Below are 56281 nucleotides of genomic sequence, written 5' to 3'. Positions count from 1 at the left end.
TTCCAGGGCCAGGTCCACGGCCAGGGAGGACGGGGCCGAGACCGCTGCCAGGATCGGGATGCCCGCCATCACGGCCTTCTGCGCGAGCTCGAAGGAGGCCCGGCCCGACACCAGCAGCACCGCCCCGGCCAGCGGCAGGCGGCCGGCCTGCAGGGCCCGTCCGACGATCTTGTCCACCGCGTTGTGCCGGCCCACGTCCTCGCGCAGGTCCAGCAGCTCCCCGTCCGCCGTGAACAGGCCGGCCGCGTGCAGCCCGCCCGTGCGGTCGAAGACCTTCTGGGCCGCGCGCAGCCGGTCGGGCAGCACGCCCAGGACATCCGCGGTGATCCGTACCGGGTCGGCGGCCGTCGCGGGGAAGCGGGTCGCCGTACGGACAGCGTCCAGGCTGGCCTTGCCGCACAGGCCGCAGGACGAGGTCGTGTAGACGTTCCGCTCCAACGTGATGTCCGGCACGGGGACGCCGGCCGCCAGCTGCACGTTCACGACGTTGTAGGTGTTGGAGCCGTCTTCGGCCGCCCCCTCGCAGTAGGTGACCGCCCGCACGTGCGACGCCGAGGCGAGCACCCCCTCGCTCACCAGGAAGCCCACCGCCAGGGCGAAGTCGTCCCCCGGGGTGCGCATCGTGATCGCCAGCGGCTTGCCGTTCAGCCGTATCTCCAGCGGCTCCTCGGCGACGAGCGTGTCCGGACGGACCCCCACCGCGCCGTTCCGGATCCGGACGACACGACGGCGCTCGGTGACCCGTCCCATGGCGATCAATCCACCCCTCTGTTCTGGCCTGCGCATTCTTGCCCGCATGCGACAACCTCATTGTCGCGGTTCCGCTTCCCGCACCCTCCCCGGCTGCCGGATCCTCGGGAATCTCCAAATTCCGGCCCCCGAATCCTGTCGGGTCACACGCACACGTACCCACCAGTAGCAGGCAAAGCTGGGTGATCCTGACTTCCGTACGAGGGGGGACCCCGCCCATGACCGGTTCACGCGTGGTGGCGCTAGGGCACTACCAGCCCGCGAAAGTGCTCACCAACGAGGACCTCGCGGCCATGGTCGACACCACGGACGAGTGGATCCGGTCCCGGGTCGGTATCAAGACGCGCCACATCGCGGGTCCGGACGAGCCGGTGGACGAGCTGGCCTTCCAGGCGGCAGGCAAGGCCCTGGCCGGCGCCGGCCTGACCCCGGACGACATCGACCTGGTCCTGGTCGCCACCTCCACGGCCATCGACCGCTCGCCCAACATGGCCGCGCGCGTCGCCGCCAAGCTGGGCATGGGCGCCGGCCCCGCCGTGATGGACATCAACGTCGTCTGCTCGGGCTTCACGCACGCCCTGGCCACCGCCGACCACGCCATCCGGGCCGGCTCCGCCTCCCGCGCCCTGGTCATCGGCGCCGACAAGATGACCGAGATCACCGACTGGAGCGACCGCAGCACCTGCGTGCTCACCGGAGACGGCGCCGGCGCGGCCGTCGTGGAGGCCTGCGAGCAGCCGGGCATCGGCCCGGTGCTGTGGGGGTCGGTCCCGGAGATGGGCAACGCCGTCCGCATCGAGGGCTCGCCGCCGGTCTTCGCGCAGGAGGGCCAGTCCGTCTACCGCTGGACCACCAGCCAGCTCCCGCCGCTCGCCCGCAAGGTGTGCGAGAAGGCCGGCGTCCTCCCGGAGGACCTGGCCGCCGTCGTCCTGCACCAGGCGAACCTGCGGATCATCGAGCCGCTCGCGGCCAAGATCGGCGCCGTCAACGCCGTCGTCGCCCGCGACGTGGTCGACTCCGGCAACACCTCGGCCGCCAGCATCCCGATGGCCCTGTCCAAGCTGGTGCAGCGCGGCGAGATCCCGACGGGCGCTCCCGTGCTCCTCTTCGGCTTCGGCGGCAACCTCTCCTACGCCGGCCAGGTCATCCGCTGCCCGTGAGCCGGGCGAGACGCTCCGTCTTGCGACGCCCGGGGCCACATGCGTGCAGGTCAGCACGGCGTGGCGGACGACGGCCGCGCGGATAAGTGGTCGGAGGCCCGCCGATCCTTTGCTATTGTTGTCCATGTCGCCGCGGGAAACCGGGGCCGACCACCGGTCCGGGTGGCGGAATGGCAGACGCGCTAGCTTGAGGTGCTAGTGCCCTTTATCGGGCGTGGGGGTTCAAGTCCCCCCTCGGACACCAGTAGGAACCCCACTTCGGTGGGGTTTTCTGCTTTTCTGGGCAGTGGCGTGACCCACGTACGTGAGTGCCCGTACCGGGCCATCTCGTTCCGCTCGCTGCTCTGATCTCCGCCTAACCACGAAAGCCCCGGCCAATGGCCGGGGCTTCTGCGTTCGCGCCTACCCGCGTGGGCAGGACGGTCAGGGACTGGCAGGCCTCCGGGGCGCAGGCCAAACGGGCGACAGAACGGGGCGGGGATCCTTTGACGCGGCACCCGCCGTTGTGCACCTCCGCCTACGCTCGCCTGCCATGAACAAGCAGGGTGCCGATCCGGCGCTTCCCATCGGCGGGGGCCGGTAGCACGGTGGCAGTCACGTCAGCGAAGCCGTATTCCTTGAGCATCATGGCCCAGGTTGCCGGTTCGTAGTCCCACCGCCTCACCACCGCAGGGTCCTCGTCAGGATCTCGAGGGATGTAAGAAGCCTGGCATCCGTAGCAGCCCTCGACGGCCGGATGCTGGGACATGGCGAACACCCCTCCGGGGGTGAGCGCGTCAAGCGCGGCGGGGAGCATGAGCCCCGGGTCGGTGAAGTAAGCGGCGCCGAAAACGGAGTAGATCGCGTTGAACGGGGCCCGCGCGGTCTCCATGAAGGCAAGCGCCTCGCCCTGGTGCAACTCCATGCCGTCCACGTCCGGCCAGCGCTCACGGGCCTTGGAAAGCTGTGCACGCGACAGGTCCACGCCTACGGCCTTCATGCCGAGGGTGGCCAGGTGGGCAAGGTTCCCGCCTGCCCCGCACCCGAGGTCAAGTACGGTCTCGCCCGGCTGCAAGGCGAGTACTTCGGCCCCGGGGCCGTGGTCCGGGTACTGGGTCCAGTTGAACCACGTGGTCTCGCCTTTGGCGTTGGTCGTACGCCGCTGGGGTTTGGTCTTCGAGTAGGCGTCCCAAGCAGCACTACGGGTGTCTGGCACTTTCCGTCCTTTTGCTGAATGCGGGCAGCCGCCCGGCGGGGGTGGCCGGGCGGCTGATGGCTCACGGGGTACTACTTGCCTAGCTGACCGGGCTGTCGGTGCACCCAGCGTGGCACTGCGAGCAGTCCGCCGCGCCCTCGTTGGGCCAGAACTCGGGGTCGATGGTGAACCCGGCTGCACGGATCGTGGCCTTCGTTGCGTCCATGGCGGCCCGGCCCGCCTCCGGGTCCGAACCGGTCTCGGTGTCGTCCGGGACGTGGTGGATGTACTCGGTGCCGAGCGCCTTGGAGAACGCGACGTAGGGCACACTCCGCTGAAGGAACGCGTGCCAGAAGAGGTCGACCCGGAGCGACGGGGTGAGCGGCTCGTCAGAGCGCGTCGAGGCGACCAGGAAGGCCACCATCTGGTTCACGCCGCGCTCGCCCATCTCATCGGACAGCTCCGGCCAGGTCTTGCGTACGTCCTGGATGAGGCGGCCCTGAAGGTCGGGGCTGATGAGATCTGAAACCTCGGTCGACTGCTGTGTGAGCGTCACGTCTGTGCCTTTCTGGTCAGAGGACGACCGGGGCCGGTCCCTGCTGATGGTGCGTGATCGTGGGGGAGCATCGTGGGCACTCGCACGGGAGCCATCTGGACGGCGCTGCCGGCATCAGCGGCTTCTCGCTCCGGTCGGTCGGATACACGAGGTGTCCGCCGTATGTCCGGCCGCCGTCCCGGGATACCCGCAGAGTCCTGGTCATGAGGCGTGGTACCGGTGGTTGCGCAGCTTCACGTTCGCGTCAGACGCAGCGGACTTGTCTCCGCGCCCCCATGCCGCCTCCCGTTCCTGCGCAACCGTCGCGCAGATCCCGCATCCTTCGACGGGTCTCGGCTGCAAGGCCGGGAGTGAGAGGGCGATCGGGCCTCCGGGGCTGCCTCCGGGAAGCCCCTGGTTCCTGAACTCCTTGGCCATTCGCTCACCCTCCCGATGCGGCTGCCTCACGACGCCTTGATGTTGGCCCCGGAACCCAGGACAGAGCGACGACGGAACGGGCGTCGGGTGGGCGCCCTTCGAACGGGCGTCAATGACGCCGCCGGGGGCGTCAAACCGGTGTCACTGAGCGGCACTTCGGTCTAGCTTTGACGTCATGACGACGACCGCCGTGGTGCCGAATGATGTGTTGCGGGCCGTTCGTATCGGCCTGCGTATGAGCCAAGACGACTTCGCCAAGGCCATCCGTCGGGCAGGCGTAGAACTCGGAGAGCCCAACGAGGCATCAAAGCGTCTGGTACAGCGCTGGGAGTCAGGGACAAGTAAGACGCCCCGGGGCGTGTACGCAAGGGCGTTAGAGCGGGTCACGGGCCGTCCGGTTGAGGCCCTGGGGTTCACCCTGCCGGTACCAATGGCGAGGGTCCGCGCAGACGGCAAAGGAGGGCATGACATGGACGCAGGAGCAGACGGGGTCACCTCCGCTGCTGCAACCCCTCAGGCAGCTCAGCTGGCCGCCGAGACCTACTCGGGGGTGTGGCTCAGCCGCTACGAGTTCTTCTCGTCGAGTCGGAATGTGACTCACGAGGGCAAGCACTATGTGGTGATCGTCCAGCATGGGAACCGGCTGACGGCTCAGAGCCTGCCAGGTGCGTCCTCGAACCCGGACAGCCCTCTCACCCTGGACCTGACCGTGGATCGCAACGTGGTCACTGGCTCGTGGGTGGAGCAGACCGCTTCGGACGGCTACTACAACGGCGCTCGCTACCACGGTGCGGTCCAGATGCTTGTGGAGCCGACCGGCCGACGCATGGCGGGAAAGTGGGTCGGGTTCGGCAAGGACTTCGACGTGAACACGGGGCCATGGGAGCTGCGGCTGGTGGACCGGTCCACGTCGAAGGCTGCGCTGGAGCAGTACAGCCGACCGCCGGAGTAGAAAGCCGCTGCTGCAGCGGGTCGGTCACGTGACCAACGCATGACCAACAGCGGTGCGAAACGCCGAGAAGTCTTCGGTGGGGTTTTCTGCGTTTTCCGGCAGTCCGCCATGACGAAGCCGCCTCCTGGGGCCCGGCGTGGGCCACGGCCGCGAGTACGTGCTTCATGGCGTCCACGTCCTCCCGACGATCACGACTCGGCAGAGTGACCCACTGGCTTCCCCGGTTCGGACCGTGTCCGCAACGGGCCCTGTGTTCGTGCGGCATCATGGGCGCCAAGGGGCCAAGGGGAGCAACGTGTCGCAGGACGATCCGCGCAGCAGCAGCGTGATGGGTGGGCGCTACCGCCTCGGGAAGCGGCTGGGCCGGGGCGGGATGGGCACCGTCTGGGAGGCCTGCGACGAACTGCTCGGCCGCCCGGTCGCCGTCAAGGAGCTCCACGTCGACGACGGGACGCAGTCCGCGGGCGCCCTGCGTGAGGCGCGCGCGGTGGCGCAGATCAAGCACCCGCACGTCGTCGTGGTCCATGACGTCACCGAGCACGAGGGGCGCCCCTTCATCGTCATGGAACTCGTCGAAGGCCGCTCGCTCGCCGACCGGCTCGCCGCCGACGGGCCGCTGGACCCCGCCGAGGCGGCCCGTACGGGGCTCGCCCTGCTCGCCGCGCTGAACGCCGCACACGCCCGTGGCGTGCTCCACCGGGACATCAAACCGGCCAACGTCCTGCTGGAAGCGGGTACCGGCCGGGTCGTGCTCACCGACTTCGGCATCGCCCGCCTCGCCGGATCCACCACCCTCAGCGAGACCGGCGCCTTCGTCGGCTCGCCCGAGTACACCTCGCCCGAGCGCATGCAGGGCGAAGCCGCCGGCCCCGCATCCGACCTGTGGTCCCTGGGCGTGCTGCTGTGCGCCGCACTGACCGGGGAGTCGCCCTTCCACCGGGATTCGCTCGGCGGCGTCCTGCACGCCGTCGTGTACGACGAGATCCGGCCGCCGGCCCAGGCGGGGCCGCTGCTCCCGGTGATCGCGGGGCTGCTGGAGCGCGACCCGGAGCGGCGGATGGGGGCGGCGGAGGCCGAGCGGCTGCTGTCGGCGTACGCGACCACCGGCGCGGTGCCCCTGTCCGACCGGGTGCCCGTCCCCGATCCGCCCCGGCGGCCCGCCCGGACCCGGGTCCTCCGCGCCGGCCGCCGTACCCGGCTGATCGCGGCGGCGCTGGTCGCGGTGGCCGTGGCCGGCGGGGTGGGCGCCGCGGTCCTGCTCGCGGACGGGCCGGCGGGCCGGGCGCACGGAGGGACGCCGGACGCCCCCGCGACCACGGCCCCCGCGACCGCCGCCCCGGCAACGGCCGCCCCCGCAACGGCCGCCCCCGCGGCCAGCGCATCCGGTGCCGGCGCACCCGGCGTCAGCGCCGCCGTGACGCACCCCCCGGCCGCGGGCCCGACGCCCGAGTCCGCGCCTCCCGGATACCGGACCGCCACCGATCCGCAGGGCTTCGCCCTCGTCGTACCCGACGGCTACCAGCGCACCACCGACGACCAGCGGGTCTTCTACAGCTCCCCGGACGGCGCCGTCAGGATCGGCATCAAGGTGAAGCCCGCGGCCGCCGAAGGCCCGCTGGGCGTGATGCGCCGCGCCCACGCCTCCGGCCCCGACACCAACCCCGGATACCGGGACGGGTCGGTCGTCGCGACGACCCACGACGGACTGCCCGCCGCCCTGTGGGAGTTCACCTGGGACGGCTTCACGCGCGCCGAGGGGGCCCGGCACACCTTCGACCTCTGCTGGGACGAGAACGGCCGCATGTACGACGTCTGGGTGTCCGCCCCCGTCAGCCGGCTCGCCGAGGCCCGGAGCCGCTTCGACGCGGCGCTGGACTCCTTCGCCCCGGCGCGGGCGGGGTCCGCCGGCCCTTGATCACGTGCCCAGGACCACCAGACCCGTCGGGGTGGCCAGGGTGCCCGGGGCGACCTGGGTGAAGGTGTGCGGCAGGGACAGGCACGGCCGGCCGGTGTCCGGGAGGGCCTCGAAGAGGTACGCCGCCGCGGAACCGGTGTCGCTCACCAGGTGCGGGCCCGCCGGGGAGCCGCTCGTCCCGGTCAGCGGTGTGCGGAAGAGCCGCCGCAGGTGGCGCAGGGTCTCCGGGGTCAGCGGCGCCCGCCCCGGCTCGGGCAGGGACGGCGGGGCCGGGCGTTCCGAGCCCCGGGCATCCGCCGCGCCCGTGGCGTCCGGCGCGGACGGGGCCTGCGCGGCCGGCGGCGCGGCCGGGGCGTCCGGAGGGATCGCACCCGTCAGCAGCAGTGCGAGGAGCACCGGGACGGCCTTGCGGCGCAGGGCCTCGGTGGCCGAGGCCAGCCGGTGCGCATGGGCCGCGGGCAGCGACAGCGCGAGGCTTCCGGCCGCCTCGCCGGTGGCGATCGGCACCGCGGCGCAGACCACGCCGGGGGAGTACTCGAGCAGGTCGAAGACGGGCGCGCCCGGTGCCACCGCGTCCAGGGCGGTGAACAGGGCCCGGCTGTCGGTGATCGTCCGAGGGGTGAGCCGCGCGGGGCGGTGCCGGGCCACGTGGTCGGCGCGGCGGTCGTGGTCGAGCTGGGTCAGCAGGCACTTGCCCACGGCGCTGGCGTGGGCGGCTGCCCGGAAGTCCACCCACTCCCGCACCGGCGGAGTGCCCGGCCCGTCCGCCATCTGCGTGATCCGGACCTCGCCGTCCGCGTACCGGCTCAGGTACACGGCCGCTCCGGCGCTGTCCCGGGCCAGGGCCAGGGTACGCTGCAGCTGGCCCGCCAGACCCTGGCCGCCCGGCGCCGCGAGCCGGTCCAGGGCCGGTCCGCGCGCGTACACCCCCGCGGCCGGGCGGTAGGCGTACTCCTCCTCGCACAGCATCGACAGCAGCGGGCCGAGCTCCTCCCCGCTGAGGCCCGCCGTCCGCGCGAGCTGCGCGGCCCGCACGCCCAGCGGGTGCTGCTCCAGGACCCGTACGACGGCCAGCGCGCGCCGGGCCTCCGCCAGGGCCTCGCCGGTGCCGGCCTGGACGACGGTCCCGCGCGCCGCGGCCGTCAGGGCCGGGTGGCGCAGCGGGCCGGCCGCGAGGGGCGGTACGGGTACGGCCGCCGGTGCCGGGGCGGCGGCCGGAGCGGGGCCGGCGCCGGCCGCCGCCGGCCGGAACGCGGCCAGCACCCCGGGCAGCCCGGGCCGCGGCAGCGGCACCGGGCCCAGGTCGGGATCGTCCAGCTGGTCCACGTACCGCAGGACCGCCGCCTGCGCGCACAGCCGCACGTCGCGCAGGTCCCGGCGGCCGCCCGGCCGGAAGCCGCGGCGGCCCAGCTCGCGCGCCCACAGCCGGGCGTCGTGGTGCTCACCGCGCCGGGAGTGGTCGAGGAAGAGGCAGTACGCGGCCTGGGCGGTACGCGCGCTGCCCGAACCGGCGGCGAACTGCCACCAGAACCTGGCGCCTTCGCGCAGCCCGGCCAGGTGCAGCAGACAGCCGAAGACGACCGCGCCGGCCAGGTCGGTGTGCCCGCCGGAGAGGAAGGAGTCGAGCTGCGCCTGCGCCTTCGGCGCGCACACGGAGGCCAGGCAGACGGCCTTGAGGTCGAGCCGGGCCCGTTCGGAGTCGAGCGGGCAGTCGCGCGCCGGGTCGCTCCAGCCGAACACCGAGCGGCGGCGGGCGCGGTGGCCGGGGGTGGGCGCGTGCCGGGTCGCGCGCAGCAGCCGGGCCTCGGCCGCGCCGAGGTCGTAGTGCGGATAGCGGTCGCGGACGCCCGCCCGGTCGAGGAACTCGGCCAGGGAGCGGGGGGTCCGTTCGCCGTCCTGCGGTTGCCGGCGTTCGCGGGGCCTCATGATTCGGCGGATTCGGCTGGATCGGCGTCCGCGTCGAGGGCCGGGTCGGCGGCCTCCGCGGAGGTGTCGAGCAGCCGGGCGAGGCGCCGGTGGGCCTGGCCGAGGTAGGAGCGGACCGTGGCCTCGTCGACGCCCATCACGGCGGCGGCCTCACCGGGGGAGCACTGGAGCCCGTACCGCAGCAGCACGGCGTCGCGCTGCCGCTCGACGAGCCGGGAGACGGCGGAGTAGAAGCGGATGGTGTCGGCCAGCACCTCGTACTGATCGGTGCGGGCCTCCTTGAGGGCGGCCTCGAAGGCGCTGATGTCCATCGGCTCGGGCCGGTGCGGCTGCCAGGGGTGGCGCCGGTGCTGGCGTTCGACCAGGCGCTGCTTGAGCACGGTCCACGCGTACGCGTCGAGCCGGTCCATGTGCAGCATGCGCAGCCACTCGCCCATGATCGCGTCGAAGGCGGCGTCCACCGCTTCCTCGGCCGCCTCGTCGGAGCCCAGCTGCAGATACGCGAAGCGCATGTACGCGGGCCGCCGATTGGCGTGGAAGGCCCAGTACGACAGGCGCGCCGTCGGATCCCACTGGCTCATGGTCGTCGGCCGCCGGCGTCGGCTCGGCAGTCCCACGGCCCCACCGGACTCCTCCGGTCCGCCATCGCTCACCGTTCCACCTCATCCCCTGTGCCGCGGAACAGGAAATCAGCGCGGGCGCACTCGGAGGGCGCAGAGAAGAAACCTGGAAATATTACGTTCGGTGATGACCGACTTGTGATCGATCACGATCGCGCACCTCTCCAACCAGCGCGTATGCATATGCCGGTCGCAGATGGCAGTGCACGGCGCGTGACCATCTGCGGGCCTGTAGCATGGGCGCCATCGCGAGGGCCGTGACGGAGAGGTCACGACCCTCGCTTTTGTGTGACGTCCACCCTGAAACAAATGCGGCGCGGGGCCTTTCGGCGGTTCGATACGATGAACCGCACTCACAGTCCGTCACGTCACGCGGTACCGCACATACGAAATGGAGCATCCGAGGATGGCTCGACACCTGATCACCAGCGCGCTTCCCTACATCAACGGGATCAAGCACCTGGGCAACATGGTCGGGTCGATGCTTCCGGCGGATGTGTACTCCCGGTACCTCCGCCAGCGCGGCCACGACGTCCTCTACATCTGCGCCACCGACGAGCACGGCACCCCTGCCGAACTCGCCGCCAAGGAGGCCGGTCTGTCGGTCGCCGAGTTCTGCGCGCAGGCCCACGACGCCCAGAAGGCGGTCTACGACGGCTTCGAGCTGTCCTTCGACTACTTCGGCCGCAGCTCCTCGGAGCAGAACCGGGAGATCACCCAGCACTTCGCGCGGCGGCTCCAGGAGAACGGCTTCATCGAGGAGCGCGCGATCCGGCAGGTCTACTCGCCGGTCGACGGCCGCTTCCTGCCGGACCGCTACGTCGAGGGCACCTGTCCGCACTGCGGCTACGACAAGGCCCGCGGTGACCAGTGCGAGAACTGCACCCGCGTTCTGGACCCCACGGACCTGATCGAGCCCCGCTCGGCGATCTCCGGCTCCACCGAGCTGGAGGTCCGCGAGACCAAGCACCTCTTCCTGCTCCAGTCCAAGCTGCAGCACGAGGTCGAGGGCTGGGTCGCGCGGCACGAGGAGGAGTGGCCGCAGCTGGCGTCCTCCATCGCCCGCAAGTGGCTGACCGAGGGCCTGCACGACCGCGCGATCACCCGCGACCTCGACTGGGGCGTCCCGGTGCCGGCCGACACCTGGCCCGAACTGGCGGCCGAGGGCAAGGTCTTCTACGTCTGGTTCGACGCCCCGATCGAGTACATCGGCGCGACGAAGGAGTGGGCGGACCTCAACGCCGGCAACGGCGACTACAAGTCGTGGTGGTACGAGGCCGAGGACGTCCGCTATACGCAGTTCATGGCCAAGGACAACGTCCCGTTCCACACGGTGATGTTCCCCGCCACCGAGCTGGGCACGCGTGAGCCGTGGAAGAAGGTCGACTACGTCAAGGCCTTCAACTGGCTGACGTACTACGGCGGCAAGTTCTCCACCTCGCAGAAGCGCGGCGTCTTCACCGACCAGGCGCTGGAGATCCTCCCGGCCGACTTCTGGCGCTACTTCCTCATCGCCAACGCGCCCGAGTCCGACGACTCGTCCTTCACGTGGGAGCACTTCGCCGCCACGGTCAACAAGGACCTCGGCGGCACCCTCGGCAACTTCGTCAACCGCGTACTGACCTTCTCCCGCAAGAAGTTCGGCGACGAGGTCCCCGCCGGCAGCCCCGCCGGCGAGGCCGAGACCAAGCTGGGCGAGCAGATCGCCGAGCTGCTGGCCGAGTACGAGGGCCACATGGAGACCCTCCAGTACCGCAAGGCGGCTGCCGCGCTGCGCGCCCTGTGGTCGGCCGGCAACGCCTACCTGGACGAGAAGGCCCCCTGGCTGGAGGTCAAGACTGACCTGGAGGGCGCGGCGCTCACCCTGCGCACCGCGATGAACCTGATCCACCTCTATTCGGTGGTCTCCGAGCCCTTCATCCCGGCCTCGGCCCGCGCCATGCGCTCCTCGTTCGAGCTCGCCGACGACACGGCCGCCTGGGTCACCCCCGAGCAGGCCAGGTGCCTGGACGCGGTCCCGGCCGGTACGCCGTTCACCGTGCCGCCCGTGCTCTTCGCGCGGATCACCGAGGAGGACCTGGAGTCCTACCGCGAGCGGTTCGGCGGCTCCCCGGAGGCCTGATCTCCGAGCGGCACCTTCGTGAGGGCGCGACCCGGCAGGGGTCGCGCCCTTGCGCACGTCCGGGGAGGCCCCGAGCGGACCGACGCAGCGGGTCAGGCGGGGACGGCCTTTTGTTCCTGGTCGCCGTCGGAGTCCAGGGGCGGCTGCGCGACGGTACCCCGCACCAGGCAGTCCTCGAAGAAGCCGAAGCAGCGCAGGTGGTAGGCGCGGGCCGCGTGGCCGAGGCTGATGTTGTGGCCGGCCCCCGGCTGCCGGTCGATGTGCACCCGGGGGGCGGCGGTGAGCCGCGACCTCAGCTCGGCGAGCGCTTCCCGGTCGTAGCGCCACCACGGCTCGTGCTCGGCGAACGTGAACCGCAGGGGCACGCGGACGCGGCCCGCCGCATCCCGGAAGACCTCGGGCCAGCGGACGACGTCGGCCTGCTCCCGGGGCGGGACGGGGGCCACGATCGACCCGCAGGTGGAGAACGTGCTCGGCGGGTAGAGGCGCAACGGCCCCCAGCTGCGCCGGCCTCCCCTGGACGCGCCCGTACCGGTGAAGGCGTCCGGTGCGTAGCGGTGGCCACAGCCGGAGACCTCCACGCCGAGCAGGTCGGCGGGAGCGTGGTCCGCGGCCGTGAGCAGCGCGACCTTGCCGCCGAAGGAGTGGGCCAGGAGGAAGGTACCGGCGCCGGTCGGGTACCGCGCTGCGAAGTCCCGTACGGCGGCGGCCAGGGCGGCCGCCTGCTCGGCGACCGGCAGTCCCTCGGGCAGGGCCCGGGCGGACCGGCCGTAGCCCGGCCGGTCGACGGCCACGACCGTGTACCCGAGCCGGGCCCCCAGGGTGAGCAGGGAGAAGTCGGGCAGGGCCTGGCTGTCGAAGTAGCCCGCGCTCATGCCCGCCCCGTGCACCGCTACCACCGTCGCCCGCGCAGCGCCCTGGGGCGGTGCGCAGAGCAGGGCGGACAGGGCGGTCCCGTCGGCGTCCAGGTCGATCCGGCGCACCCCCGCGGACAGCTCGGCGCGTGCGGAGCTCATGCCGGCACCGCCCCGGAGCCCGTCTTCCGGATCGGGCCCGCGGCCGGCTCGGCGCCGACGATGATGACGTCCGTGTCCACGGGAGCATCCTGCGCTCGGATTGTCGTATTCATGACGTGACGCGCCGAACCCGGTCCGATCTGCTCGGTCCGTGATCTTGTCCGGTCTGCCGCGTGTCGAAGCAGGCCCGTGATCGTTTCTTCAGCCGTAACCCATGAATCCCATGGACCTCGCGCGCGATGCGAAATCGGGAGGACACGCGGTGACCGCTTGGCAGTACCTCGCCGGGGCGGGCCTGGTGGCGGCCCTCTGCCCCCTGCACGGCCACGTGGCGGTCGCGGGCGACGGGCACGGCCGCGGCGCCCGGCTCGACGTGTGCGTGCCGGACGGCGAGCCGGGACGGCCCGTGTTCCGGCCGCCCTCGGTGCGCACGGGCGTGCCCGGAGCCCGGCGGCCCACCGTGCACCACCCGGGACGGTCCCCGGAGCCGCCCGCCGCCGCTGACCGGCCCGAGCCCGTGCGGCCGCCCGGGGTGCCGCAGCCGCCGAGTCCGGCGGGGCCCGCAGCGAAGGCCCGGGCCGGGGTGGCGCAGGCGCCGGTGCCCGCGCCGGGTCCTGGGTCCGGTCCCGGCCCGGACCGGGCGGACGCACCCGCTCCGCCCCGGCCCGGAGCCTCGGCCGCGCCTGTGAGCGCCTTCCACGTGCGTCCGTACCGCTCCGTGGCCCTGGAGCGGCGCGGGCCGGGCGGGATGTCCACCGTGATGCTCATGGTCGTCGTCACGACCCCGGCCGTGCTGGCGGCCGCCGCCCTGCGCCCCCGCTCCAAGAGCCGCGGCTGACCGCCGCCGCGCATCCACGTACCGAACCGCCCTCCGAACCGCCCTCCGAACCACCACGGGAGAATCCACGTGTCCGAATGGCTGGTCCTGGCCATCGCCATGGCGCTCGTCTGCGCCCTCGTCCTCGCCATCACGCTGATCCGGCACCGCCGGGCCGCCGACGACGAGGACACCAGTGAAACCCCCGATGTCATCGAGTACATGACCATGATGGTGGGCGTGGTCTACGCGATCGTCCTGGGCCTGGCCATCGCGGGCGTCTGGGAGGCGCGCGGCGCCGCCGAGGACAGCGTCCGCCGCGAGGCCCAGGCGCTGTACGAGGTCACCCAGCGCGCCGACGTCTACCCGGCCGCCGTCCGGGACCGGATCCGCGGCGAGGTGGACGCGTACGTCTCCCACACGGTCGCCGTGGACTGGCCGCTGCTGACCTCCGGGGAGGGCGCGTCGGCCGAGGGGGCCCAGCTGCTGGGCAAGCTGCGCAGCGACGTCACCCACCAGAGCCCGGCCACCGAACTCCAGGCGCAGGCCTACCAGCCGCTGCTGGACCACATCGCCGCCGCCGACGACGCCCGCCACTCGCGGACCCAGAGCTCGGAGTCCACGCTGCCCAGCGTGGTGTGGTTCGGGCTGCTGGTCGGCGGGGTGGTCACCGTCGGGCTGATCTTCACACTGCAGATCCGCCGCTCCGGGCGTGAGCTGCTGCTGGCCGGGCTGTTCAGCGCGCTGATCGTGTTCCTGCTGTTCATGGTGTGGAGCTTCGACGCGCCCTACGGGCGGGAGGGGATCGACTCCGCCGGCCCCTTCCAGGACCTGTTCCCGGCGACGGCGGTGGCCGCCGCGCGCTGAGTCCCTGCCCGCGGCTCAGGCGTGGCCGCTGCCCGAGAGGGCGGCCTGCTGCCGGACCGCCCGCACCAGCGGCGAATGCCGCAGGGCGTGGGAGATCCGCAGCAGGTCGCGCGGTCCGTCCGCGGTGTCGAGCACGGTCTCCTCGCCGGCGCCGATGACCCTGCCCTCGGGGTCGGCCGAGCGGGCCTGAACGGCGGCCGCGACCATGGCGGCGTCGGCGACCGCGCGGGCGGTCGTCTCGTCGGCGCCCTCGGCGAGGGCGCGCTCGTGGGCCTCCTCGCGCAGGCGCCGGTCGAAGTACGGGCCCAGGTGCAGGAATCCGTCGTGGATGTCCGACTCGCGCTGGATCACGCGCAGCTCGGCGGCGGACCACCAGGCCATCTGCACCGAGGGGGTGCCGCCGGGCGCGGCGATCTGCACCTCCTGCCACAACGAACCGAGCCTGCGGTACGTCGTCCAGGTCTCCCAGCTGTCCGACAGGCGCTGGCACACGAGCGGGAGCACGAAGCCGATCGCGCTGATCAGCGCTCCGACGGAGGCCAGCGGCGGGGCGACGAGCGTGCTGAGGAAGTCGAGGTCGTGACCGGTCCAGCGGGCCACCACCGCGGACATCTTGGTCGCGTCGTAGCTGAGGTTGAACATGTAGCCCGCGACGATGATCATCAGGCCGACCCGCAGCCAGCCTCGCACCTGGAGGGACCAGCGCCAGCACATGGCCACCATCACCACCGCGGCCACGTTGTGCGCCACCAGGTAGAGGGCGATCATCTCCCGGATGTACGGGGTGTTCGCGTAGTGGGTGTCCAGGTCGCGCAGCCGCTCCTGCGGGGCCTCGCCCAGGGCGAACAGCACGACCAGGGCCACGATCACCACGCTGTAGCCGAGGATCCAGCGCCGCGAGGTGCGGCGGGTCTCCTCGGGCGGTCCGCCCCGCCAGTTGACGACCAGGACCAGGCAGGAGGCGCTGAACGCGGTGATCAGGCAGTACACCAGAGGGGCGGAGATGTTCGGGACCCCGGTCCAGCGGTTGACGGCCGCGATGGTGGGCGGGGCGGCGAAGGCGAACACGGCGCCGGCCAGTGTCAGCAGCGCGCAGACGGAACGGAGCAGCGGGTCACGCCAGTTGTGGCGCAGGGCCGGCAGCTTGAAGGCGAGCGAGACCGCCATGGCGGCTGCCGGTATGTAGTAGTCCTGGCCGTTCAACGATCGTTCCTGTGCCCCCGATAGCCCAGCGCTGCCTCGATCCGGCCCGCCAGATGGTCCCGCTGCGCCGGTGCCCGGTGGCTCGCCGACCCGGCGAGCCAGGTCCGGCACCGGCTCCCCAGCAGTAAGCCGAAGGTCTCGGCCTCGGTCTCCTCCCGTACGTCGGCGCGCGTGCGCGCGGCGACGCGGCGGACGGTCTCGCCGATGTCGGCCTCGTCGGACAGCAGCCGGGCGGCGACGGCGGCGCCGTCGACGTGGTGGCTGCAGTGGCCGGCCTTCATGTGCCACAACTCGTGGCCCAGGATCACCAACTGGTGGTCGGGTGCCGTGCGCTCCTCGATGACCACGAGATCGCGGTCCGCCATGTCGAGCCACAGTCCGCTGGCCGTCCCCGGCGGGAACGAGGCCATCCGGAAATCCACCCGGCGGCCGCGGTGTCTGCTCATGCCCTCGCAGAGGGCGGCGTAGAGGTCCACGGGTTCCACGGGGGCGGTCAGCCGGATCCCGGCCACCAGCTCCCCGCACAACCGCCGCTGCTCTCTGCCTATGCTCACCGTTCTCCCCGTCGGCGCGGATCCGGATCAGGACTCAAGGATCAGACCCAGATGTTCGACTGGGTCAGGATTCGTTCGGTTTGACGCTTTCGAGGAGCATGTCCAGCCATTCGGTCACCTTGTCCCGGTGCTTGTCGCTGGGCAGTTGGGCGGCTCTCCAGGCGATGCCCCGCACACCGTGGTTCTGGAGGAGTCTTGCCAGCGGATCGCCTGCCGAAGCGGCCGCGGCCGGTACGTTTTCGCGCGCGCGGACCGCGAAGTCCTGGAGCAGCTGCTGCTCGGTCCGCAGGAGCGCGTCGGTGAGGGCGTCCGCGTCGTGGGCGGTGAGGAAGCCGGCGTGCACACCGAAGAAGCGCTGGATGGCGTCGCAGTGCTCCATGGTGGGGCGGCGGTCGCCGTTGATCAGGGCGCCGGCCTGCTGCCGGGACATCCCGGCGCCGTCCGCGATCTCCTGCTGCGTGTAGCGGCGGCCGTTGGGTTTGACCCGGGTGCGCCGCAGCAGGTCCAGGCGCTGGAGGAACCGGGTCTGGAGGTCGGGTTCGCCGGCCGGCCTGCCGTCGAGCAGGGTCCTGACCACGTCCGTGGGCACGCCGGACGCCTCCGAGAGGCGCCGCAGGTCGAAGACCTGGTTCAGATCGCGGCCCAACTTGCCCGCGAGTTCGGCGACACGCGTGACGGTGGCTGTCAGGGGTGCGTGGGCTACCGCGACGGGAGCCGGGAAGCCGTCTGTCACCAGGGGTTCTCCTAGTTCGCGCGAAGTCGGTACGGGCACATGGTCGGCTCCTGGAATCTAGCTGTTATCGCACCGAAGGGCTAGAACGTGCCACAGCTGTGGCGGGAATGAGCTGTCAAGAGGCTTGAATTGCCACAATAGTTGACACTCGAATGAGGTCGGTAGCAGGATCGCCACACGGAAATGAAGATCCAGACCGTGAGGAGGGGGAGCTCTCGGTGCCACATCTCGCAGCGGTGGGCCCGGCCGACGGCCTCGCCCGAGCCGGTGAGGAGCGCCTGGCGGGCGAGGAGTCCGCACGCGGCGCCGTGCGGTCGGAGCGACGCAAGGAGATTTTGCGCCAGCGCCGCGAGGAGCTGGGGCTGAGCCAGGAGGACCTCGCCGCTCGGCTGCGCATCAGCGTGCGCGCGTACGGCAATTGGGAACGCGGCCTGGTCAAGGAGTGGACCGACCGCAAACTGCTGGCCCTGGCAGAGGCGTTGGAGATGAGCGAGAGGCAGTGCTTCTGGCTCTTCCGCGTCATGGTCGACCGCGACCCCCCGCCCACCTGGCGGGCGGCCGAGGAGAACCGGCTGCCCGAGGACCCTGCGCAGCGCGACTACTTGTGCGACTACGCGGCGCTCATGGAAGCCGTCCCCTACCCGAGCTTCCTGGTGGACCACCGCTGGGACGTCGCGCTCACCAACTCGGCCTTCGACCGGCTCTTCCAGTCGGTCCGGCCGCATCCGACGGCCCTGCCGGACGACAACTTCCTGCGCTTCGTGCTGTTCCACCCGGATGCGGCTGCCGTGCTGGAGGACCACGAACCGGGCTGGTGCGTACCGCTGCTGGCCCAGTTCGCCACCGCGCTCGCCGCGGCCCCGGAGGACGAGGGGCTGCGCAGCATCCGCCAGGAGGTGGCCCGCGATCCGTTCATGGAGGCGGCCTACCGCTACGGGGTGCCGCACTGGCTGAGCAAGCGCGGAGCAGACGCGGCGGAACAGGACGGGGCGGTACGGACCGTGCGCCACCCCGACCCGCGGCGGGGGGTCGTGCGCTGCCGGATGGTGGCCGAGACCAGCCGGATGCTGGACGGGATGGGCCTCACCCGCATCACCCTGATCCTCTCCGCGCCGCAGGGCGCGCCGCTGGGTCCCGTCCGCGGCGGCGGGGCCGCCCGGCAGCAGGGCGCCCGGCTGCGCGCCGTGCCGTCGCTGGGGGAGTGAGCGGCCGGGGGAGACTGTCCCCGTAGGTCGCGTGCCACGGATCCCGTGCCGGTCCGGTGTCACCGATCGTGGCACTGGCGTCGGTGAAGGGCGGTAAGGGCGTGCGGTTGACGATCCTCGGCGGGGGCGGGTTCCGGGTACCCCTCGTCTACGGAGCACTCCTCGGCGACCGTGCCGAGGGCCGGGTGACCGAAGTGACCCTGTACGACGAGGATCCGGCGCGGCTCGCCGCCATGGCCCGGGTCCTCGCGGACCAGGCGGCCGCCGCCGGGGTGCCCGACGCCCCGGCCGTCACGGCGACCCGGGACCTCGACGAGGCCCTGCGCGGGGCCGACTTCGTGTTCTCGGCCATCCGGGTCGGCGGACTCGAGGGGCGGGCCGCCGACGAGCGGATCGCCCTGGCCGAAGGGGTGCTGGGCCAGGAGACGGTGGGCGCGGGCGGGATCGCCTACGGACTGCGGACCGTGCCGGTGGCCCGGGAACTCGCGCGCAGGATCGCCCGTACGGCCCCGGACGCCTGGGTCATCAACTTCACCAACCCGGCGGGTCTGGTGACGGAGGCGATGGCCGAGCAGCTCGGCGCGCGCGTGATCGGCATCTGCGACTCGCCCGTGGGGCTGGGCCGGCGCATCGCCCGGCTGCTGGGGGCCCGGCCGCAGGAGGCGTGGATCGACTACGTCGGTCTCAACCACCTGGGCTGGGTGCGCGGGCTGCACATCGGCGGCCGTGACCTACTGCCCCGGCTGCTGGCCGACACCGAGGCGCTGGAGTCGTTCGAGGAGGGCCGGCTCTTCGGGGCCGAGTGGCTGCGCTCGCTGGGTGCGATCCCGAACGAGTACCTGCACTACTACTACTTCAACCGCGACACCGTACGGGCGTACCAGGAGGTGAAGCGGACGCGCGGGGCCTTCCTGCGCGACCAGCAGCGCGGTTTCTACGCCGAGGCGGGCGCGGCCGGGCTGCCGCCCGGGGCGGCGCTGGCCGCCTGGGACCGGACCCGGGCCGAGCGCGAAGCCACGTACATGGCCGAGAACCGCGAGGCGGCGGGGGCCGGCGAGCGCGACGGCAGCGACCTGGAATCCGGTGGCTACGAGCAGGTGGCGCTCGCGCTGATGCGGGCCATCGCCCGCGACGAACGGGCCACGCTGATCCTCAACGTCCGCAACGGCTCGACCCTGTCCGTCCTCGACGCGGAGGCCGTCATCGAGGTGCCCTGCCTGGTCGACGCCAACGGCGCCCACCCGGTGGGGGTCGCGCCGCTGCCGCTGCACGCGGTCGCGCTGGTGACGGCGGTGAAAGCGGTCGAGCGGGAGGTCCTGGCGGCCGCGGCGAGCGGCTCCCGGGCGGCCGCCGTGAAGGCCTTCGCCCTGCATCCGCTGGTGGACTCTGTGGGGGTGGCCCGGCGGCTCCTGGAGGGGTACGCGGCCGCCCATCCGGGCCTGGCCCACCTGCGCTGACGCCCGCTACGGGGGGTCTCGAGGGCTCGCCCGTACGGCGCAGTGCCGCATGCGGCGGGGCGGGGGGACTGTGAGAGTGCGAGGGTGACCACAGCCCCCGCCGCAGCTCCTGCGCCCCCCGTGCTCGACCGGCGGCGGCGCAACGTCATCTTCGGCACGATCATGCTGGGCGTACTGCTGGCCGCGCTGGACCAGACGATCGTCGGAACCGCCCTGCCCACGATCGTGGCGGATCTCGGCGGCGGGGACCACATGTCGTGGGTGGTGACCTCCTACCTGCTCGCGGAGACCGTCGCGACGGTGCTGGTGGGCAAGTTCGGCGACCTGTTCGGCCGGAAGCTGATCTTCCAGCTGTCGGCCGTCATCTTCATCAGCGGCTCCTTCCTGTGCGGCCTGGCCGGGAACATGACCTTCCTGATCCTGTGGCGCGGCGTCCAGGGCATCGGGGCCGGCGGCCTGATGGTCACCGCGATGGCGCTGATCGCCGATGTGGTGCCCCTGCGCGAACGCGGGAAGTACCAGGGCATGATCGGCGCCGTGTTCGGCGTCTCCACCGTCATCGGACCGCTCCTCGGAGGCCTGTTCACCGACCAGCTCAGCTGGCGGTGGTGCTTCTACGTCAACGTCCCGATCGCGATCCTCGTCGTCATCGCGGCCGCCCGGACGATCCCCTCGGTACGGGCCGCGGGCAAGCCGGTCATCGACTACCTGGGCATCGCCCTGGTCGCGATCGGCGCGAGCGCCCTGATCCTGGCCACCAGCTGGGGCGGGAACGAGTACGCCTGGAGCTCGGCTCCGATCATCGGCCTGTTCGCGGGCGGCGCCCTCGCGCTGGTGCTGTTCTGCCTGGCCGAGACGCGCGCCGCGCAGCCGATGCTGCCCATGCGGCTGTTCCGCAATCCGGTCTTCTCCGTCTGTTCCGTCCTCAGCTTCGTCGTCGGGTTCGCGATGCTCGGCGCGATGACCTTCCTGCCGACCTACCTCCAGTACGTCGACGGCGACTCGGCCACGATCTCGGGCGTCCGGACCCTGCCCATGGTCTTCGGGCTGCTCCTCGCCTCGGTCTTCAGCGGCAACGTCACCAGCAGGACGGGCCAGTACCGGATCTTCCCGATCGTGGGCTGTGCGGTCATGGGCGCCGGCCTGTACCTGCTGTCGCGGATGGAGCCGGGGACGAGCACCCTGCTGGAGTCACTGTTCATGTTCGTGCTCGGTACGGGCATCGGGCTGTCCATGCAGGTGCTGACGATCGCGGTGCAGAACACCGTGGACTACGCCGACCTCGGCACGGCCACCTCGGGGGTCACGTTCTTCCGTACGCTCGGCAGCTCCTTCGGCACGGCGGTGTTCGGGACGATCTACGCGAACAGCCTGGGGCCCGAGCTGAAGGCGGCGGTCGCGGAGGCGGCGCGGCTCACCGGGGAGGACCCGGCGCAGCTGGCCCGGGAGGCGTCGAGCCCGCAGGGGGTCCACGGGCTCGATCCGACGGCCGCGGGGCCGGTGGTCGACGCCTACGCGCACGCCCTGCACACGGTGTTCCTCTGGACCGTGCCGGTGGCGGCGTTCGGGCTTGTCGTCGGGCTCTTCCTCAAGCAGGTCACGTTGCGCGACAGCGCCCGCGCCGGGTCGACGGACATGGGCGACGGCTTCGCCTCGCCGGCCACGGCCAGCGGGGACTCGGCCAAGCTGCTGGAGCTGGCGGTCGGCAAACTCGTCAGGAGCATGGGGCCGCAGACGGCCCGCTCGATCGTCCACGCCTCCGACACCCGGCTGGACATGGCGGGCGCGTGGGCGGTGATGCAGGTGGAACTGATGACCCGGACGGTCGGCTACGCCAGTCTCGGCCTGATCGCCGGGCGCCGTTCCGTGCCGTCGGAGGTCCTGCTGCCGGTCTTCGACCGGATGGTGGAGGAGGGCTACCTCACCCGCGAGGGCACCTTCTTCACGCTGACCCCGGCCGGACAGCGGGAGGCCGACGTCATCTCGGCGGCGTGGGCGGACTGGCTCGGCGACCAGCTGGAGAAGGACCGGGGCCGGCCCCGGAGCGCGGAGCTGCGGGTGGCGGCGGACGCGATCGCGAAGCGGCTGCTCGCGGAGGACCTGGGCGAGGGCAACTTCGCGCCGCGGGCGGTGGCGTAGTGGGGAGGCGGGGGAGGCGGGGGTGAACCTTCCGGTCAGAGCACTAGGCGGTCGGGTAGTCGTACGAGGGCACGGCCGGCAGTGTCGCGAGGTCCGGGCGCCAGCTGCGCAGGACCGCCGCGGACGGCGCGTAGAGGGCCGAGGGGATGTCGGCCGGGGCGAACCACTGCCAGCGGGCGATCTTGTCCGGCTCGGTGACGGCGGGGGTGCCGTGGGCCGTCGTGGTCACGGCGGCCGCCGTGAGCCGGGTCAGGCCCGACACCGCCTCGATCTGCACGGAGAGGATCCGGATCCCGCCCGGGTCCGCCCGCAGAGCCGTCTCCTCGGCGAGTTCCCGGGCGGCGGCCTGCTCGAAGCCCTCCCCGGGGTCGACCTTGCCCCCGGGCAGCTCCCAGCGGCCGTCGTGCGCCTGCCCGAGCAGGACCCGGCCGTCCGAACCGATCACCACCAGACCGACGCCGACGACGGCGTTCGGCCGGGGGACGGCCCGCTCGGGGCGTTCGGGGCGTTCGGAGCGCTCGTCGGTGGTGCTCATGTCCGTCCTTCCGGTGAAGTGGTGGGCCTGGCGCGGACGTGGATCCGCTCGCCCTGCGGCCCGAAGAGGCTGAGGCACTCCGCCCCGTGCGGACCTGCGTTGAAGAACGCGTGCGGGGTGCGGGTGTCGAACTCGGCGACCTCCCCGGGGCCGAGGACGAGGTCGTGCTCGCCCAGCAGCAGCCGGATGCGTCCGGAGAGCACGTACAGCCACTCGTAGCCCTCGTGGACGCGCAGTTCCGGCACCGCCGGGGTGCCTTCGACTGCCGGGAAGACCTGCTTGAAGGCGTGCACCCCGCCGAAGTGGCGGGTCAGCGGCACGATGGTGGTGCCGTGGCGGACGAGCGGCCGCGGGCGGATCCGCGGGTCCCCCGTCTCGGGCGCGCCGACCAGCTCGTCGAGCGCCACCCGGTGCGCCTTGGCCAGCGGCAGCAGCAGCTCCAGCGTCGGCCTGCGCTGTCCGGACTCGAGCCGGGACAGGGTGGAGAGCGAGATGCCGGTGGCCTCGCTGAGCTGGGCCAAAGTGGTGCCGCGCTCCTGGCGCAGGGCGCGCAGCCGCGGTCCCACGGCGGTCAGCACGCCGGCGAGTTCCTCGTCCTGCTTCTCGGTGGCCATGTTCCCATTTGCCGCTTCGGCAACAACATTTGTCAAGTTCGTCCGCCGGGAAGATCCTCACCGGTATGGACAGCGAAAAGGATGCACACGCGATGACGGAACGGTTCGACGTGGTGGTGGTCGGCGGCGGAGCCGCCGGGCTCGCCGGAGCGCTGACCCTGGTCCGCGCCCGCCGCTCGGTGCTGGTGATCGACTCGGGCAGTCCGCGCAACGCCCCCGCCGCGCACCTGCACGCGTACCTCGGCCACGACGGACGCAGCCCGGCCGACCTGCTGGCCGCGGGGAGGGCGGAGGTGGCCGGCTACGGCGGGCGGATCAGGACGGGCACGGTCGTCGCCGCGGACCGGCTGCCCGACGGGGGCTTCCTGGTCCGCTGCGGGGACGGCTCGACCGTCCTGGCAGGGCGGCTGCTCGTCGCCACCGGTCTGGCGGACGAGCTGCCCGCGGTGCCGGGTCTGCGGGCGCGCTGGGGGCGGGACGTGCTGCACTGCCCGTACTGCCACGGCTGGGAGGTGCGGGACGAGCCGGTCGCGGTGCTGGCCGACGGCCCCCTCGCGGTGTTCCAGGCCGGGCTCTGGCGGCAGTGGAGCGAGCGGACCACCCTGCTCGCGCACACCTGGCGGCTCACCGGCGAGGACCGGGACGTGCTGGCCGCCCGGGGCGTCGACGTCGTCGAGGGTGAGGTGACCGGGCTCGTGGTGGACGAGGACCGGCTGACCGGGGTGACCCTGGCGGGCGGCGGCGCGGCCCGGTGCGGGGCGCTCGTGGTCGCACCCCGGTTCACCGCCCGCTCCGGAGTCCTGAAGGGCCTGGGCCTGCCGTCGGCCGCCCTGGAGCGGGACGGCCACGTCATCGGGACCTGCGTCGAGTCCGACCCGATGACCGGAGCCACCGCTCATCCGGGCGTCTGGGTGGCGGGCAACGTGACCTCCCCGATGGAGCAGGTCGCGGGCGCGGCCGCCCAGGGGGTGCGGGCGGCCGTCGCGATCAACACCGACCTGATCGAGGCGGAGACCCGGCGCGCGGTGGAGGCGTACCGCGCGGGGGCGGCGGAGCGTGCGGGGGAGGCGGACGGACCAGGCACCCCTCGGTCCGCATAGCGGCCGCACGGCGTCCGCACCTGCCCACCCCCTCGGGCATTCGTGCGGGTTTCGGACGGCCTTCGATCGCGCAGGCTCTGGGCGATCTGATCGTCGTACGGTTCATCGGCTCAGGGGGGCGCAATGGCACACGTACTGGTCATCGGCGGAGGTGTCGGAGGGCTGGCCACCGCCCTGCTCGCGGCACGCCAGGGCCACACGGCGGAACTGTTCGAGCGCGACACGCGCGCCCCGGGTACCGCGCTCGACCGCGACTTCTTCGGCTGGCGTCGCCCGACGGTGCCGCAGGCCGGCCAGCCGCACGCGCTGCTGGGGGCCGCACGCACCGTCCTGCGCGAGGAACTGCCCGACGTCCACGCGGAGATGCTCCGGCTCGGAGCCCGCGAGCGGCACGAGCTGGACTGGTTCGACGAACGGCCCCCCGCCCGCCCCGGCGACGAGGACCTCGTCATGCTCCAGGCGCGGCGGATCGTCCTGGAAAGCGCACTGGCCACCGCCCTGCGCGCCGAACAGGGCGTCGTCTCGCGGTACGGAGAACCGGTCACCGGCCTGCTCACGGCCCCCGGGGTCCGGGTGACGGGAGTGACCACCGAGTCGGGGAGCTACGAGGGGGACCTCGTGGTGGACGCGGGCGGACGGCGCGGCGGCGTGGAGCGCTGGCTCACCGCGGCGGGCTGCCGCCCGCCCGTCGTGGAACGGCACCGCACCGGGCTCGCCTACTTCTGCCGCTGGTACCGGCTGCCCGAGGGCATGGACGAGGGGCCGCGCCGCCCGTGGGCGGTGACCGGCGGCGTCTTCGCCGGATGCGCGGTCTTCCCCGCCGACAACCGGATCTTCGCCGTGACGCTCTTCGTGCACACCACCGACACCACGCGCTCGGCGCTGCGCGACCCCGCCGTCTTCGAGGCCGCGGCCCGCGCCTTCCCGCCCGGTGCGGCCTGGCTGGCACTCGGGGCCGAACCGCTGTCGGAGGTGCTGGCCACCGCGAGCCTGGACAACCGGTGGAGCGCGCTCGTCGACGAGCGGGGGCCGGTGGTGACCGGGCTGGTGCCGGTCGGTGACGCGGTCACGCACACCAACCCGACCCTCGGGCAAGGCACTTCGCTCGCCCTGTGGGCTGCCCGCAGAGTGGCTCGTACGGCGCACCGGGACCCCGGTTCGGAGCGTTTCGCCGCCGAGCACCACGCCTGGGCGGTGCGCACCCTGAAGCCGTGGTTCGACTTCCAGGTCGTCGCCGACGCGGCCATCGGGGAGCGTTTCGCGACCCGGGTCGGGCGGACGGGGACGGCGCGCGAGGTGGCGGCGCTGTTCGACTGCGCGCTGGAGGATCCGGAGGTGATGCGGGCCCGGGCCAGGGTCCGGCACCTGGCCGACATGCCGGGGGAGGCGTACGCGGATCCGCAGATCCGGGCCCGGGTGGCGCGCTGGCTGGCCGCGAGGCCGGACTACGAGCCGAACGCGGTCGGACCGGACCGTGCGGAATGGGAGAAGCTCACGGCGGTCTGAGCCGAGCGGCCCGCCGGCCCGGTCCGGCGGCTGCGGCCCGCCAGCCGCTGGTCGCCGCCCGCCAGCCGCGGGTTGCCGCCCGGCCGCTGCCCGCCGCCCCGCTGCCGCCCGCCGCCCGCCGTCAGCGGGCCGGCGGAGCGCCGAGGACCTCGGCGAGGTCGTAGTGGACGACCTCCTCCAGCTGGGTGTAGGTGCAGCTCTCCGGAGTGCGGTCGGGGCGCCAGCGGCGGAACTGGGCCGTGTGGCGGAAGCGGTCGCCCTCCATGTGGTCGTACTTCACCTCCAGGACCCGCTCCGGGCGCAGCGGTACCCAGGACAGGTCCTTCTTGCCGGTCCAGCGGCTCTGCGCGCCGGGCAGGCGGGCGCTCTCGTGGGCGGACTCCTCGGCCCATGCCCCCCACGGATGGCCCTCGGGGTCCGGCATGCGCAGCGGTTCGAGCTCTTCGACGAGCTCGGCGCGGCGCTTCATGGGGAACGCGGCGCACACACCGACGTGCTGGAGCGCTCCGTGGCCGTCGTACAGCCCCAGCAGCAGCGATCCGACAATCGGACCGCTCTTGTGGAAACGGAAACCCGCGAGGACGACGTCCGCCGTACGCTCGTGCTTGATCTTGAACATGAGGCGGGCATCGGGCCGGTAGGGGAGATCGAGGGGTTTGGCGATCACCCCGTCGAGCCCGGCGCCCTCGAACCGGTCGAACCACTCCTGCGCGAGCGCGGGATCGGTGGTCGCGGGCGCGAGATGGACGGGGGGCCGAGCGGTGGAGAGGGAGCGGACGAGGGCGCTGCGGCGCTCGGCGAGCGGGGTGTCGAGCAGGGCCTGGTCGCCGAGCGCCAAAAGGTCGAAGACGACGAAGCTGGCCGGGGTGGTCTCGGCGAGCATGTTCACGCGCGAGGCGGCGGGATGGATGCGCTCGGTCAGCTGGTCGAAGTCCAGACGCCCGCCGCGGACGATCACCACCTCGCCGTCGACGACGCAGCGGTCGGGCAGGTTCGCCTTGAGGGCCGTCACCAGCTCGGGGAAGTACCGGGTCAGGCTCTTGCCCGTCCGGCTGCCGATCTCGATCTCGTCGCCGTCGCGGTGCACGATGGCCCGGAAGCCGTCCCACTTGGCCTCGTACTGCATCCCGGGCGGGATCTTCGTCACGGACTTGGCGAGCATCGGCTTCACGGGCGGCATCACCGGCAGGTCCATGCTGTCGATTCTGCGGCGCTACGTCCGAGCCCGCCCGCCGTGCGCACCCGGCCGGACCCGCCTACCGTGGCGCACATGGGTGCTGCCGGCAATGCCATCGAGCTGGACGCGGGCGGGCGGACGGTACGGCTGTCCAGCCCGGACAAGGTGTACTTCCCCGAGCGCGGCCTCACCAAGCGGGACGTGGCCGAGTACTACCTGGCCGTCGCGGACGGCATCACGCGTGCCCTGCGCAACCGGCCGACGACCCTGGAGCGCTACCCCGACGGGGTGGAGGGCGAGTCCTTCTTCCAGAAGCGGGCGCCGAAGAACCTCCCCGACTGGATCCCGACCGCCCACATCGAATTCCCGAGCGGGCGCAGCGCCGACGAGATCTGCCCGACCGAGCCGGCCGCCGTCCTGTGGGCCGCCAACCTGGGCTGCCTCACCTTCCATCCGTGGCCGGTGCGGCGGGAGGACACCGACCGGCCCGACGAGCTGCGGATCGACCTCGACCCCCAGCCGGGCACCGACTACCACCACGCGGTGGCGGCCGCGCACCAACTGCGCGCCCTCCTCGACGAGCTGGGGCTCCGGGGCTGGCCCAAGACCTCGGGCGGCCGCGGCCTGCACGTCTTCGTCCCCATCGAGCCGCGCTGGACCTTCACCGAGGTCCGCAGGTGCGCCATCGCCCTCGGCCGGGAACTGGAGCGCCGGATGCCGGGGAAGGTCACGACGGCCTGGTGGAAGGAGCAGCGCGGCGAGCGGATCTTCGTCGACTACAACCAGACGGCGCGCGACCGCACGATCGCCTCCGCCTACTCCGTCCGCCCCCGCCCGCACGCCCCGGTGTCGGCGCCGCTGCGCTGGGACGAGGTGGACGACGCGGAACCGCGCGACTTCGACATCGTGACGATGCCGGCCCGCTTCGCCGAACTGGGCGACCTCCACGCCGACATGGACGACCACGCCTTCACCCTCGACGCCGTACTCGAACTCGCCGCCCGCGACGAACACGATCACGGCCTGGGCGACATGCCCTACCCCCCGGACTATCCGAAGATGCCGGGCGAACCCAAGCGCGTCCAGCCGAGCCGCGCGAAACACGAGGACTGACCATGCTCACCACCGACTACGAGGACGGCGCCCCGAACTGGGTGGATCTCGGTACGCCGGACATCGGCGCGGCCGCCCGGTTCTACGCAGGACTGTTCGGCTGGGACTTCCGGGCGGGCGGCGAGGAGGCCGGCGGGTACGGGATGTTCCACCTCGGCGGCAAGACGGTCGCGGGCGGGGCGGCCGTGCCGGCGGACCAGGGCCCGGCGGCCTGGCAGGTGTACTTCCGGACCGCCGACGCGGACGCCACGGCGGCGGCCGTGCTCCGGGCGGGCGGCAGGGTGATGGCCGAGCCGATGGACATCAGGGACTCCGGCCGGCTGGCGGTCTTCGCGGATCCGGAGGGCGTGGGCTTCGGGGTGTGGCAGCCCGGGAGGAACGAGGGCCTGGGCGCGGTGACGGAGGTCGGCTCCCTGTGCTGGACCGAGCTCTACACGGGCGACATCGACGCGGCGGCCGAGTTCTACCACGCGGTGCTCGGCTGGCAGATCGGCGGTGTGCCGTTCGACGGCGGTACGTACACGACGGTCCGGCCGGCCGGCACGACGGAGGAGGCGGCCATCGGAGGCCTGGTCCCCCTTGCCACGGACCCCGTCGAGGACGCCGAACGGCCGTACTGGACGCCGTACTTCGAGGTGACCGACTGCGACGCGACCGCGGCGGGGGCGGAGGAGGCGGGGGGCAAGGTCCGGATGACGCCGATCTCCCTGGAGGGAGTCGGCCGCATGGCCAAGCTGGCGGACCCCTTCGGGGCCCGGTTCGCGGTCATCGCCAGCGTGCCGCCGCCACCGCCGGGGCAAGCGGCGTGACCTCGTGTTGATCGAGCGTTGATCGGACGTCCATCGAGGGCGGCCAGGATCACCGGCATGTCGATGAACACCACTGCCGCCGCCCCCACCGCCTGGTACGACCTGGCCCTGTGCGCCCAGACCGGCCCCGGCTTCTTCTTCCCGGAGCCGGGCTCGTCGCTGCGCGATGCGAAGCGGCTGTGCGGGGCGTGCGAGGGGCGGGCGGCGTGCCTGGAGTACGCCCTGGCCAACGACGAGCGCTTCGGCGTCTGGGGCGGCCTCTCGGAGTCCGAGCGCCTGGCCCTGCGGTCCCGCCGCAGCTGACCGGCTCGCGCAGCTGACCGGCTCCGCCCGCACGGCGGGCCATGACGCGAAGCCCCGGCAGAGCGCTGCTCTGCCGGGGCGAAACGACCTCACGCGAGTGTGCGAGGGGAAGCCGGCGGGCCGGGGGCCCGTGGCCGGTCAGCCCTGGCGGGCCGCGAGGCGCGCCGCGCGGGCGGCCAGGCGCTCGTCGAACTTGCGGGCCTCGGAGTCCAGGCCGTTCATGAACAAGCCGAGCTCCTCCTGGGCCTTCTGACCGTCCGGGCCCAGCCCGTCGATGTCCATGATCTTCAGGAAGCGGATCACGGGGCTCAGCACGTCGTCGTGGTGGATCCGCAGGTTGTAGACCCCGCCGATCGCCATCTGCGCGGCCATCCGCTCGAAGCCCGGCATGCCGTGTCCGGGCATCCGGAAGTTGACCACCACGTCCCGAACGGCCTGCATCGTCAGGTCCGGGGCGAGCTCGAAGGCCGCACCCAGCAGGTTGCGGTAGAAGACCATGTGCAGGTTCTCGTCCTGCGCGATGCGTGCCAGCATCCGGTCGCACACGGGGTCACCGGACTGGTGGCCGGTGTTGCGGTGCGAGATGCGGGTGGCGAGCTCCTGGAAGGCGACGTACGCCACCGAGTGCAGCATGGAGTGGCGGTTGTCGGACTCGAACCCCTCCGACATGTGCTGCATCCGGAACGCTTCCAGCTTGTCCGGGTCCACGGCGCGCGAGGCCAGCAGGTAGTCGCGCATCACGATGCCGTGGCGGCCCTCCTCGGCCGTCCAGCGGTGCACCCAGGTGCCCCAGGCGCCGTTGCGGCCGAAGAGCGTGGCGATCTCGTGGTGGTAGCTGGGCAGGTTGTCCTCGGTCAGCAGGTTCACGACCAGCGCGATCTTGCCGATGTCGGTGACCTTGGACTGCTGCGGGTCCCAGGCTTCGCCGTCCTCGAAGAAGCCCGGGAAGTTGCGGCCGTCGCTCCACGGGACGTACTCGTGGGGCATCCAGTCCTTGGTGACCTTCAGATGGCGGTTGAGCTCCTTCTCGACCACCTCTTCCAGCGCGTACAGCAGCTTGGCGTCGGTCCACGCCTCCGAGCTGCCGAGGTGGGGAGAGGTGATCGTCACGGGTACTCCTGGGTGCAAAGCGAATTACCTACGGTTCCGTAGCCTACGGAGTCGTAGGTTAAGCGCGACATCAAGACCAGCCAAGCCCCAGGCGGGGCTATGACCGGTTACATCCAGTTATCTGTGCAGTTGGAAGGCGTCTCGGAGGGGATCCGGCGGGCCAAAGTCACGCCACCAGGTGGTCCGGCCACTGCCGCCTTGACGGCTGGGATCACGTCGAGGCCTGTGACGGGGACTGGGTGACCGGGACCGGCGACCGGATCGGTGGCCGGGACCGGCGGCCGGGGCCGGTGACCGGGGCCGGCGACCGGTGCTGGTGGCCGGGGCCCGTCCTTGCGCCCCGCCCGGCCGGGCCTGCCGCCGGATCAGTCGTGCCACAGCGTCTCCCGGACCTCCTCGGCCGTGGTCGCACGCAGCTCGCCGTCCAGCATCAGCCACCGGGTGATGCCGATCGACTCCAGGAACGGCACGTCGTGGCTGGCCACCACGAGCGCCCCCTCGTACGACTCCAGCGCGTCCGTCAGCTGCCGAACGCTCGCCAGGTCCAGATTGTTGGTCGGCTCGTCCAGCATCAGCAGCTGCGGAGCCGGCTCCGCCAGCAGCAGCGCCGCCAGCGCCGCGCGGAAGCGCTCGCCGCCGGACAGGGTGCCCGCGGGCCGGTCCGCCCGGGCGCCGCGGAACAGGAAGTGCGCCAGCCGCGCCCGGATGAGGTTGTTCGTGGCCTGCGGGGCGAACCGCGCCACGTTCTCCACCACCGACAGGCCCTCGTCGAGCACGTCCAGCCGCTGGGGCAGGAACCGCGTGGTCACGTGGGTCACCGCCGCCCCGGCCTCCGGCGCGAGCAGCCCCGCGACCGTACGCAGGAGCGTGGTCTTGCCCGAGCCGTTGCGGCCCACCAGCGCGACCCGCTCGGGGCCGTGCAGCTCCCATTCGCCCCGTACGGATGCCCCGTGGGCCAGGCGCAGCCCGCTCATCGTCAGCACGCGCCGGCCGGGCGGGACCTGGGTGGCGGGCAGTTCGATGCGGATCGCGTCGTCGTCCCGGACCGCCTCCACCGCGTGGTCCAGCCGTTCCTTGGCCTGGGCCAACTTCTCGGTGTGCATGATGCGGTGCTTGCCGGCCGACTCCTGCGCGGCCCGCTTGCGGGCTCCCATCACGATCTTCGGCTCGCGCTTGGTGTCGTACATCTTCTGTCCGTACCGCTTGCGCCGGGCCAGTTTGACCTGGGCGTCGGCCAGTTCGCGCTTCTGCCGCTGCACGTCGGCCTCCGCGACCCGGACCATCCGCTCGGCAGCCTCCTGTTCGGCGGCGAGCATCTCCTCGTAGTCGGTGAAGTTCCCGCCGTACCACCGGACTTCGCCGTCGCGCAGATCGGCGATCTGGTCGACCCGCTCCAACAGCTCGCGGTCGTGGCTGACCAGGACCATCACGCCGGTCCAGGACTCCACCGCCGCGTACAGCCGGCCGCGGGCCCGCAGGTCCAGGTTGTTGGTCGGCTCGTCCAGCAGCAGGACGTCCGGACGCGCGAGCAGCAGGGCGGCCAGTCGCAGCAGCACGCACTCGCCGCCGGAGAGTTCGCCGACGGTCCGGTCCAGGCCGATCCGGGCGAGCCCGAGCTGGTCGAGCGTGGCCAGGGCCCGTTCCTCCACGTCCCAGTCGTCGCCCACGGCGGTGAAGTTCGCCTCGGTGGCCTCGCCCGCCTCGATGGCGTGCAGGGCTTCGCGGGTGCTGCGGATGCCGAGCGCCTCGTCCACGCGCAGAGCGGTGTCGAGGGTGACGTTCTGCGGGAGGTACCCGACGCTGCCGGCGACCGACAACTGGCCTTCCGAGGGCGTCAGTTCGCCTGCGAAGAGCTTCAGCAGGGTGGACTTCCCGCAGCCGTTGAGCCCGATCAGACCGGTACGGCCGGGGCCGATCGCGAGCTGGAACCCGTCGAACACGGGCGTGCCGTCGGGCCAGTCGAAGGACAGTGCGGAGCAGGTGAGATAAGCAGGGGCGTGGCTCATGGAGGCCTCCAGGTTGCGTGAATGGTGCGTGCAACGCGGGGAGACGGCCGGCTGTCGGATGGCGGTGGCCGGTGTCTCGAACCTCAGACGAGCAATGTCCTACTCCGTTTCGACGGCACGCGGATACTCGACGTGCGGGGCGCCGGGGTGCGCAACGATGCGCAGGGGCACGAACGAAACTACGGGCGGCCGCAGCCGCCCGCAATCGAATAAGGACCGGCCGGCGCTCAGCAGGTGTCGCGCATCAGCTCGGCCAGGCTGTGGTCCATGTCGAGGTACAGGTGTTCCAGCCCGGGCGGGACCACCGTCGAGGCGCGCTCCAGGAACCGGTGCAGCTCGGCGGTCGGCACCAGGATGATCGCGACGCCTTCCGGTGCGTGGAACTCGATGGTGGTGCGGTCGCCGTCGTACGGGCGCACGCGCACGTCGCCGCAGCCGGACGGGCGGTCCAGGCCGGACTCCAGCAGCTCGCGCGAGAACGTCCAGGAGACCTCGATGCCCTCCAGCGTGGCCGGGGCGGGGAAGGCCATGCGCACCGCGAACGGATCCGCCCGGTCGTAGCAGAGGGTGACGGGAACGGTCTCGACCTTCGGCGCGGTGGCGACCAGACGGGCCTGTACGGCCTGCTCGATGACAGTGATCAAGGCTCACTCCCTTGCGGCGGATCTGCTGCCGGGTTGTGGGGTGGAACCCGGCAACCCGATAGACGCCCGAATCGGCAAATCCGTGCATGGGGACTGACGTGAGCTGTGTCACCGATTGGCCGGAACCTGACTGTGTGATCGCACAGAGTGACCATGAGGCAGGTGTGGCCCCAAGAAGATCACCCTGACCGGGCAGGCTCCGGAGAGGTCGCAGAAGGGCTGGTTACCGCTCACTCCACAGGCGCAACGCACGGTCCCGCGTCTGCCTGCGGACCGGCGACCCGGCGGGCGACGCACCCTGGACGGGGAATCGGGCGTGCGTTAGCTTCCGGCGCCATGAGACTTCTGGGAGTTGGCATGTGCGCGGCAGCGTTGGCGGTGGGCTTACTGGCACCGCCCGCCCATGCGTCCGCGGCCGGAGGAACGGCGGACCTGCGCGGCGCGGGCTGGGCGCTGAAGGACACCGGCAAGGAGGTCCGGTTCCGCGGACTGGCGGCGGTCAGCCGGACCACGGCCTGGGTCGCCGGTTCCAAGGGCACCGTCCTGCGCACGATCGACGGCGGCCGCAGCTGGCAGGACGTCTCGCCGCCGGGTGCGGTCGCGGAGGGCCTGGAACTGCGCGACGTCGAGGCCTTCGACGCGCGGCGCGCGGTGGCCCTGTCCATCGGCGAGGGCGAGGCCTCCCGGGTGCTGCGCACCGAGGACGGCGGCGCCACCTGGACCGAGACCTTCCGCAACCCCGACCCCCGCGCCTTCTACGACTGCCTCACCTTCTTCGACGCCCGGCACGGGCTGGCCGTGAGCGACCCGGTGGACGGCAGGTTCCGCATCCTCTCCACGGACGACGGCGGGCGCAGCTGGCGGGTGCTGCCGGACACCGGGATGCCGCAGGCGCTGCCCGGCGAGGCCGGCTTCGCGGCGAGCGGCCAGTGTCTGGTCAGCGCCGGGCCGCGGGACGTCTGGCTGGCCACGGGCGGCGGGCCGGCCGCGCGGGTGCTGCACTCCGCGGACCGCGGCCTGACCTGGCGCGCCGCCGAATCGACCGTCCCGGCGGGAGACCCGGCGCGGGGCGTCTTCGCCCTCGCCTTCCGGGACCGTACGACGGGCCTCGCGGTCGGTGGCGACTACCGCACCGGGCAGGCCTCCCCGCAGGCCGCGGCCGTCTCCACCGACGGCGGGCGCAGCTGGCGCCAGGCGGCCGCCCCGCCGCCGGCCTACCGCTCCGGCGCCGCCTGGTATCCGTACGGCCGCGGCACGGCGCTGGCGGTGGGGCCGACGGGTACGGACCTCACGCAGGACGGCGGCCGCAGCTGGCGGACGCTGGACCCCGGGTCCTTCGACACGGTCGACTGCGCCCCGGACACCGGGTGCTGGGCCTCGGGGGAGAAGGGCCGGGTGGCCCGGCTGGAACGCCGCTGATCCGCCGGCCGGCGGGGCGCCCGTGGGCCACGATGCCCTCGGGGCGACCCCGCCGGCCGTCCGGACGCGACCGGGGTGCCGTGCCCGCCCGGCCGGAGGGACACCCCGTCAGGCCGCCGGGTTCTCGAGCCCCCCGACCGGCGGGACACCTCCGTCAGACCGCCGGGTTCTCGCGGACCGTGGCGAGGTCGGCCGAGGTCTTCGTGGCGAGGAACTCGGTGATGCGGTAGGCGCAGACGCCCGCCACCGTGAAGGGGTCCTCGGCCGCGATCTTCTCGATCTCGGCGCGGGACACCCCGCCGGCCAGGATCACGCCCCCGTCGCGCGGGACCTTGCGCCCCGAAGCGAGGAAGACGCCGGAGGCGTAGTAGCCGTCCAGCCAGGCGAAGTGCGCGTCTATGTGGTCTTCGACGGCTTCGATGGGCGCGGTGTAGGTGAGCTCCATGACGAACATGATCGCCAGGCTACTCTCGCTCCATCATGACGAGGACGAAGACCCCCGCCGACGAGGCCGAGGCCCGGGCGATACAGGACGAACTACGCCACCAGCTCGTGCTCACCGAGCCCGGCCCGCCGCCCGGCCAGGGCCTGGTCGCGGGCGTGGACGTCGCCTACGACGATGCCCGCGACCTGGTCGCCGCCGCGGCCGTGGTGCTCGACGCCGCCACTTTGGAGGTCGTCGAGGAGGCCACCGCCGTCGGGCACGTCAGCTTCCCCTACGTGCCGGGGCTGCTCGCCTTCCGCGAGCTGCCGACCGTACGGGACGCCCTCGACTCGCTGACCGCGCGGCCCGGCCTCGTCGTCTGCGACGGCTACGGGCTCGCCCACCCGCGGGGCTTCGGCCTGGCCTGCCACCTGGGCGTGGTCACCGGGCTCCCGGCCATCGGGGTCGCGAAGAACCCGTTCACCTTCACGTACGAGGAACCGGGCGGCCGGCGCGGTGACGCCGCCCCGCTGGTCGCCGCCGACGGAACCGAGGCCGGCCGGGCGCTGCGGACCCAGGACGGGATCAAGCCGGTGTTCGTCTCCGTCGGGCACCGCGTGTCGCTGGACAACGCCTGCGCCCACGTCCTCGCCCTCAGCCCCCGTTTCCGGATCCCGGAGACCACCCGGCACGCCGACTCCCTGTGCCGCCGCGCCCTGCGCGAGGCCGTGGGGTGACTCCCGCTCAGCGGGCGTCCGCCACCCGGAAGGTGATCCCGGCCTTCTGGAGGCGGGCCGTCAGCGCGTCGCCCATCGCCGCGGCCGTCGTCAGCTGTCCGGCGGCCGCCGGCAGGGCGTCGTAGGCCAGGCAGAGCGCCGACTCCGCCAGCATCTTCGCCGTCTCCCCGTAGCCCGGATCGCCGCCCGAGACCTCGGTGAGCACGCGCCGGCCGCCGCCCTCTCCCACGAAGCGCACGCTGAACCAGCTGCGGGCCCGGCGCTCCGCGTCCGGTCCGCGGCCCGGCTCCCAGCGGTCCATCAGCCACCGCCGGGCGGCGGGGACCTGGGCCAGGGCCGCCGTCACACCCACGGCCGCCACCCCGCCCACCGCGACCGGCAGGTGCTTGACCGAGGCGTAGTGCCGGTAGCGGAAGTCGGGGCCGTACCGCTCCAGTGCGGCCGCCGAGCGGGCCACGATCCGCGGGTCCAGCGTGGGCAGCGGCAGCGCCCAGGTGCCGGTCTCCCGGCTGAACCGCGGCGGTCCCACCGGCCCCCGCGCCCGGCGCCCCAGCAGCCGGGGCTCGTGCAGCCGACGGGCGTTAGCGGCGGCCAGCGTCTGGGGGCCGCGGCCCAGGGCGGTCAGGGCCGAGGCCAGCGTGCCGCCGGAGAACAGGGCGTTGGACCGCATGAACCCGTCGACCCGCAGCGGCACCCCCTCGGGCAGCTGTCCGACCGTGAAGTACGCCCCGAGGTCGGCCGGGACCGAGTCGAAGCCGCAGGCGTGCACGATCCGCGCCCCGGTCTCCCGGGCCCGCGCGTCGTGCTCCACGTACATCCGGTCCACGAACTCCGGCTCCCCGGTGAGGTCCACGTAATCCGTGCCCGCCTCGGCGCAGGCGGCGACCAGCTCCGCGCCGTACCAGACGTACGGGCCCACGGTGGTGGCCAGCACCCGGGTGGACGCGGCCAGTTCGCGCACCGCCGCGGCGTCCGAGGCGTCCGCCCGCAGCAGCGGCAGCCCGGCGCAGGCCGGGTCGATCGCGGCCAGCCTCTCGCGCAGCCGCTCGAGCTTGGCGAGGTCGCGGCCCGCGAGGGCCCAGCGGCAGCCGGCGGGGGCGTGCGCCGCGAGGTACTCGGCGGTCAGCGCCCCCACGAACCCCGTCGCGCCGAAGAGCACGACGTCGTGGGCCCGCTCCTGCGGTTGGTCCTGCCGAACCCGTGCGTTCATGACCGCTCCTCCCAGCTGGTGTCGGGGGCGAGGCTAGCGTGCGGGGGAAACGGGCAACGCCCCGGGGGACGGCCTGGACGGCCGTTCCCCGGGGCGCTGGATCCGCCGGCTGCCGGTGGGTCAGTTCTTGTCGTAGTAGCCGAACATGTCGACGATCATGTCGATGTCGTCGTCCGACTGGTTCCAGAAGTCGATGATGCCCGTGTTGCCCGTGCTCGCCTGCACCAGGTTCGGGACGGTCTTGCCCGCGGTGAAGTTGAGGGTGGACGAGTTGGGCGCGTCGGGCCAGGACGCCGACCCGTTGTCGTACTGCCAGCGGTAGTTCGGGTCCGGTGCGACCGCCACGAAGCCCGGTCCGGCCGTGTTGGTGGCGGTGGTGTTCAGCACGTAGCCGGTGTCGTCGGGCCACTTGGAGGCGAAGTCCACCCAGATGTAGTTGCGGCCCCACACCGGTCCGTAGACGGAGTCCGCGGGGTCGCGGGTGTCGAACACGCGCGTCGGCTTGAGGCGCAGGTACGCGCCCTCGCTGGCCAGGCTGTAGTAACCGACGACGTCGACGATCACGTCGGTGCCGGCCCAGGCGCCGTTGCGGATGTTGATCTTGCCGTCGGAGCCGACCGGGACGATCACCGAGTTGGCGATGGTCTGTCCGGCGGTGAAGTTCACGTTGGAGGCGCTCGGCGCCGCCTGGCCGCTCGGGTAGGCGGTCAGGTGACCGGCCTCGCGCGGGTTGGTGACGGTCACGTTGAGCGCGACGGCGGTGATCCCGGCGGGCACGCCGCGGCTGCCGCCGATCTGCAGGCCGAAGGACGCCTGCCCGGCGAGCTGGCCGCGCGCGGTGCCGAGGCCCTCGCGGGTGTCGGCGAAGCGGACCGGGGCGATGGGCGTGTAGCCGCTGGAGGCGGCCTTGGCGTAGTAGCCGGTGACGTCGGCGATCAGGTCGATCGACTCCCAGCCGCCGTTGTAGAGCTCGACGTAGCCGTCGGCGCCGACCGGCACGACCGCCAGGTTCGGCACGGTCTGGCCGGCGACGAAGTTGACGTTCGAGGTGATCGGACGCTCCGTGCCCGAGGGGAACGCCGTGACGTGGCCCCCGCTGGCGGTGTTGGTGACCGTGAGGTTCAGGACCACGGCCGTGACGCCCGCCGGGATCGAGCCGTTGCCGGCGATCTGCACGCGGGCCGTGGAGTACGGGGCGACCTTGGCCTTGGCGGCGCCGATGCCGCTGCGGGTGTCCAGCAGGCGGGTCGGGCCGTACGGGGTGAAGTCCGAGCCCGCGGTGATGATCTCGACCGAGTTGGAGACGGCGGTGCCGCTGGCGCGGTCCGTCGCGGTGACCGTGACGCTGTAGGTGCCCAGCTCCGCGTAGTTGTGCCGGGTGGTCATCGTCGTGCTGCCGTAGGCGGTCTCGTTGCTCGTGGTGCCGTCGCCCCAGTTGATGACGGCATCGACGTAGCGGCCCGGATCGCTGGTGACGGTGGTGTCCAGCTTCAGCGTGTGGGCGGACACGTTGGAGGCCGTCAGGCCCACGGCGAGGTTCGCGACGGCGTCCGCCGACTGCGCGGTGGCCTTGTCGCCGGCGGACGCGCGGACCGAGCGCTCGGCCGAGCTCTTGAAGGTCGTGAAGTTCTCCGCCGCGGCCTGGTGCAGCTCCGCGTCGGGCACGGATATGCCCTTCTTGCCCGGCGCGACCGGATCGGCCTCGGCCACCCCCGGGATGAGACCCACGCCCGCAGCCATGACGGCGGCGGAAATTACGAGTCGGCGATTGCGCACCGGCCCCCCCATTTTTCGTTTTTGAACTCGCTCAGGTTTGAAGCGTGCTCAGAGTACATAGCCTCGGGCCGCGCCGCGAGGACTTTGATCAGCGGTGGAAGGCTAGCGTGAGGTCCGACGCGATGTGGAGGCGCTGATGAAGGCTGCGGTGCGCACCTGGGAGGCGGTGCGGGAGTTCGCCCGCGGGCTTCCGGAGGCCGTGGAGGAGTATCCGTGGGGTCCCGAGGACTGCGTGGTGAAGGTCAACAAGAAGATCTTCGTCTTCCTCGGCAACGCCGACGGCCCGCAGCCGCCCGGCCTGTCCGTCAAGCTCAAGGACGAGGCGCTGCACGGGCACGCGATGTCCTCGCCGGGCGCGGAGCCCGCCGGCTACGGCCTGGGCCGGTCCGGCTGGGTCTCCGTCCCGCTGGGGGTGCAGGGCGCGCCCTCCGCGCAGGTCCTGTGCGAGTGGGTGGAGGAGAGCTACCGGACGGTGGCGCTCAAGCGGCACGTCAAGGAGCTGGACGCGCGGATCGAGGCAAATGGCTAAGCGCTTGCTCTTGTGCTGAGTGGAACGCGTTCCTAGCATCGCTGGTGTTACATCAGTTGTGTCACACCGTGCGGCTACGAATGCTGGGGGCTCGATGGCAGTGACAGGGACCGGCCCGCTCGCCGGAGTGCGCGTCGTGGAACTGGCGGGCATCGGCCCCGGGCCGTTCGCCGCCATGCTCCTGGCCGACCTGGGCGCGGACGTGGTCCGCGTGGACCGCCCGGGCGGCGGCGGGCTCGCGGTCGACCCGGCCTATGACGTGACCAACCGCAACAAGCGCTCCGTGCTGGTCGACCTCAAGTCCGCCGACGGGCCCGCCCGCGTGCTGGAGCTCGCCGAGCGCGCCGACGTGCTCATCGAGGGCCTGCGCCCGGGGGTCGCCGAGCGGCTGGGCGTCGGGCCGGCCGACTGCCACGCCCGCAACCCGAAGCTGGTCTACGGGCGGATGACCGGATGGGGCCAGCAGGGGCCGCTCGCCCCCACCGCCGGCCACGACATCGCGTACATCGCCGTCACCGGCGCCCTGGGCATGATCGGCAGCCCGGACGGGCCCCCGGCCGTCCCCGCCAACCTGGTCGGCGACTACGCGGGCGGCTCGCTCTACCTCGTCATCGGCGTCCTCGCCGCGCTCCAGCACGCCCGTACCCCCGGTGGCACGGGCCAGGTCGTCGACGCGGCCATCGTCGACGGGACCGCCCACCTCACCGCGATGATCCACGGCATGGTGGCGGCGGGCGGCTGGCAGGACCGGCGCGGGGTCAACCTGCTCGACGGCGGCTGCCCGTTCTACGGGACCTACGAGACCTCCGACGGCCAGTACATGGCGGTCGGCGCCCTGGAGCAGCAGTTCTACGACACCTTCGTGGACCTGCTCGGCATCGCGGAGCAGGCCCCGGCCCGCAAGGACCTCGCCCGCTGGGGCGAGCTGCGCGAGGCCGTCGCCGCACGCTTCAAGTCCCGTACCCGCGAGGAGTGGACGGCGGTCTTCGAGGGCACCGACGCGTGCGTGGCGCCGGTGCTCTCGCTGCGCGAGGCCCCGCACCACCCGCACCTCGCGGCCCGCGGGACCTTCACCGACCACGGCGGGATCACCCAGCCCGCGCCCGCCCCGCGCTTCTCCGCGACCCCGACCCGCGTGGCCCGCGGACCCGCCCTGCCCGGCGCGGACACCGCTTCCGTGGCCGCCGACTGGGACGTACCGGCCCTGCTCGGCAAGGAGGCGTGATGGAACTGTCGATGATGCTCGACTACACCGCAGACCCGCGCCGGGCCGCCGACCGGGCCGCGGCACTGGAGGCGGCCGGGCTGGACGCCGTGTGGGTCGCCGAGGCATGGGGCTTCGACTCCCCGACGATCATGGGGTACCTCGCCGCCCGCACGGAGCGGATGAAGATCGGCTCGGCGATCCTCAACGTCTACTCGCGCACCCCCGGCCTCATCGCCCAGACGGCCGCCGGCCTGGACGCGGTCTCCGGCGGCCGGGCGCTGCTCGGCCTCGGCGCCTCCGGGCCGCAGGTCGTGGAGGGGTGGCACGGCAAGCCGTACGACAAGCCGCTCGGCCGGACCCGCGAGACCGTCGAGCTGTGCCGCCGCATCTGGCGCCGCGAGACCATCGACCACCACGGCATCACCGACATGCCGCTGCCGCCCGGGAAGGGCGGCCGCCACGGCAAGCCGCTGAAGCTCCTGACCCGGCCGGTCCGCAGCGCCATCCCCGTCTACATCGCCTCCCTCGGCCCGGCCAACGTACGGCTGACGGCCGAGATCGCCGACGGCTGGCTGCCCACCCTCTTCATCCCGGAAAAGGCCCGCGAGGTGTGGGGAGCCCCGCTGGCGGAGGGTGCCGCCCGGCGCCCGCCCGAGCTCGGCCCGCTGCGGACCGTGGCGGGCGGCCTGCTCGCCATCGGCGAGGACGCGGCCGCGGCACGGGACCTCGCCCGCCCGCAGATCGCCCTGTACGTCGGCGGCATGGGCGCGGTCGGCAAGAACTTCTACAACGACCTCGCCGTGGCCTACGGCTACGAGGAGGAGGCCCGCACGATCCAGGAGCTCTACCTGGCGGGCCGCAAGCGCGACGCGGCGGCGGCCGTTCCGGACGAGTTCTGCGAGCTGATGACGCTGTGCGGCCCGGAGGGCTATGTCCGCGAGCGCATCGAGGCCTTCCGGGAGGCAGGGGTCACGATGCTCAACGTGACACCCGTCGGACCCGAACCCGCCCGCCTGATCGAGACCGTCAAGAACTGGCTTTAGGGAGCCCGCTGATGAAACGCCAGATCTTCGACGCCGACCACGAGGCGTTCCGCGAGACCGTCCGCACGTTCCTCGCCAAGGAGGTGCTGCCGCACTACGAGCAGTGGGAGAAGGACGGCATCGTCAGCCGCGGGGCCTGGCGGGCCGCGGGCCGGCAGGGGCTGCTGGGCCTCGCCGTCCCGGAGGAGTACGGGGGCGGCGGCAACCCGGACTTCCGCTACGCCGCGGTGATCGCCGAGGAGTTCACCCGGGCGGGCGCTCCCGGACTCGCCATCGGCCTGCACAACGACATCATCGGGCCCTACCTGACCTCGCTGGCCACGGAGGAGCAAAAGCGCCGCTGGCTGCCCGGCTTCTGCTCGGGCGAGACCATCACCGCCATCGCGATGACCGAACCGGGCGCCGGCTCCGACCTCCAGGGGATCCGCACCAGCGCCGAGGACCGGGGCGACCACTGGGTGCTGAACGGCTCCAAGACCTTCATCTCCAACGGCATCCTCGCCGACCTGGTGATCGTGGTCGCCAAGACCACGCCCGAGGGCGGGGCCCACGGACTGTCGTTGCTGGTCGTCGAACGCGGCATGGAGGGCTTCGAGCGCGGCCGCAACCTCGACAAGATCGGTCAGAAGTCCCAGGACACCGCCGAGCTGTTCTTCCACGACGTCCGCGTCCCCAAGGAAAACCTGCTCGGCGAGCTGAACGGCGCCTTCGTCCACCTGATGACCAACCTCGCGCAGGAACGGATGGGCATCGCGATGGCCGCCATCGCGGCCGCCGAGCACCTGCTGGAGATCACCACCCAGTACGTCAAGGAGCGCGAGGCCTTCGGCCGGCCGCTGTCCAGGCTCCAGCACATCCGCTTCGAGATCGCGGAGATGGCCACCGAGTGCGCGGTCACCCGCACCTTCCTCGACCGCTGCATCACGGACCACTCGCAGGGCGAACTGGATCACGTGCACGCCTCGATGGCCAAGTGGTGGGCCACCGAGCTCCAGAAGCGGGTCGCCGACCGCTGCCTGCAACTCCATGGCGGATACGGATACATGACCGAATACCGGGTCGCGCGGGCCTTCACCGACGGCCGCATCCAGACCATCTACGGCGGCACGACCGAGATCATGAAAGAGATCATCGGCCGCTCCCTCCTCGGCTAAGACCCCGACCTCCCGAAAGGCTTGACCAGTGAGCACCGAAGCTTACGTATACGACGCGATCCGCACCCCGCGCGGCCGCGGCAAGGCCAACGGCGCCCTGCACGGCACCAAGCCGATCGACTTGGTCGTCGGCCTCATCCACGCCCTGCGCGAGCGCAACCCGGGCCTGGACCCCGCCGACATCGACGACATCGTGCTCGGCGTCGTCGGCCCGGTCGGCGACCAGGGCTCCGACATCGCCCGGATCGCCGCCATCGCCGCCGGCCTCCCCGACACCGTGGCGGGCGTGCAGGAGAACCGCTTCTGTGCCTCCGGCCTGGAGGCCGTCAACCTGGCCGCCGCCAAGGTCCGCTCCGGCTGGGAGGACCTGGTCCTGGCGGGCGGCGTGGAGTCCATGTCCCGCGTCCCGATGGCCTCCGACGGCGGTGCCTGGTTCAACGACCCCATGACCAACTGGGACGTCAACTTCGTCCCGCAGGGTATCGGAGCCGACCTGATCGCCACCATCGGGGGATTCTCCCGGCGCGACGTGGACGAGTACGCGGCCCTCTCCCAGGAGCGGGCCGCCGCGGCCATCAAGGACGGGCGCTTCGCGAAGTCCGTGGTCCCCGTCACCGACCGCAACGGCCTGGTCGTCCTGGACCACGACGAGTTCGTCCGCCCGGGCACGACCGCGGACACCCTCGCCAAGCTCAAGCCCTCCTTCGCGGACATCGGCGAACTCGGCGGCTTCGACGCTGTCGCCCTGCAGAAGTACCACTGGGTCGAGAAGATCGACCACGTCCACCACGCGGGCAACTCCTCCGGCATCGTCGACGGCGCCTCGCTCGTCGCCATCGGCTCCCGCGAGGCGGGGGAGCGCGGCGGGCTCACGCCGCGCGCCCGGATCGTCTCGGCGGCCGTCTCCGGCTCCGAGCCCACCATCATGCTCACCGGCCCCGCCCCCGCCGCCCGCAAGGCCCTCTCCAAGGCCGGCCTGACCATCGACGACATCGACCTGATCGAGATCAACGAGGCCTTCGCGGGCGTCGTCCTGCGCTTCGTCGCGGACATGGGCGTCTCCCTCGACAAGGTCAACGTCAATGGCGGGGCCATCGCGCTCGGACACCCCCTCGGCGCCACCGGCGCGATGATCCTCGGCACGGTCGTCGACGAACTGGAGCGCCAGGACAAGCGCTACGGGCTCGTCACCCTCTGCGTCGGCGGCGGCATGGGCGTCGCCACCATCGTCGAGCGCCTCTGAACCGTCCTGTATCCCCCGACCCCTCCGACACGGAAGTAGCGAACATGAGCGAGTCCACCACGATCCGCTGGGAACAGGACGAGACCGGCATCGTCACCCTGGTCCTCGACGACCCCGACCAGTCCGCCAACACGATGAACCAGGCCTTCAAGGACTCCATCGCGGCCATTGCCGACCGCGCCGAGGCCGAGAAGGACTCCATCCGCGGCATCATCTACACCTCCGCCAAGAAGACCTTCTTCGCGGGCGGCGACCTCAAGGACATGGTCCGGCTGCGCCCCGAGCACGCGCAGCTCGCCTTCGACACCGGCACCGAGATCAAGCGCTCCCTGCGCCGCATCGAGACCCTCGGCAAGCCCGTGGTCGCCGCCATCAACGGCGCCGCCCTGGGCGGCGGTTACGAGATCTGCCTCGCCTCCCACCACCGCGTCGCCCTCGACGCCCCCGGCTCCAAGATCGGCCTGCCCGAGGTCACCCTCGGCCTCCTGCCGGCCGGCGGCGGCGTCACCCGCACCGTGCGCCTGATGGGCATCGCCGACGCGCTGCTCAAGGTCCTGCTCCAGGGCACCCAGTACAACCCGCAGCGCGCCCTGGAGAACGGCCTGGTCCACGAACTGGCCGCGACCCCCGAGGAGATGCTCGCCAAGGCCCGCGCCTTCATCGACGCGAACCCCGAGTCCAAGCAGCCCTGGGACGTACCCGGCTACAAGATCCCGGGCGGCACCCCGTCCAACCCGCGGTTCGCCGCCAACCTCCCGGCTTTCCCGGCCAACCTGAAGAAGCAGCTGAACGGGGCCCCGTACCCGGCCCCGCGCAACATCCTGGCCTGCGCCGTCGAGGGCACCCAGGTGGACTTCGAGACCGCGCTGACCATCGAGGCCCGCTACTTCACCGAGCTGGTCACCGGCCAGACCGCCAAGAACATGATCCAGGCGTTCTTCTTCGACCTCCAGGCCGTGAACGCCGGCCGCAGCCGCCCGCAGGGGATCGGGTCCCGCCCGGTCCGCAAGGTCGCCGTCCTCGGCGCGGGCATGATGGGCGCGGGCATCGCCTACTCCTGCGCCCGCGCGGGCATCGAGGTGGTGCTCAAGGACGTCAGCGCCGAGGCCGCCGCCAAGGGCAAGGCGTACTCCGAGAAGCTGCTCGACAAGGCCCTCTCCCGCGGCCGCACCACCGAGGCCCAGCGCGCCGAGCTGCTCGCCCGGATCACGCCCACCGCCGACGCGGCCGACCTGGCGGGCTGTGACGCCGTCATCGAGGCCGTCTTCGAGGACACCGCCCTCAAGCACACGGTGTTCCAGGAGATCCAGGACGTCGTCGCGCCGGACGCGCTGCTCTGCTCCAACACCTCCACGCTGCCCATTACGGGCCTCGCGGAAGGGGTGTCGCGCGCCGCGGACTTCATCGGCCTGCACTTCTTCTCGCCGGTCGACAAGATGCCCCTGGTCGAGATCATCAAGGGCGAGCGGACCGGGGACGAGGCCGTCGCCCGCGCCTTCGACCTGGTCCGCCAGATCAACAAGACCCCGATCGTGGTCAACGACTCGCGCGGGTTCTTCACCTCGCGCGTCATCGGCCAGTTCATCAACGAGGGCGTGGCCATGGTCGGCGAGGGCATCGAGCCCGCCTCGATCGAGCAGGCCGCCGCCCAGGCCGGCTACCCGGCCAAGGTGCTCTCGCTGATGGACGAGCTCACCCTCACCCTCCCGCGCAAGATCCGCAACGAGACCCGCAAGGCCTTCGAGGCCGAGGGCCGCGCGTGGGCCGAGCACCCGGCCGACGGGGTCATCGACCGGATGGTCGACGAGTTCGGCCGCCCCGGGCGCAGCGGCGGGGCCGGCTTCTACGCGTACGACGAGGCGGGCAAGCGCGCGGGCATCTGGCCCGGCCTGCGCGAGCACTTCACCAAGCCGGGGTACGAGATCCCGTTCGAGGACATGAAGGAGCGGATGCTCTTCTCCGAGGCGCTGGACACCGTCCGCTGCCTCGACGAAGGCGTGCTCACCTCCATCGCCGACGCGAACATCGGCTCGATCATGGGCATCGGCTTCCCGGCCTGGACCGGCGGCGTGATCCAGTACATCAACGGCTACGAGGGCGGCCTGCCGGGCTTCGTGGCCCGGGCGCGCGAGCTCGCCACCACGTACGGGGAGCGCTTCACCCCGCCGGCCTCCCTCGTGGCGAAGGCCGAGCGGGGCGAGACGTACAGCGACTAGTGCGGGGTCCGGGAAGGCCGGCCGCTCCGGCCGGCCTTCCCCCGCCGTGGCGGTCAGGGCAGGGTCCAGAACCGCTCCGTCACGAGGTAGAAGACGGCGGCCCAGAACCCGAGCGCCGCGGTGACGATGCCGAGGCCGACGAGGTTGGTCCGCACCGCGGACTCCTCCGGTGCGGGCCACAGCCACCGCTTGAGCAGCCGGTTCACGTAGTGGGGCATCGTGAGGAAGCTCATGGTGAAGCTCGACAGCAGGTTTCCCACGAGCAGCCCCAGCCAGAACGGCATGCCCAGCGGATGCAGGAGGAGCGTCAGCAGCACGACCGTCGGGTAGAGGCCGACCCAGACGGCGAGGGAGGTCTTGGTCTCCGAGGGCGGCGCGGCGGGACTGCCGTTCTCCTCGAAGGCGAACCAGCTGCCGAACGAGTTGTCGATCGTGCGCAGGGTGAAGTCGTGGAACCTCTCCCCCTCGGCGAGGACCTCCCGCCGCTTCTCCGAGGTCAGCCAGGCGTCGAGGTGCTCGGCGTTGTCGTAGCGGTACAGGGTGGTCCATTCGTCCTGGAGGCCCTCGATGGGGCGGAAGATCTCGGTGCCGCGGAACCCCTCGAACCTGCCCTCCTCCCGGCTCATGCGGCGCTGCCACGCGAGGAAGTCCTCGACCTGGTCCGGGCGGACGCGGTGGGTCACCACGACGGTCACGAGCGGGTCCGTCGGCTGGGTACCTCCGCTGATCACCTGCTGGGTCGCGGGACCGTCGAAGTACTTCTCGCCGATGTCGAGCAGCCGCTGCCGGGTGGCGCTGTTGAGCCACGCCTGCAGGTGCGCCACCGAGTCGAACCGGTAGACGACGACCCAGTCGGGTTGCAGCGCCGTCGGCGGGGACACCTCGGCGCCCAGGTGCCCGGGGTAGCGGGCGGCGGCGGCGTTGACGTCCTCCTGCCACCGGGCGTACTCCCGCTCCATGCCGGGCCGGACCGTGCGGCCGATGATGACGGTCGCCGCCGTGTCCGACCGGTTCCCGGTGGTCATCGCCTGCGGCCCGTCGCCGCCGGCCGGCCCTCGCCCAGCCGGCTGTAGATCCTCTCCGGCGTAAGGGGCAGCTCGCGGTAGCGGACGCCGGTGGCGTCGCGCAGGGCGTTCGCCAGCGCGGGGGCCACCGGGTTGATGCAGCACTCCGCCATGCCCTTCGCCCGCATGGGGCCGGCGGAGTCCGAGGAGCCCACCAGGAGCAGTTCGGTGCGGGGGACGTCGGCGTAGGCAGGGATCCGGTAGTTGCGCAGGCTGGGGTTGGCCATGGCGCCGTCCGCGTCCATCCGGAAGTTCTCCGTCAGCGCGAATCCGATGCCCTGGGCGACACCGCCGTCCACCTGGCCGCGGACCTGCTCCGGGTTGATGACCACACCGGCGTCGGCGGCGTGGACGCTGTAGAGGATGCGGATCTCGCCCGTCATCCGGTGGACGGCGACGCGGAAGCCCTGGGTGTTGGAGGTGACGCTGCGGGGCGAGCCGTAGGCCTTGCGGGCGGCGGTGAAACGGATCCCGCGGGCCCGGGCCAGGGCGACGAGCTCGGCCAGCGGGACGCGCTCGTCCCCGCAGACGACGTGGTCGTCGTCCATCGAGCACATCACCGGGTGGACGCCCGTGTGCGCGGCGGCGAACTCCAGGATGCGGTCGCGCACCGCGCCCGCGGCCCGGAGCACCGCATTGCCCGCGACGAAGAGTCCGGCGCTCGCGAAGGCGCCCGTGTCGAATCCCGTGCGGTCGGTGTCGGACTGCACCAGGCGGATCCGCGACGGCGTCGTGCCCAGCTGGTGGGCGGCGATCTGGACGTGGGCGGTCGAGGTGCCCTCCCCGAATTCGACGGTGCCCACGGCCAGTTCGTACACGAGGTCATCGCCGAGCGTGAGCCAGGCCTCGGAGATGTGCTCGGTCGGCGGCGCGGTCTCGTGCAGGGAGGAGGCCACGCCGACGCCGACGAGCCACCCCGGGCCGGGGGAGGGCTGGTCGGCCGTACGGGCCAGGGCGCCGGCCACGAGGTCGATGCACTTGGCGAGCCCGTCCTCGTTGAACATCACGTCGTCGGGGCCTTCGTGCATCGCGACGAGCTGATCGCCGGGGCGCACGATGTTGCGGCGGCGCAGTTCGAGCGGATCCATGTGCAGGGCCAGGGCCAGCTCGTCCATCGCGCACTCCACGGCGAAGGCCGGCTGGGTCATTCCGTAGCCGCGCAGTGCGCCGCTGGGAACGGTGTTGGTGTAGACCGAGTAGGCGTCGTACTTCTTGTTGGGGCAGCGGTAGGCCATGACGGCGGCGCCGCCCGCGTAGAGGGTCTCGCCGCCGTGGTTGCCGTAGGCGCCCGTGTTGGACACGTTGCGGACCTGGAAGGCGGTGAGCGTGCCGTCCGCCTTCGCACCGAGCGTGACCGTCAGCTTCATCGGGTGCCGGGGCGAGGCCGTGGTGAACTCCTCCTCGCGCGTGTACTCGAAGCAGACGGGCCGCCCCGTGTCCAGGGCGGCGAGCGCCGCCAGGTCCTCCGAGATGACCTCCTGCTTGCCGCCGAAACCGCCGCCGACGCGCTTGCTGAACACGCGCACCTGGTCCGGGCGCAGTGCGAACAGGTAGGAGAGTTTGGCCTTCGCGATCGAGGGGGACTGCGAACTGGTGCGGACGTTCAGCCTGCCGTCCTCCATCCAGGCGATGGAGCCGTGGGTCTCGAGGTGCGCGTGCTGCACCCGCGGTGAGGAGTACGTGGCCTCGTGGACCACGTCGGCCGTGGCGAACCCCGCGTCGACGTCGCCGATGTGCGAGTGGATCTCCAGCAGCAGGTTGTGGACGCAGTCCCGGACGAACGGATCGTGCGAGCAGTGCAGTTGGGGTGCCCCGTCGGCCATGGCGGCCTCGGGGTCGAAGACCGCGGGCAGCACCTCGTACTCCACGCGGAGCCTGCGGCAGCCTTCCTCGGCCGCCCCGACCGTGTCGGCGAGGACGACGGCCACGCGCTGGCCGACGAAGCGGACCGTGTCGTCGAGGACGTAGGTGTCGTCCGGATCGACCAGGTGGTCGGTGTGGATCGCGGTGGTGAACCGCCTGCGCGGCACGTCCTGCCACGTGTAGACGCGGTGCACACCGGGGACCGCGAGCGCCGCGGACCGGTCGATCGAGAGGATGCGGGCGTGCGCGTGCGGCGAGTGCAGCACTTTGAGGTGCAGCATGCCTTCCCGTTGCGTGTCCATCGTGAACTCGGCCCGGCCGGTCACCACGTCCTCGGCCGCCGGCGCGCCGACGCTCGTCCCGACGGTCTTTCCGGGCGCGGCGCTCTGCACGGCGCTCACGCCCCTCACCGCGTCCTCGATCGACCGGTAGCCGGTGCAACGGCAGAGGTTCCCCTTCAACGCCCGTGGCAGGTCCGCCTTCTGGGCCTCGGTGAACGTCGCCGCAGTCATGATCATCCCCGCGGTGCAGAAACCGCACTGGAACCCCGGGGCGTCGCGGAAGCGCCGCTGCACCGGATGCAGGTCGCCGGGTGCGCCGAGGCCCTCGATCGTGGTCACCTCGCGGCCGTCCGCACGGAAGGCGGGGGTGATGCAGCTGTGCACCGGCGCCCCGTCCATCCACACCGTGCACGCACCGCAGTCGCCCGCGTCGCACCCCTTCTTGACGCCGAAGTGGCCCAGTGCGCGCAGGAAGGTGCGCAGACACTGGCCGGGGGCCGGTTCCTCGTCGAAGCTCCGTCCGTTCACCCGGTACGTCATGCCGCGCTCTTGGCGATGAGTTCGCCGCGGATCTCCTCGGCGAAGTGCCGTGTCAGATGGCGCCGGTGGTCGGGGGTCCCGTTGGGGTCGGCGAACCAGACGTCGGCGGGGATCGCGTCGATGCTCTGCCGCAGGGTGCCGGCATCGGGCATGGAGGCGAAGGCGAACCGCACCGGGCGCGTGGTGCCGGCGGTGACGGTGAGCAGCAGATCGCTCGTCCCGGGTGTGTGCGTACCGATCAGGAACACGGTCGAGCGGCCCAGGCGGGTCAGTGAGAAGCGGCGGTGCGCGCAGCGTTTGCGCAGGGCGTGCGCCGGAATCTCGACGCGGCGCAGCAGCTCCCCGGGCGCGAGCACGTTCCGGTTGTTCCCGGTCACGAAGCCGAGGGCGTCCACGGTGCGCACGGACCCGTCGGGGGCCCACAGTTCGTAGCGCGCCTCCAGCGCGACCGTGAGGGTGATCATCGGTCCCGCCGGCAGGGACAGGCAGATGTTCCCGCCGACGGTGGCCGCGTTCCACACCTTGAACGAGGAGAGGAAGGCCTCGCAGGACGCCGGGATGAGCCCGGCCGCGGGCCAGTCCTGCGGTGGCGCGAAGGCGTACAGCTCGCGGATGGTGCACGTGGCCCCGATCTCGAGGCCGGCGCCGCTCGGGACGAGCGGCTCCCAGGGCAGCGACGTCAGGTCGACGAGGCGGCGCAGGCCCGGCTGCTCGGCGGAGAACAGCCAGGTGCCGCCCGCGAGCCAGGCGTCCCCCTCGCGCCAGTGCACCCCCGGCCGGTCCGCCGGCCGGCGCACGACGTCGGTGATGGTGTTGAGGTCCATGGAAGCGATCTCCCTCACGGAGGCGCTCGTGCACTGCTCGACCGTGCACTGCTCGACGGAGGCACGGCGGGGCGCGGAAAGGCGTTTCCAGCCTACCCAGAAGGGGTCGGGGCCGCTCGGTCAGGAGCCCTCGGCCGCTGTGCCGCCGCCGGAGACGAAAGCCGCCCGCAGTTCCTCCCGCAGCGAGCGCTGGAAGGCCGTCACCAGCGCCTGCACCACCATCGGCTGCATGTGCGCGGAGAGCGCCTTCATCGACTCCACCCGCTCCGGATCGCTCTCGCCCCGCGTGAACGGCCCCCACACCTCGTCGCGGAACAGCGCCGTCAGCTCGTGCGCCGCCGACCTGGTGTGTTCCACCAGCACCGTGCGCGCCGCCAGGATCGTCTCGTGCGCGATCGGTACGTCGAGCAGCGCGACCCCCAGCCGCAGCAGCCCGACGTCCACCCGGAAGCCGTCCCCCGAGGCGGCGAGCACGTTCATCGCCGCCAGCCGCCGCACGTCCGTGTCCGACAGGCTCCGCCCCGCCCGCTTCTCCAGCTCCGCCCGGGAGATCTCCTGGGCTGCGTCCGGAGCCCAACTGGCCACCAGGGCACGGTGGATCGCCAGATCGTGGGCGCTCAGATCGTCGGGCAGCGCGTCCAGGTAGCGCTCGATGGCGGACAGCGTCATGCCCTGGTGCTGCAACTCCTCGATCAGCGCCAGCCGTGAGAGGTGCTCCGGGCCGTAGTGCCCCACACGACGAGGGCCGATCACGGGAGGGGGCAAAAGCCCGCGCGTGCTGTAGAACCGTACGGTGCGGACGGTGACGCCCGCCCGGGCCGCCAGCTCGTCCACGGTGAGCATCGGCTCGGGTGCCTGGTCGGCCATCGTCTGCGCCTCGCTCTCTGCTCCACAGCTTGGGTTCAACAGTATTGCTGTCGCACCAACGATGTGAAACGGCCAGGAGCTGCCCATGACCACGAACCTGCGACTGCCCGGACGACCCGAGGAGCTCACCCTCCCCGCCCTGCTGGCCCGCAACGCCGCCGAGTACGGCGAACTGCCCGCCCTCTCGTGGCGCGCCGGCCCCGAAGCGGCCCCGTGGACGACCCTCACCTGGAGCGAGGTGCGCCGCCAGGTGTCCGTCCTCGCCTCCGGATACGCCGCCCTCGGGGTCGAGCGCGGCGAGCACGTGCTGATGATGATGGGCAACCGCCCCGAGCACTGGCTGAGCGACCTCGCCCTCGTCCACCTCGGCGCCGTCCCCGTCACCGTGTACGGGACCTCCGCGCCCGAGCAGATCGCCCACATCGCCCGCCACAGCCGGGCCAGGGTGGCCGTCGTCGAGGGCGCCCGCGAGCTCGTCCGGTGGGAGCCGCTGCTGGCCGAGGCCGACGTGCCCCTGGAACGGCTGGTCGTGGCCGAGGCCGCGCAGGCCGGCCCGCACCGCAGCTACGGCTCCCTGTACGCGAGCGGCGCCCGGCTGCACCGCGCCGACGCCTTCGAGAAGGGCTGGCAGGAGACCGACCCGGAGGACCCGCTGACCGTCGTCTACACCTCCGGCACCACCGGTGACCCCAAGGGCGTCCGCCTCACCCACCGCAACCTCATGCTCCAGGCGGTGCGCCTGGACCGCAACGTCGAGCTGCCCGAGCACGCCGAGCACATCTGCTACCTGCCCTTCGCGCACATCGCGGAGCGGGTCCTCGGCATCTACCTGCCGCTGCTGCGCGCCGCGCACGTACGGCTGTGCGCCGACCCGGCCGCCGTGGCCGGGGTGGTCCGCGAACTGCGCCCGGTGCAGTTCTTCGGCGTGCCCCGGGTCTGGGAGAAGCTCGCCGCCGGGGTCAAGGCGGTCCTGGGGACGCTGCCCGAGGAGCAGCGCGCGGCCATCGGGGCCGCGAACGACCTCGCCCGGGCCCGCGCCGGCCACCGGGAGCGCGGGGTGGAGGTACCGGCGGCGCTCGAAGCCTCGTACGCCACCGCGAAGGAGCGCGTGCTGGACCCGCTGCTGCGCCTGGCCGGGCTGGACCGCCTCGTCTGGACGGCGAGCGCCACGGCCCCGATGCCGATCGACGTGGTGCGCTTCTGGGCGGGCTGGGGGATCACCATCATGGACGCCTGGGGCCTGACCGAGACCTCCGGCGTGTGCACGGTCAACAGCCCGTCCGGCTTCCGGCTGGGTTCGGTGGGCCGCCCGATCGAGGGGCTCGAGCTGCGGCTCGCCGGGGACGGGGAGATCCTGACCCGCGGCGAGACCGTCTTCGGCGGCTACCTGCGGCCCGACGGCTCGGTGGAGAGCGCGGCGGACGACGAGGGCTGGTTCCCGACCGGGGACATCGGCCGGCTCGACGAGGACGGGTTCCTCTGGCTGACCGACCGCAAGAAGGAGCTGATCATCACCTCCAACGGCAAGAACGTCTCGCCGGCACTGGTGGAGAACACCGTCAAGGAGCACCCGCTGATCGGCCAGGCCCTGGTCCACGGCGACGGCCGCTCCTACCTGGTCGCCCTGCTGGTCCTGGACCCGGAGCTGGCCCCCGCGTGGGCGGCGGCCCGGGGCATCGGGGCCGCCTCCCTCGCCGAGCTCGCCGAGGACCCCGCCGTCCGGGCGGAGATCGCCCGCGCCGTGGAGGACGCCAACGCGCGGCTCAACCGGACCGAGCAGATCAAGCGGTACCGGGTGCTCACCGAGGAGTGGGGACCCGACTCGGGGGAGCTCACCCCCTCGCTGAAGCTGCGCCGGCGGGTGGTCCGGCAGAAGTACGGCTCCCTGATCGACGCCCTCTACGAGGCTCCGTAACCCGGGACCCCCCTGGTCCGGTGGGGCGCACCCGCGGCGCGCCCCACCGGACCGAGGCGGAGCGGGGCCGCGGCCAGGCGGAACGGCACAGCTCGAAGGTCTCGTCCGCCTGGACGATCAGCAGCTTCGGCCGACGGGGGACGACCGGTCGGGGCTGGTCCTGCAGATCAGGACTCGTCGGGCTCCGGCACCAGGAACCCACGTACCGGTTGAGGCCCCCGTCGGTCCGGCTCGGCCTGCTGCTCACGGAGCTCCGCCACCACGTCGTCGTACCTGGGATCGATCCACTCGCTCATGCCCGGAGCCTACGCCTCAGCCCTTGGGCTTCGGGATGATGACGATGGGCCCCTCCGGGCCCGAGTGCTGGCAGTTCGCTGCCACGAGGACCGTGGTGTCGGCCGGTCCTCGCCACAGGCCGCGGTCGACTGCATAGCCGGCCGCTTCGATCGCGGCGATCGTGCGCTCGATGGTGCCGTTCGAGCGGCGGCCCGGGTCGGGGCGTTCCGGGATGTGGTGGACGAAGCCGCCGAGCCGCGCGCACAGACTCTGGTAGAGGCCGGTGTGCAGGATCAGGGCGTGCCACCCCTCGTCGACCACGCGGGAGGGGACGAGGCCGCCCTTGGTGCGCGCGGCGGTGGCGAGGAAGGCGAGTGCCTCGACCAGGATGCGGCCCGCGACGAGGGGGCCCATCCCTGGGTTGTTGTCCAGGATGGTGTGCGTCACCGCGGTGAAGTCGGCGTCGGAGAGCAGGGCGCGGGGCGTGGTCGGTGCGGCGACCAGCGTGGTGCTGCCGGAGTACGCGGGGGGTGGCGGGGTCTCGCCCCTGCCGGCGCTGCACGGCGGGGGCGGGTACGGACTGGACATGGTGTCTCCCTCGATCGTGTGCAGGAATGTGCGGGCCCGCCCTCGGCTGGGGCGGGAGTCCTGGTGAGTCGTGCCGGCGACGAGCGCGGCAAGGACGCCGAGCACGATCAGCACGTACAAGACCTGCCGAACGTGCCGTGCTTGCTCACCGGCCAGCCGCCTCGATGTTGTCCACCGCGGTGGTCATCTCCAGTCCGGACGGAAGCCGGATGTACGCAAGGTCCATGAGGCGTTCGAACCCGGTGTCGGAGACGTTCTCCGTGACGACGGCCATCAGCTCGCCCTCGGAGCCGGAGGCGATGTCGCGGACGCGCTTGCGGAGTAGGCGGTGGGGCTGGTGTTCACCCATCGGACGGCCTCCTGTCGGCGCCGGTGAACCGCTCCCAGCCGACCCGCGCCCGGTCGAGGAGTCGGCGCTGGGCGCGCCGACCGCGCGGACCCCTGAAGGTGTGCCGCCCGGGGTGTCGATGCTGCGCACGCCGTGGGTGCAGTGAGACGTTGTGCCGCTGGTCATGGGGTCACTCCCTACCGTCATCAGCGGGTGGTGAGACGATCCTAGGAAGCTGTTCTTCGCGCGAGAACTGACCAACAGTGCGGGTAATTTGGGAGCTTCAGCTGTCGGAGGAGGCGCCATGGGGAGTGACGGCCGGAGCACCCTGACCCGCGGTCAGGGAACACCTCACCGCGGTCGCACCGGCATAGTGTCCGGCTACATCTTCCGCGTGATCCGCGAGCAGCTCGGCCACACGCAGGACTCACTGGCTGAGGCCTTTCGGGTGTCTACCGACACGGTCGCGGGCTGGGAATCGGGACGACGCCCTTTGACGTCGCTCGCCGTGGGGCAAATGCTCGCCTACCGACATCGACTCCTCCGCATGGGCGTGCGCCCCGTCTTGCTCTGCGCCCTCGACAACGGCTTGGAAGCAGACGTGCTCCTCGGGAGCCTCCTCGACGACGGGCCCACCACTGACAGCCCTCTCGGCGCCCGGGTGCTGCAGCGCGACCTCGTCGAGGTACTGGCCTGGCCACTCAACGGGATCACTCCTGAGCCCATGAGAGACCTCGACCTCTCAGCCCGGCCTCGGCGTGGCCCAGCCCCCGCCCGGCCCCAGCTGTCAGCGGATGACCGACGCCAGTTCTTCCGGCGGGTGAGGCGCACGGCCGAGGAGGCCCGTGGCGGCGACTTCCTTCTCCGCCGCCAAGCCCTCTACCTTGCCGGATACGACGATGCGTCCGACACGCCGAGGTGGCTCGGCCGGCAGCAGCACGCTGAACGACCGGACGACTGGCTGACCCGCTGGCTTGCTGCGAGGTCGATCGCCGCCGTCGCGGCCCGGCAGGGGGACCGGGACCGCATGCAGCACTTCATCACCACAACCCTGGAGGACGACGACGCGGGTGAAGCGGCGAACCTGAACTACTGGGCGTACTGGATCGGCGAGTCCTCCCACCTCCAGCCGTCAGACGAGTTCATCGCCACCACCGGCACGCCCTCCTGGCACGGCCACAAACTGCTCCAGCACCTGGCTACCGGACTGGACCCCGACCATGGCTTCTTCGACCTGAATGTGCACACGCTCTGGGCCCTGCTGGCCGCCCGTCCGGGTCTGCTCCGCGCCTCCGCTGCCGGGAGCTCCCTGCGTCACCGTCTGCCCATGCTGTTGGATGGCACCGAGCCCACGACGCGCGCGCGTCGAGAACTCGAAGGTATTCGATACGCCATCCGCCTGGCCGAGGCGTGAGAAGGAGAACACACGTGGCTGACGACCTGTCCGCGGTAGCGCGCTTCCTCTTCGAGGCGGGCACCCTGAAGAACGCGGCCCGCACGGGCTGGTGGATGGCCGGCGTCAAGCACCCCGAAAGCGTCGCCGAGCACTCGTGGCGGACCTCTCTCATCGCGTCGATCATCGCGAAGCTGGAGGGTGCCGATCCGGCGCGAGCCGCGTTTCTCGCCGTGTGGCACGACACCCAGGAGTCCCGCACCGGGGATGTGAACCACCTCGGGAAGAAGTACTCGACGGGCGCCGACGCCGAGGCCGTGACCGCCGACCAGACGGCGGGCATGCCCGAGTTGCTGGCTGCGACGATCCAGGAACTCGTCGCCGAGTACGAGGGCAAGGACTCTGCCGAGGCCGTCTGTGCGCGCGACGCCGACAAGCTGGAGTGCCTGTTGCAGGGCATCGAGTACCGAGCGCAGGGCTACGAGGCGGCGCAGCGGTGGATCGACAACAGTCAGGGCAGGCTCACGACCGAGACCGGCCGGAGACTCGCCGACGAACTGCTGGGACAGGGAACTCTCGATTGGCTGCGGGCCGCAGTCGGGGAGAAGAGCTGACCCCTCCGACGCACGGATGTGCCCCCTCCCGCCCGCAGGCGAGAGGGGGCACCGGCTTTGAGGATCGTGAGGAAGGCGCTGGTGGAGGTCTGCGCCACCGAACCTGGAGCGTCCCACCGGTGCCCGTCACACGGAGTACGCCACGGGGGCAGGACGGCCTGCTTGCCCGCGGGTGCTAGGGCGTGTCCGCAATGTCGATCGGTCGTTACTCCGTTCGTGGTGCGACGTCATGAACTGACCGATCAGGCATGGGAAATCATCGGACCGCTA

The 56281-nt window shown here is 72.2% G+C and carries 49 protein-coding genes, 1 tRNA gene and 1 pseudogene (1 of these 51 cut by a window edge); 26 read left to right on the top strand and 25 right to left on the bottom strand.

All coding sequences use genetic code 11. The features are described 5' to 3' along the window. On the bottom strand, positions 1–750 hold the 5' portion of the coding sequence (gene fdhD, locus AB0D44_RS17815) for a formate dehydrogenase accessory sulfurtransferase FdhD (RefSeq protein ID WP_362591344.1). Its footprint begins 78 nt before the window's first position; the window shows 750 of its 828 coding nt (coding positions 1–750); it begins with the start codon at positions 748–750; its stop codon lies beyond the left edge, outside the window. Between the two features lie 218 nt (positions 751–968). On the opposite strand from fdhD, the gene AB0D44_RS17810 reads away from it, so the two are divergent. Further along, positions 969–1910, top strand: a complete 942-nt coding sequence (locus AB0D44_RS17810) for a beta-ketoacyl-ACP synthase III (protein ID WP_362591341.1) — start codon at positions 969–971, stop codon at positions 1908–1910. Between the two features lie 156 nt (positions 1911–2066). Then, a tRNA-Leu gene (locus AB0D44_RS17805) sits at positions 2067–2154 on the top strand. 273 nt (positions 2155–2427) lie between these two features. Here the strand turns inward: AB0D44_RS17805 and AB0D44_RS17800 are convergent. Next, a complete protein-coding gene (locus tag AB0D44_RS17800; RefSeq protein WP_362591338.1) occupies positions 2428–3105 on the bottom strand; it encodes a class I SAM-dependent methyltransferase in 678 nt (225 codons plus the stop codon). 79 nt (positions 3106–3184) lie between these two features. Next, positions 3185–3640 carry a hypothetical protein gene (locus tag AB0D44_RS17795; protein WP_362591336.1) on the bottom strand — a complete coding sequence of 152 codons (456 nt, stop codon included), beginning with the start codon at positions 3638–3640 and terminating at the stop codon, positions 3185–3187. Positions 3641–4232: 592 nt separating this feature from the next. Between AB0D44_RS17795 and AB0D44_RS17790 the strand changes: the two genes are divergently transcribed. Together AB0D44_RS17790 and AB0D44_RS17785 are read left to right on the top strand one after the other, a co-directional pair. Beyond that, positions 4233–5009: a helix-turn-helix transcriptional regulator gene (locus AB0D44_RS17790; RefSeq protein WP_362591333.1), complete on the top strand. Its 777-nt coding sequence runs from the start codon at positions 4233–4235 to the stop codon at positions 5007–5009. A 328-nt stretch (positions 5010–5337) separates the two neighbouring features. Then, positions 5338–6924: a serine/threonine-protein kinase gene (locus AB0D44_RS17785; protein WP_362591424.1), complete on the top strand. Its 1587-nt coding sequence runs from the start codon at positions 5338–5340 to the stop codon at positions 6922–6924. Positions 6925–7299: 375 nt separating this feature from the next. On the opposite strand, the pseudogene AB0D44_RS17780 reads toward AB0D44_RS17785, so the two are convergent. Next, positions 7300–8019: pseudogene (locus AB0D44_RS17780) on the bottom strand (IclR family transcriptional regulator C-terminal domain-containing protein); the annotation flags it as partial. An 827-nt stretch (positions 8020–8846) separates the two neighbouring features. Then, the gene (locus AB0D44_RS17775) at positions 8847–9503 is read right to left on the bottom strand and encodes a sigma factor-like helix-turn-helix DNA-binding protein (RefSeq protein WP_362591330.1); all 657 of its coding nucleotides are present in this window, start codon (positions 9501–9503) and stop codon (positions 8847–8849) included. A 373-nt stretch (positions 9504–9876) separates the two neighbouring features. Between AB0D44_RS17775 and metG the strand changes: the two genes are divergently transcribed. Continuing rightward, entirely contained in the window at positions 9877–11592 is a 1716-nt protein-coding gene (gene metG, locus AB0D44_RS17770; protein WP_362591327.1) for a methionine--tRNA ligase, read from the top strand. A gap of 92 nt (positions 11593–11684) precedes the next feature. Here metG and AB0D44_RS17765 read toward each other — a convergent pair whose 3' ends face one another. After that, a complete protein-coding gene (locus tag AB0D44_RS17765; protein WP_362591324.1) occupies positions 11685–12608 on the bottom strand; it encodes an alpha/beta fold hydrolase in 924 nt (307 codons plus the stop codon). A gap of 262 nt (positions 12609–12870) precedes the next feature. Here AB0D44_RS17765 and AB0D44_RS17760 point away from each other — a divergent pair, with 262 nt between their 5' ends. Further along, the gene (locus AB0D44_RS17760; protein WP_362591322.1) at positions 12871–13446 is read left to right on the top strand and encodes a hypothetical protein; all 576 of its coding nucleotides are present in this window, start codon (positions 12871–12873) and stop codon (positions 13444–13446) included. A gap of 69 nt (positions 13447–13515) precedes the next feature. Next, positions 13516–14292, top strand: coding sequence for a hypothetical protein (locus tag AB0D44_RS17755; protein ID WP_362591319.1), 777 nt, complete (start codon positions 13516–13518; stop codon positions 14290–14292). 15 nt (positions 14293–14307) lie between these two features. Here AB0D44_RS17755 and AB0D44_RS17750 read toward each other — a convergent pair whose 3' ends face one another. The 3 genes from AB0D44_RS17750 to AB0D44_RS17740 all read right to left on the bottom strand — a co-directional run bounded on the left by AB0D44_RS17750 (position 14308) and on the right by AB0D44_RS17740 (position 16782). After that, positions 14308–15495, bottom strand: coding sequence for an MAB_1171c family putative transporter (locus AB0D44_RS17750; RefSeq protein ID WP_362591316.1), 1188 nt, complete (start codon positions 15493–15495; stop codon positions 14308–14310). Then, entirely contained in the window at positions 15492–16049 is a 558-nt protein-coding gene (locus tag AB0D44_RS17745; protein WP_328928674.1) for a toxin-antitoxin system, toxin component, read from the bottom strand. Before AB0D44_RS17745 ends, AB0D44_RS17750 begins: the two co-directional genes overlap by 4 nt. Before the next feature lie 64 nt (positions 16050–16113). Further along, positions 16114–16782 (bottom strand): helix-turn-helix transcriptional regulator, encoded by a 669-nt coding sequence (locus AB0D44_RS17740; protein WP_362591313.1) that lies wholly within the window; start codon positions 16780–16782, stop codon positions 16114–16116. A gap of 218 nt (positions 16783–17000) precedes the next feature. Here AB0D44_RS17740 and AB0D44_RS17735 point away from each other — a divergent pair, with 218 nt between their 5' ends. The 3 genes from AB0D44_RS17735 (at position 17001) to AB0D44_RS17725 (ending at position 21583) form a co-directional block, all read left to right on the top strand. After that, positions 17001–17987, top strand: a complete 987-nt coding sequence (locus AB0D44_RS17735; RefSeq protein WP_362591310.1) for a helix-turn-helix domain-containing protein — start codon at positions 17001–17003, stop codon at positions 17985–17987. Between the two features lie 101 nt (positions 17988–18088). Then, complete coding sequence (locus AB0D44_RS17730; RefSeq protein ID WP_362591421.1) at positions 18089–19444, top strand: 6-phospho-beta-glucosidase; 1356 nt, start codon at positions 18089–18091, stop codon at positions 19442–19444. 162 nt (positions 19445–19606) lie between these two features. Then, positions 19607–21583: an MDR family MFS transporter gene (locus tag AB0D44_RS17725; RefSeq protein ID WP_362591418.1), complete on the top strand. Its 1977-nt coding sequence runs from the start codon at positions 19607–19609 to the stop codon at positions 21581–21583. Positions 21584–21626: 43 nt separating this feature from the next. On the opposite strand, the gene AB0D44_RS17720 is transcribed toward AB0D44_RS17725, so the two are convergent. Continuing rightward, positions 21627–22118, bottom strand: a complete 492-nt coding sequence (locus AB0D44_RS17720) for an NUDIX hydrolase (protein WP_362591307.1) — start codon at positions 22116–22118, stop codon at positions 21627–21629. Beyond that, positions 22115–22732: a helix-turn-helix transcriptional regulator gene (locus AB0D44_RS17715; RefSeq protein ID WP_362591304.1), complete on the bottom strand. Its 618-nt coding sequence runs from the start codon at positions 22730–22732 to the stop codon at positions 22115–22117. Before AB0D44_RS17715 ends, AB0D44_RS17720 begins: the two co-directional genes overlap by 4 nt. Before the next feature lie 92 nt (positions 22733–22824). Between AB0D44_RS17715 and AB0D44_RS17710 the strand changes: the two genes are divergently transcribed. Both AB0D44_RS17710 and AB0D44_RS17705 read left to right on the top strand, forming a co-directional pair. Further along, the gene (locus AB0D44_RS17710) at positions 22825–23832 is read left to right on the top strand and encodes an NAD(P)/FAD-dependent oxidoreductase (RefSeq protein WP_362591301.1); all 1008 of its coding nucleotides are present in this window, start codon (positions 22825–22827) and stop codon (positions 23830–23832) included. 123 nt (positions 23833–23955) lie between these two features. Continuing rightward, a complete protein-coding gene (locus AB0D44_RS17705; RefSeq protein WP_362591298.1) occupies positions 23956–25338 on the top strand; it encodes an NAD(P)-binding protein in 1383 nt (460 codons plus the stop codon). A 121-nt stretch (positions 25339–25459) separates the two neighbouring features. Here AB0D44_RS17705 and AB0D44_RS17700 read toward each other — a convergent pair whose 3' ends face one another. After that, positions 25460–26533, bottom strand: coding sequence for an ATP-dependent DNA ligase (locus AB0D44_RS17700; RefSeq protein WP_362591295.1), 1074 nt, complete (start codon positions 26531–26533; stop codon positions 25460–25462). A gap of 75 nt (positions 26534–26608) precedes the next feature. On the opposite strand from AB0D44_RS17700, the gene ligD reads away from it, so the two are divergent. From ligD to AB0D44_RS17685, 3 genes are read left to right on the top strand one after another with little or no spacing between them, the layout of a single operon-like run. Beyond that, positions 26609–27628 (top strand): non-homologous end-joining DNA ligase, encoded by a 1020-nt coding sequence (gene ligD, locus AB0D44_RS17695; protein ID WP_362591292.1) that lies wholly within the window; start codon positions 26609–26611, stop codon positions 27626–27628. Between the two features lie 2 nt (positions 27629–27630). Further along, positions 27631–28437: a VOC family protein gene (locus AB0D44_RS17690; protein WP_362591289.1), complete on the top strand. Its 807-nt coding sequence runs from the start codon at positions 27631–27633 to the stop codon at positions 28435–28437. Positions 28438–28494: 57 nt separating this feature from the next. Further along, positions 28495–28740, top strand: a complete 246-nt coding sequence (locus AB0D44_RS17685) for a WhiB family transcriptional regulator (RefSeq protein WP_362591286.1) — start codon at positions 28495–28497, stop codon at positions 28738–28740. 138 nt (positions 28741–28878) lie between these two features. Here AB0D44_RS17685 and AB0D44_RS17680 read toward each other — a convergent pair whose 3' ends face one another. From AB0D44_RS17680 to AB0D44_RS17670, 3 genes are all read right to left on the bottom strand, one after another. Beyond that, positions 28879–29850: an acyl-ACP desaturase gene (locus tag AB0D44_RS17680; protein ID WP_362591283.1), complete on the bottom strand. Its 972-nt coding sequence runs from the start codon at positions 29848–29850 to the stop codon at positions 28879–28881. A 365-nt stretch (positions 29851–30215) separates the two neighbouring features. Then, positions 30216–31856 (bottom strand): ABC-F family ATP-binding cassette domain-containing protein, encoded by a 1641-nt coding sequence (locus tag AB0D44_RS17675; RefSeq protein WP_362591280.1) that lies wholly within the window; start codon positions 31854–31856, stop codon positions 30216–30218. Between the two features lie 227 nt (positions 31857–32083). Further along, positions 32084–32500 carry an SsgA family sporulation/cell division regulator gene (locus AB0D44_RS17670; RefSeq protein WP_362591277.1) on the bottom strand — a complete coding sequence of 139 codons (417 nt, stop codon included), beginning with the start codon at positions 32498–32500 and terminating at the stop codon, positions 32084–32086. Between the two features lie 336 nt (positions 32501–32836). Between AB0D44_RS17670 and AB0D44_RS17665 the strand changes: the two genes are divergently transcribed. Further along, on the top strand, positions 32837–33919 hold the full coding sequence (locus AB0D44_RS17665) for an oxidoreductase (RefSeq protein WP_362591275.1): 1083 nt from the start codon (positions 32837–32839) through the stop codon (positions 33917–33919). A gap of 154 nt (positions 33920–34073) precedes the next feature. Here the strand turns inward: AB0D44_RS17665 and AB0D44_RS17660 are convergent, their stop codons facing one another. Then, complete coding sequence (locus AB0D44_RS17660; RefSeq protein ID WP_362591272.1) at positions 34074–34373, bottom strand: YciI family protein; 300 nt, start codon at positions 34371–34373, stop codon at positions 34074–34076. Between the two features lie 26 nt (positions 34374–34399). Here AB0D44_RS17660 and AB0D44_RS17655 point away from each other — a divergent pair, with 26 nt between their 5' ends. Beyond that, entirely contained in the window at positions 34400–35080 is a 681-nt protein-coding gene (locus AB0D44_RS17655; RefSeq protein ID WP_362591270.1) for an endonuclease V, read from the top strand. Positions 35081–35087: 7 nt separating this feature from the next. On the opposite strand, the gene AB0D44_RS17650 is transcribed toward AB0D44_RS17655, so the two are convergent. Then, positions 35088–36290, bottom strand: coding sequence for a saccharopine dehydrogenase NADP-binding domain-containing protein (locus AB0D44_RS17650; RefSeq protein ID WP_362591267.1), 1203 nt, complete (start codon positions 36288–36290; stop codon positions 35088–35090). A gap of 120 nt (positions 36291–36410) precedes the next feature. After that, positions 36411–38018, bottom strand: coding sequence for a hypothetical protein (locus AB0D44_RS17645; protein WP_362591264.1), 1608 nt, complete (start codon positions 38016–38018; stop codon positions 36411–36413). Positions 38019–38202: 184 nt separating this feature from the next. Between AB0D44_RS17645 and AB0D44_RS17640 the strand changes: the two genes are divergently transcribed. The 6 genes from AB0D44_RS17640 to AB0D44_RS17615 all read left to right on the top strand — a co-directional run bounded on the left by AB0D44_RS17640 (position 38203) and on the right by AB0D44_RS17615 (position 45458). Next, positions 38203–38595 (top strand): MmcQ/YjbR family DNA-binding protein, encoded by a 393-nt coding sequence (locus AB0D44_RS17640; RefSeq protein WP_362591262.1) that lies wholly within the window; start codon positions 38203–38205, stop codon positions 38593–38595. Positions 38596–38689: 94 nt separating this feature from the next. Beyond that, a complete protein-coding gene (locus AB0D44_RS17635) occupies positions 38690–39820 on the top strand; it encodes a CaiB/BaiF CoA-transferase family protein (RefSeq protein ID WP_362591259.1) in 1131 nt (376 codons plus the stop codon). Further along, a complete protein-coding gene (locus tag AB0D44_RS17630; protein ID WP_362591257.1) occupies positions 39820–40845 on the top strand; it encodes an LLM class F420-dependent oxidoreductase in 1026 nt (341 codons plus the stop codon). The genes AB0D44_RS17635 and AB0D44_RS17630 overlap by 1 nt, the downstream gene beginning before the upstream one ends. An 11-nt stretch (positions 40846–40856) precedes the next feature. Further along, positions 40857–41999 carry an acyl-CoA dehydrogenase family protein gene (locus AB0D44_RS17625; protein WP_362591254.1) on the top strand — a complete coding sequence of 381 codons (1143 nt, stop codon included), beginning with the start codon at positions 40857–40859 and terminating at the stop codon, positions 41997–41999. A gap of 28 nt (positions 42000–42027) precedes the next feature. Further along, positions 42028–43242, top strand: coding sequence for an acetyl-CoA C-acetyltransferase (locus AB0D44_RS17620; RefSeq protein ID WP_362591251.1), 1215 nt, complete (start codon positions 42028–42030; stop codon positions 43240–43242). 44 nt (positions 43243–43286) lie between these two features. Continuing rightward, the gene (locus tag AB0D44_RS17615; RefSeq protein WP_362591248.1) at positions 43287–45458 is read left to right on the top strand and encodes a 3-hydroxyacyl-CoA dehydrogenase NAD-binding domain-containing protein; all 2172 of its coding nucleotides are present in this window, start codon (positions 43287–43289) and stop codon (positions 45456–45458) included. 53 nt (positions 45459–45511) lie between these two features. On the opposite strand, the gene AB0D44_RS17610 is transcribed toward AB0D44_RS17615, so the two are convergent. The 4 genes from AB0D44_RS17610 to AB0D44_RS17595 form a co-directional block, all read right to left on the bottom strand. Beyond that, positions 45512–46483, bottom strand: coding sequence for an antibiotic biosynthesis monooxygenase (locus tag AB0D44_RS17610; RefSeq protein ID WP_362591245.1), 972 nt, complete (start codon positions 46481–46483; stop codon positions 45512–45514). Beyond that, a complete protein-coding gene (locus tag AB0D44_RS17605; protein WP_362591242.1) occupies positions 46480–49206 on the bottom strand; it encodes a molybdopterin cofactor-binding domain-containing protein in 2727 nt (908 codons plus the stop codon). Before AB0D44_RS17605 ends, AB0D44_RS17610 begins: the two co-directional genes overlap by 4 nt. Further along, positions 49203–50030 (bottom strand): FAD binding domain-containing protein, encoded by an 828-nt coding sequence (locus AB0D44_RS17600; protein ID WP_362591240.1) that lies wholly within the window; start codon positions 50028–50030, stop codon positions 49203–49205. The genes AB0D44_RS17605 and AB0D44_RS17600 overlap by 4 nt, the downstream gene beginning before the upstream one ends. Positions 50031–50150: 120 nt before the next feature. Further along, a complete protein-coding gene (locus tag AB0D44_RS17595) occupies positions 50151–50897 on the bottom strand; it encodes a MerR family transcriptional regulator (RefSeq protein WP_362591238.1) in 747 nt (248 codons plus the stop codon). 85 nt (positions 50898–50982) lie between these two features. Between AB0D44_RS17595 and AB0D44_RS17590 the strand changes: the two genes are divergently transcribed. Beyond that, entirely contained in the window at positions 50983–52812 is a 1830-nt protein-coding gene (locus AB0D44_RS17590; RefSeq protein ID WP_362591236.1) for an AMP-dependent synthetase/ligase, read from the top strand. 167 nt (positions 52813–52979) lie between these two features. Here AB0D44_RS17590 and AB0D44_RS17585 read toward each other — a convergent pair whose 3' ends face one another. From AB0D44_RS17585 to AB0D44_RS17575, 3 genes are all read right to left on the bottom strand, one after another. Then, positions 52980–53108 (bottom strand): hypothetical protein, encoded by a 129-nt coding sequence (locus AB0D44_RS17585; protein ID WP_362591233.1) that lies wholly within the window; start codon positions 53106–53108, stop codon positions 52980–52982. A gap of 16 nt (positions 53109–53124) precedes the next feature. Then, entirely contained in the window at positions 53125–53676 is a 552-nt protein-coding gene (locus AB0D44_RS17580) for a hypothetical protein (RefSeq protein WP_362591230.1), read from the bottom strand. A gap of 145 nt (positions 53677–53821) precedes the next feature. Further along, positions 53822–54025: a hypothetical protein gene (locus AB0D44_RS17575; RefSeq protein ID WP_362591228.1), complete on the bottom strand. Its 204-nt coding sequence runs from the start codon at positions 54023–54025 to the stop codon at positions 53822–53824. Positions 54026–54308: 283 nt separating this feature from the next. Here AB0D44_RS17575 and AB0D44_RS17570 point away from each other — a divergent pair, with 283 nt between their 5' ends. Further along, positions 54309–55418: a helix-turn-helix domain-containing protein gene (locus AB0D44_RS17570; RefSeq protein ID WP_362591225.1), complete on the top strand. Its 1110-nt coding sequence runs from the start codon at positions 54309–54311 to the stop codon at positions 55416–55418. 14 nt (positions 55419–55432) lie between these two features. Then, positions 55433–56011: an HD domain-containing protein gene (locus AB0D44_RS17565; protein ID WP_362591222.1), complete on the top strand. Its 579-nt coding sequence runs from the start codon at positions 55433–55435 to the stop codon at positions 56009–56011. The last annotated feature ends 270 nt before the right edge of the window (positions 56012–56281 follow it).

Source organism: Streptomyces sp. NPDC048349 (assembly GCF_040651925.1).
GTDB lineage: Bacteria > Actinomycetota > Actinomycetes > Streptomycetales > Streptomycetaceae > Streptomyces.
This window is presented reverse-complemented; position numbering and strand designations above follow the sequence as displayed.

Bases quoted from the DNA above. Each gene is read 5' to 3' on its own strand.
- AB0D44_RS17635 (WP_362591259.1), top strand. From the start codon at position 38,690: ATGGCAGTGACAGGGACCGGCCCGCTCGCCGGAGTGCGCGTCGTGGAA.
- AB0D44_RS17590 (WP_362591236.1), top strand. From the start codon at position 50,983: ATGACCACGAACCTGCGACTGCCCGGACGACCCGAGGAGCTCACCCTC.
- AB0D44_RS17715 (WP_362591304.1), bottom strand. From the start codon at position 22,732: ATGGCCACCGAGAAGCAGGACGAGGAACTCGCCGGCGTGCTGACCGCC.
- AB0D44_RS17700 (WP_362591295.1), bottom strand. From the start codon at position 26,533: ATGGACCTGCCGGTGATGCCGCCCGTGAAGCCGATGCTCGCCAAGTCC.
- AB0D44_RS17625 (WP_362591254.1), top strand. From the start codon at position 40,857: ATGAAACGCCAGATCTTCGACGCCGACCACGAGGCGTTCCGCGAGACC.
- AB0D44_RS17640 (WP_362591262.1), top strand. From the start codon at position 38,203: ATGAAGGCTGCGGTGCGCACCTGGGAGGCGGTGCGGGAGTTCGCCCGC.
- AB0D44_RS17720 (WP_362591307.1), bottom strand. From the start codon at position 22,118: ATGAGCACCACCGACGAGCGCTCCGAACGCCCCGAACGCCCCGAGCGG.
- AB0D44_RS17660 (WP_362591272.1), bottom strand. From the start codon at position 34,373: ATGTTCGTCATGGAGCTCACCTACACCGCGCCCATCGAAGCCGTCGAA.
- AB0D44_RS17685 (WP_362591286.1), top strand. From the start codon at position 28,495: ATGTCGATGAACACCACTGCCGCCGCCCCCACCGCCTGGTACGACCTG.
- AB0D44_RS17570 (WP_362591225.1), top strand. From the start codon at position 54,309: ATGGGGAGTGACGGCCGGAGCACCCTGACCCGCGGTCAGGGAACACCT.
- AB0D44_RS17810 (WP_362591341.1), top strand. From the start codon at position 969: ATGACCGGTTCACGCGTGGTGGCGCTAGGGCACTACCAGCCCGCGAAA.
- metG (WP_362591327.1), top strand. From the start codon at position 9,877: ATGGCTCGACACCTGATCACCAGCGCGCTTCCCTACATCAACGGGATC.
- AB0D44_RS17605 (WP_362591242.1), bottom strand. From the start codon at position 49,206: ATGACGTACCGGGTGAACGGACGGAGCTTCGACGAGGAACCGGCCCCC.
- AB0D44_RS17580 (WP_362591230.1), bottom strand. From the start codon at position 53,676: ATGTCCAGTCCGTACCCGCCCCCGCCGTGCAGCGCCGGCAGGGGCGAG.
- AB0D44_RS17655 (WP_362591270.1), top strand. From the start codon at position 34,400: ATGACGAGGACGAAGACCCCCGCCGACGAGGCCGAGGCCCGGGCGATA.
- AB0D44_RS17650 (WP_362591267.1), bottom strand. From the start codon at position 36,290: ATGAACGCACGGGTTCGGCAGGACCAACCGCAGGAGCGGGCCCACGAC.
- AB0D44_RS17575 (WP_362591228.1), bottom strand. From the start codon at position 54,025: ATGGGTGAACACCAGCCCCACCGCCTACTCCGCAAGCGCGTCCGCGAC.
- AB0D44_RS17615 (WP_362591248.1), top strand. From the start codon at position 43,287: ATGAGCGAGTCCACCACGATCCGCTGGGAACAGGACGAGACCGGCATC.
- AB0D44_RS17600 (WP_362591240.1), bottom strand. From the start codon at position 50,030: ATGGACCTCAACACCATCACCGACGTCGTGCGCCGGCCGGCGGACCGG.
- AB0D44_RS17665 (WP_362591275.1), top strand. From the start codon at position 32,837: ATGAGACTTCTGGGAGTTGGCATGTGCGCGGCAGCGTTGGCGGTGGGC.
- AB0D44_RS17630 (WP_362591257.1), top strand. From the start codon at position 39,820: ATGGAACTGTCGATGATGCTCGACTACACCGCAGACCCGCGCCGGGCC.
- AB0D44_RS17790 (WP_362591333.1), top strand. From the start codon at position 4,233: ATGACGACGACCGCCGTGGTGCCGAATGATGTGTTGCGGGCCGTTCGT.
- AB0D44_RS17585 (WP_362591233.1), bottom strand. From the start codon at position 53,108: ATGAGCGAGTGGATCGATCCCAGGTACGACGACGTGGTGGCGGAGCTC.
- AB0D44_RS17710 (WP_362591301.1), top strand. From the start codon at position 22,825: ATGACGGAACGGTTCGACGTGGTGGTGGTCGGCGGCGGAGCCGCCGGG.
- AB0D44_RS17765 (WP_362591324.1), bottom strand. From the start codon at position 12,608: ATGAGCTCCGCACGCGCCGAGCTGTCCGCGGGGGTGCGCCGGATCGAC.
- AB0D44_RS17610 (WP_362591245.1), bottom strand. From the start codon at position 46,483: ATGACCACCGGGAACCGGTCGGACACGGCGGCGACCGTCATCATCGGC.
- AB0D44_RS17785 (WP_362591424.1), top strand. From the start codon at position 5,338: ATGGGTGGGCGCTACCGCCTCGGGAAGCGGCTGGGCCGGGGCGGGATG.
- AB0D44_RS17725 (WP_362591418.1), top strand. From the start codon at position 19,607: ATGCTGGGCGTACTGCTGGCCGCGCTGGACCAGACGATCGTCGGAACC.
- AB0D44_RS17675 (WP_362591280.1), bottom strand. From the start codon at position 31,856: ATGAGCCACGCCCCTGCTTATCTCACCTGCTCCGCACTGTCCTTCGAC.
- AB0D44_RS17595 (WP_362591238.1), bottom strand. From the start codon at position 50,897: ATGGCCGACCAGGCACCCGAGCCGATGCTCACCGTGGACGAGCTGGCG.
- AB0D44_RS17705 (WP_362591298.1), top strand. From the start codon at position 23,956: ATGGCACACGTACTGGTCATCGGCGGAGGTGTCGGAGGGCTGGCCACC.
- AB0D44_RS17690 (WP_362591289.1), top strand. From the start codon at position 27,631: ATGCTCACCACCGACTACGAGGACGGCGCCCCGAACTGGGTGGATCTC.
- ligD (WP_362591292.1), top strand. From the start codon at position 26,609: ATGGGTGCTGCCGGCAATGCCATCGAGCTGGACGCGGGCGGGCGGACG.